The organism is Stenotrophomonas sp. BIGb0135, from assembly GCF_024810105.1.
In the GTDB taxonomy this organism is placed as follows: domain Bacteria; phylum Pseudomonadota; class Gammaproteobacteria; order Xanthomonadales; family Xanthomonadaceae; genus Stenotrophomonas; species Stenotrophomonas maltophilia_AB.
Genome location: NZ_JANUDX010000004.1, coordinates 278232 through 335473, shown reverse-complemented (window position 1 = coordinate 335473; position 57242 = coordinate 278232). Strand labels below are relative to the sequence as shown.

Annotated in this window: 49 protein-coding genes, 1 pseudogene and 1 riboswitch (2 of these 51 cut by a window edge); of the genes and pseudogenes, 30 read left to right on the top strand and 20 right to left on the bottom strand. The window is 68.6% G+C overall.

The genetic code is table 11. The annotated features are described in order from the left end of the window. Positions 1–612: the 5' portion of an META and DUF4377 domain-containing protein gene (locus M2421_RS12045; RefSeq protein ID WP_259206903.1), read on the bottom strand. 222 nt of this gene lie to the left of the window's left edge; 612 of the gene's 834 nt are visible here — the first part of the coding sequence; its start codon is at positions 610–612; the stop codon falls past the left edge of the window. Between the two features lie 71 nt (positions 613–683). Further along, positions 684–1478 (bottom strand): undecaprenyl-diphosphate phosphatase, encoded by a 795-nt coding sequence (locus M2421_RS12040; protein ID WP_259206944.1) that lies wholly within the window; start codon positions 1476–1478, stop codon positions 684–686. A gap of 222 nt (positions 1479–1700) precedes the next feature. Between M2421_RS12040 and glnA the strand changes: the two genes are divergently transcribed. From glnA to M2421_RS12010, 6 genes are all read left to right on the top strand, one after another. Beyond that, positions 1701–3110, top strand: a complete 1410-nt coding sequence (gene glnA, locus M2421_RS12035; protein WP_259206899.1) for a type I glutamate--ammonia ligase — start codon at positions 1701–1703, stop codon at positions 3108–3110. Between the two features lie 382 nt (positions 3111–3492). After that, positions 3493–3831, top strand: coding sequence for a P-II family nitrogen regulator (locus M2421_RS12030; RefSeq protein WP_026070924.1), 339 nt, complete (start codon positions 3493–3495; stop codon positions 3829–3831). Positions 3832–3849: 18 nt separating this feature from the next. After that, positions 3850–5283 (top strand): ammonium transporter, encoded by a 1434-nt coding sequence (gene amt, locus M2421_RS12025; RefSeq protein ID WP_259206894.1) that lies wholly within the window; start codon positions 3850–3852, stop codon positions 5281–5283. Between the two features lie 224 nt (positions 5284–5507). After that, positions 5508–6248 carry an N-acetylmuramoyl-L-alanine amidase gene (locus M2421_RS12020; protein WP_259206893.1) on the top strand — a complete coding sequence of 247 codons (741 nt, stop codon included), beginning with the start codon at positions 5508–5510 and terminating at the stop codon, positions 6246–6248. Positions 6249–6720: 472 nt separating this feature from the next. After that, positions 6721–7872 carry an MltA domain-containing protein gene (locus M2421_RS12015; RefSeq protein ID WP_259206892.1) on the top strand — a complete coding sequence of 384 codons (1152 nt, stop codon included), beginning with the start codon at positions 6721–6723 and terminating at the stop codon, positions 7870–7872. 152 nt (positions 7873–8024) lie between these two features. Further along, positions 8025–8930 carry an NAD(P)/FAD-dependent oxidoreductase gene (locus M2421_RS12010; RefSeq protein WP_259206890.1) on the top strand — a complete coding sequence of 302 codons (906 nt, stop codon included), beginning with the start codon at positions 8025–8027 and terminating at the stop codon, positions 8928–8930. A 36-nt stretch (positions 8931–8966) separates the two neighbouring features. On the opposite strand, the gene M2421_RS12005 is transcribed toward M2421_RS12010, so the two are convergent. Beyond that, positions 8967–10403, bottom strand: a complete 1437-nt coding sequence (locus tag M2421_RS12005) for a serine hydrolase (RefSeq protein WP_259206888.1) — start codon at positions 10401–10403, stop codon at positions 8967–8969. 228 nt (positions 10404–10631) lie between these two features. On the opposite strand from M2421_RS12005, the gene M2421_RS12000 reads away from it, so the two are divergent. From M2421_RS12000 to M2421_RS11980, 5 genes are all read left to right on the top strand, one after another. Beyond that, entirely contained in the window at positions 10632–11162 is a 531-nt protein-coding gene (locus M2421_RS12000) for a hypothetical protein (RefSeq protein ID WP_259206887.1), read from the top strand. Positions 11163–11304: 142 nt separating this feature from the next. Then, positions 11305–12378 (top strand): ATP-binding protein, encoded by a 1074-nt coding sequence (locus M2421_RS11995; protein WP_259206886.1) that lies wholly within the window; start codon positions 11305–11307, stop codon positions 12376–12378. Continuing rightward, positions 12368–13819 carry a nitrogen regulation protein NR(I) gene (gene ntrC, locus M2421_RS11990; RefSeq protein ID WP_259206885.1) on the top strand — a complete coding sequence of 484 codons (1452 nt, stop codon included), beginning with the start codon at positions 12368–12370 and terminating at the stop codon, positions 13817–13819. Before M2421_RS11995 ends, ntrC begins: the two co-directional genes overlap by 11 nt. 92 nt (positions 13820–13911) lie before the next feature. Beyond that, on the top strand, positions 13912–14481 hold the full coding sequence (locus M2421_RS11985; protein ID WP_259206884.1) for a superoxide dismutase family protein: 570 nt from the start codon (positions 13912–13914) through the stop codon (positions 14479–14481). A 53-nt stretch (positions 14482–14534) separates the two neighbouring features. Beyond that, positions 14535–15170: a superoxide dismutase family protein gene (locus M2421_RS11980; RefSeq protein ID WP_259206883.1), complete on the top strand. Its 636-nt coding sequence runs from the start codon at positions 14535–14537 to the stop codon at positions 15168–15170. Positions 15171–15299: 129 nt separating this feature from the next. On the opposite strand, the gene M2421_RS11975 is transcribed toward M2421_RS11980, so the two are convergent. After that, complete coding sequence (locus tag M2421_RS11975) at positions 15300–16187, bottom strand: hypothetical protein (RefSeq protein WP_259206882.1); 888 nt, start codon at positions 16185–16187, stop codon at positions 15300–15302. Positions 16188–16279: 92 nt separating this feature from the next. Between M2421_RS11975 and M2421_RS11970 the strand changes: the two genes are divergently transcribed. Together M2421_RS11970 and M2421_RS11965 are read left to right on the top strand one after the other, a co-directional pair. Further along, positions 16280–17575 carry an acetyl-CoA C-acetyltransferase gene (locus M2421_RS11970; RefSeq protein ID WP_259206881.1) on the top strand — a complete coding sequence of 432 codons (1296 nt, stop codon included), beginning with the start codon at positions 16280–16282 and terminating at the stop codon, positions 17573–17575. 53 nt (positions 17576–17628) lie between these two features. After that, positions 17629–18357: a hypothetical protein gene (locus tag M2421_RS11965; RefSeq protein WP_259206880.1), complete on the top strand. Its 729-nt coding sequence runs from the start codon at positions 17629–17631 to the stop codon at positions 18355–18357. A gap of 233 nt (positions 18358–18590) precedes the next feature. Here the strand turns inward: M2421_RS11965 and M2421_RS11960 are convergent, their stop codons facing one another. From M2421_RS11960 to M2421_RS11950, 3 genes are all read right to left on the bottom strand, one after another. Continuing rightward, positions 18591–19925: a heme biosynthesis HemY N-terminal domain-containing protein gene (locus M2421_RS11960; RefSeq protein WP_259206878.1), complete on the bottom strand. Its 1335-nt coding sequence runs from the start codon at positions 19923–19925 to the stop codon at positions 18591–18593. Continuing rightward, positions 19922–20905 carry a uroporphyrinogen-III C-methyltransferase gene (locus M2421_RS11955; RefSeq protein ID WP_259206875.1) on the bottom strand — a complete coding sequence of 328 codons (984 nt, stop codon included), beginning with the start codon at positions 20903–20905 and terminating at the stop codon, positions 19922–19924. Before M2421_RS11955 ends, M2421_RS11960 begins: the two co-directional genes overlap by 4 nt. 111 nt (positions 20906–21016) lie before the next feature. Beyond that, positions 21017–21793, bottom strand: coding sequence for a uroporphyrinogen-III synthase (locus tag M2421_RS11950; RefSeq protein WP_259206870.1), 777 nt, complete (start codon positions 21791–21793; stop codon positions 21017–21019). A 43-nt stretch (positions 21794–21836) separates the two neighbouring features. Here M2421_RS11950 and M2421_RS11945 point away from each other — a divergent pair, with 43 nt between their 5' ends. The 5 genes from M2421_RS11945 to M2421_RS11925 all read left to right on the top strand — a co-directional run bounded on the left by M2421_RS11945 (position 21837) and on the right by M2421_RS11925 (position 24951). Further along, complete coding sequence (locus M2421_RS11945; RefSeq protein WP_259206869.1) at positions 21837–22307, top strand: YiiD C-terminal domain-containing protein; 471 nt, start codon at positions 21837–21839, stop codon at positions 22305–22307. A gap of 30 nt (positions 22308–22337) precedes the next feature. Beyond that, positions 22338–22766 (top strand): hypothetical protein, encoded by a 429-nt coding sequence (locus M2421_RS11940; protein WP_259206867.1) that lies wholly within the window; start codon positions 22338–22340, stop codon positions 22764–22766. A gap of 80 nt (positions 22767–22846) precedes the next feature. Further along, complete coding sequence (locus tag M2421_RS11935) at positions 22847–23284, top strand: rhodanese-like domain-containing protein (RefSeq protein ID WP_259206866.1); 438 nt, start codon at positions 22847–22849, stop codon at positions 23282–23284. A gap of 105 nt (positions 23285–23389) precedes the next feature. Further along, on the top strand, positions 23390–23905 hold the full coding sequence (secB, locus tag M2421_RS11930; RefSeq protein ID WP_259206865.1) for a protein-export chaperone SecB: 516 nt from the start codon (positions 23390–23392) through the stop codon (positions 23903–23905). 20 nt (positions 23906–23925) lie between these two features. Further along, complete coding sequence (locus tag M2421_RS11925; RefSeq protein ID WP_259206864.1) at positions 23926–24951, top strand: NAD(P)H-dependent glycerol-3-phosphate dehydrogenase; 1026 nt, start codon at positions 23926–23928, stop codon at positions 24949–24951. 270 nt (positions 24952–25221) lie between these two features. Here M2421_RS11925 and M2421_RS11920 read toward each other — a convergent pair whose 3' ends face one another. After that, positions 25222–25794: an Ax21 family protein gene (locus M2421_RS11920; RefSeq protein ID WP_259206863.1), complete on the bottom strand. Its 573-nt coding sequence runs from the start codon at positions 25792–25794 to the stop codon at positions 25222–25224. Between the two features lie 1054 nt (positions 25795–26848). On the opposite strand from M2421_RS11920, the gene M2421_RS11915 reads away from it, so the two are divergent. Then, on the top strand, positions 26849–28117 hold the full coding sequence (locus M2421_RS11915; protein WP_259206862.1) for a hypothetical protein: 1269 nt from the start codon (positions 26849–26851) through the stop codon (positions 28115–28117). An 85-nt stretch (positions 28118–28202) separates the two neighbouring features. Further along, on the top strand, positions 28203–28559 hold the full coding sequence (locus M2421_RS11910) for a hypothetical protein (RefSeq protein WP_259206861.1): 357 nt from the start codon (positions 28203–28205) through the stop codon (positions 28557–28559). 137 nt (positions 28560–28696) lie between these two features. On the opposite strand, the gene M2421_RS11905 is transcribed toward M2421_RS11910, so the two are convergent. The 3 genes from M2421_RS11905 to M2421_RS11895 form a co-directional block, all read right to left on the bottom strand. Then, complete coding sequence (locus tag M2421_RS11905) at positions 28697–30880, bottom strand: peptidoglycan-binding protein (RefSeq protein ID WP_259206860.1); 2184 nt, start codon at positions 30878–30880, stop codon at positions 28697–28699. Positions 30881–30925: 45 nt separating this feature from the next. Next, entirely contained in the window at positions 30926–31810 is an 885-nt protein-coding gene (locus M2421_RS11900; RefSeq protein WP_259206859.1) for a hypothetical protein, read from the bottom strand. Positions 31811–32130: 320 nt separating this feature from the next. Further along, positions 32131–32754 (bottom strand): hypothetical protein, encoded by a 624-nt coding sequence (locus M2421_RS11895; RefSeq protein WP_259206858.1) that lies wholly within the window; start codon positions 32752–32754, stop codon positions 32131–32133. Between the two features lie 956 nt (positions 32755–33710). On the opposite strand from M2421_RS11895, the gene M2421_RS11890 reads away from it, so the two are divergent. Together M2421_RS11890 and M2421_RS11885 are read left to right on the top strand one after the other, a co-directional pair. After that, positions 33711–33953, top strand: coding sequence for a hypothetical protein (locus M2421_RS11890; RefSeq protein ID WP_259206857.1), 243 nt, complete (start codon positions 33711–33713; stop codon positions 33951–33953). Positions 33954–34121: 168 nt separating this feature from the next. Next, on the top strand, positions 34122–34499 hold the full coding sequence (locus M2421_RS11885) for a hypothetical protein (RefSeq protein WP_259206856.1): 378 nt from the start codon (positions 34122–34124) through the stop codon (positions 34497–34499). A gap of 195 nt (positions 34500–34694) precedes the next feature. Here M2421_RS11885 and M2421_RS11880 read toward each other — a convergent pair whose 3' ends face one another. Both M2421_RS11880 and M2421_RS11875 read right to left on the bottom strand, forming a co-directional pair. Further along, positions 34695–35078, bottom strand: coding sequence for a 4-fold beta flower protein (locus M2421_RS11880; RefSeq protein WP_259206855.1), 384 nt, complete (start codon positions 35076–35078; stop codon positions 34695–34697). Between the two features lie 59 nt (positions 35079–35137). Beyond that, positions 35138–35602: a hypothetical protein gene (locus M2421_RS11875; protein WP_259206854.1), complete on the bottom strand. Its 465-nt coding sequence runs from the start codon at positions 35600–35602 to the stop codon at positions 35138–35140. Between the two features lie 150 nt (positions 35603–35752). Here M2421_RS11875 and M2421_RS11870 point away from each other — a divergent pair, with 150 nt between their 5' ends. From M2421_RS11870 to M2421_RS11845, 6 genes and pseudogenes are all read left to right on the top strand, one after another. Then, a complete protein-coding gene (locus tag M2421_RS11870; protein ID WP_259206853.1) occupies positions 35753–36385 on the top strand; it encodes a TetR/AcrR family transcriptional regulator C-terminal domain-containing protein in 633 nt (210 codons plus the stop codon). Between the two features lie 44 nt (positions 36386–36429). Next, positions 36430–37530, top strand: a complete 1101-nt coding sequence (locus tag M2421_RS11865; protein ID WP_259206852.1) for an efflux RND transporter periplasmic adaptor subunit — start codon at positions 36430–36432, stop codon at positions 37528–37530. After that, entirely contained in the window at positions 37527–40604 is a 3078-nt protein-coding gene (locus M2421_RS11860; RefSeq protein ID WP_259206851.1) for an efflux RND transporter permease subunit, read from the top strand. Before M2421_RS11865 ends, M2421_RS11860 begins: the two co-directional genes overlap by 4 nt. A gap of 115 nt (positions 40605–40719) precedes the next feature. Further along, entirely contained in the window at positions 40720–40887 is a 168-nt protein-coding gene (locus tag M2421_RS11855) for a hypothetical protein (protein ID WP_259206850.1), read from the top strand. Between the two features lie 180 nt (positions 40888–41067). Beyond that, a pseudogene (locus tag M2421_RS11850) lies at positions 41068–43323 on the top strand (TonB-dependent receptor); the annotation flags it as partial. Then, positions 43320–45458: a phospholipase C, phosphocholine-specific gene (locus M2421_RS11845; protein ID WP_259206848.1), complete on the top strand. Its 2139-nt coding sequence runs from the start codon at positions 43320–43322 to the stop codon at positions 45456–45458. The pseudogene M2421_RS11850 and the gene M2421_RS11845, both read left to right, overlap by 4 nt. A 34-nt stretch (positions 45459–45492) precedes the next feature. Here M2421_RS11845 and pnuC read toward each other — a convergent pair whose 3' ends face one another. From pnuC to M2421_RS11820, 5 genes are all read right to left on the bottom strand, one after another. After that, the gene (gene pnuC / locus M2421_RS11840; RefSeq protein ID WP_259206847.1) at positions 45493–46089 is read right to left on the bottom strand and encodes a nicotinamide riboside transporter PnuC; all 597 of its coding nucleotides are present in this window, start codon (positions 46087–46089) and stop codon (positions 45493–45495) included. Beyond that, entirely contained in the window at positions 46086–48257 is a 2172-nt protein-coding gene (locus M2421_RS11835; protein WP_259206846.1) for a TonB-dependent siderophore receptor, read from the bottom strand. The genes pnuC and M2421_RS11835 overlap by 4 nt, the downstream gene beginning before the upstream one ends. Before the next feature lie 65 nt (positions 48258–48322). Further along, positions 48323–48418: riboswitch (TPP riboswitch) on the bottom strand. Between the two features lie 39 nt (positions 48419–48457). Continuing rightward, on the bottom strand, positions 48458–49594 hold the full coding sequence (locus M2421_RS11830; RefSeq protein WP_259206845.1) for a phosphotransferase: 1137 nt from the start codon (positions 49592–49594) through the stop codon (positions 48458–48460). 134 nt (positions 49595–49728) lie between these two features. Continuing rightward, positions 49729–50103 carry a glycine zipper 2TM domain-containing protein gene (locus tag M2421_RS11825; RefSeq protein WP_259206844.1) on the bottom strand — a complete coding sequence of 125 codons (375 nt, stop codon included), beginning with the start codon at positions 50101–50103 and terminating at the stop codon, positions 49729–49731. 217 nt (positions 50104–50320) lie between these two features. Then, positions 50321–50959, bottom strand: coding sequence for a response regulator transcription factor (locus tag M2421_RS11820; protein ID WP_259206843.1), 639 nt, complete (start codon positions 50957–50959; stop codon positions 50321–50323). 78 nt (positions 50960–51037) lie between these two features. Between M2421_RS11820 and M2421_RS11815 the strand changes: the two genes are divergently transcribed. Further along, complete coding sequence (locus M2421_RS11815; protein ID WP_259206841.1) at positions 51038–54631, top strand: transporter substrate-binding domain-containing protein; 3594 nt, start codon at positions 51038–51040, stop codon at positions 54629–54631. A 16-nt stretch (positions 54632–54647) separates the two neighbouring features. Here M2421_RS11815 and M2421_RS11810 read toward each other — a convergent pair whose 3' ends face one another. Both M2421_RS11810 and M2421_RS11805 read right to left on the bottom strand, forming a co-directional pair. After that, a complete protein-coding gene (locus M2421_RS11810; RefSeq protein WP_259206840.1) occupies positions 54648–55031 on the bottom strand; it encodes a c-type cytochrome in 384 nt (127 codons plus the stop codon). Positions 55032–55128: 97 nt separating this feature from the next. Beyond that, a complete protein-coding gene (locus M2421_RS11805) occupies positions 55129–56805 on the bottom strand; it encodes an electron transfer flavoprotein-ubiquinone oxidoreductase (protein ID WP_259206839.1) in 1677 nt (558 codons plus the stop codon). Between the two features lie 420 nt (positions 56806–57225). On the opposite strand from M2421_RS11805, the gene M2421_RS11800 reads away from it, so the two are divergent. Beyond that, a protein-coding gene (locus tag M2421_RS11800; RefSeq protein WP_259206838.1) for an acyl-CoA dehydrogenase family protein crosses the window boundary here: on the top strand, positions 57226–57242 show its beginning. It continues 1147 nt past the right edge of the window; only the first 17 of its 1164 coding nucleotides appear in the window; its start codon is at positions 57226–57228; its stop codon lies beyond the right edge, outside the window.

The window sequence follows — 57242 nt, the reverse complement described above, 5'->3', positions numbered from 1 at the left end:
CATGTTCGGGATCATCGGGTGCGAGCACGGCTTGGTCTGCGCGGCCACCTCGAGGAATACCGTCTCGCCTTCACCGCCGTAGCGGGTTTCGGCGGTCGGCTCGGGGGTGAACACCAGCACGTCACCGGTGGCGGTGCGCAGGGTCAGCTGGCCCTGGCCAGCCAGTTCGGCCTTGAGCGCGCCCTCCAGCCGCGAACCCACGGCCTGGTCCAGCGCCATCAGCGCCTTGTCGGTGCAGGCCATCATGGTCGAGGCCATCGGCGTGACGGTCAGCGTGCCATCGGCCAGCGTGTAGCCGCCGCCCATGCGGTTGCAGGTGTTGCCCACCGACAGGCGGCCGTCCTTGAAGTCCAGCGTGACCGGCTTGTCGGCGCGCGCGAACAGCGCATCCACGCGCTTGCCGCTTGCATCGGTGGCGCTGTCCAGCAGCCAGTGGTTGCCCTGCAGGCGCTGCATGTCCAGCTTCTCCACGGCCTTGGCGTCGGCGGCGGCGGTCGGAGCCGGCGCCAGGTCATCGCCACCGGTACCGGCGGGGGCCGGGGTGGAGGGGTTGCTGCAGGCGGCCATCAGGGCCAGCGGCAGGATCAGCATCAGGGTGCGGGTGCGTTTCATGGACATCTCCTTGGGAACCCGTGGAAAAACGGGGTGCAACGTGAAACGGGGTTGGCGCGCGCCGGTCGCGTTCAGTTGCCAGCAGGCAACCACAGCAGCAGGGCCGCACCGAGCGCGATGCGATAGAACGCAAACGCGGTGAACCGGTGCGACTTGATGTAGCCCAGCAGCCACTTCACTACGACGAACCCGGTGATGACCGCGGCAACGAAGGCCACGCCCACGTCGGTCCAGTTCTCGCTGGCCAGCTTGCCGTCCTTGGCCAGTTCCAGGAACGCATAGGCGCTGGCAGCGAACATGGTCGGGATGCCGACCAGGAACACGAACTCGGTGGCCGCCGCGCGCCGGCTCAGGCCGAACAGCATCGCGATGAAGATCGCCGCCGCCGAGCGCGAGGTGCCGGGGAACACGCCCGCCACCACCTGCGCCAGGCCGACCAGGATCGCCACCTTCCAGGTCACTTCGTCGCGGTCGGGCAGGCGCGCGCTGTAGGTCTCCACCAGGATCATCCAGAGGCCGCCGATGATCAGCGCCCACGCCACCGGCGTGACCGTCTCGGGCAGTTCCCAGCCGGCCAGGCGCACCGGCAGGCCGACGATCGCGGTGACCAGGAAGGCGGTGCCCAGCTTCATCACGTAGTCGCGGTTGGCGCGCTCGTGCAGGCCGGTGGCCAATGACCACAGGCGCTGGCGGAACACCAGGGTGATGGCCAGGATCGCGCCGGCCTGGATCACGATGTTGAAGAAGTCGGAGCGCGCGCCCAGCCAGTGCTGGGCGATCAGCAGGTGGCCGGTGCTGGAGATCGGCAGGAATTCGGTGAGGCCTTCGAGGATGCCCAGCAGGAGGGCGGAGAGCAGGTCGGACATCGGCGGTTGGGGCTCGGAATGGGTGAAATCGGCGTAGAGCATAAAACATCAAACGCCGCACCAAATGTGTGCGTGGTGCGGCCGTTGCACCATCGTGGTGCGCACCGTTCAGGCGCCAGTGCGGTGCACGTGCAGTGAAATCAACGACTTGTGAAGCCTCAAAAGTTGGCACGGCGATTGCTCTATCTATTCCACGCAATCATCCATCCGAGGGTTTCACCGATGTCCGTGGAAAACGTTGAGAAGCTGATCAAGGACAACCAGATCGAGTTCATCGACCTGCGTTTCGTCGACATGCGCGGTATCGAACAGCACGTCACCTTCCCGGTGAGCATCGTCGAGCCGTCCCTGTTCGAAGAAGGCAAGATGTTCGATGGCAGCTCCATCGCCGGTTGGAAGGGCATCAACGAATCGGACATGGTCCTGCTCCCGGACCCGGCCAGCGCCTACATCGACCCGTTCTACGCCGACCCGACCCTGGTCATCAGCTGCGACATCCTCGACCCGGCCACCATGCAGCCGTACGGCCGCTGCCCGCGCGGCATCGCCAAGCGCGCCGAGGCCTACCTGAAGTCCTCCGGCATCGCCGAACAGGCCTTCTTCGGCCCGGAGCCGGAGTTCTTCATCTTCGACTCGGTCCGCTTCGCCAACGACATGGGCAACACCTTCTTCAAGATCGATTCCGAAGAAGCGGCCTGGAGCACCGGCGACAAGTTCGACGGCGCCAACAGCGGCTATCGCCCGGCCGTGAAGGGCGGCTACTTCCCGGTCCCGCCGACCGACTCGCTGCACGACCTGCGCGCTGAAATGTGCAAGACCCTGGAACAGGTCGGCATCGAAGTCGAGGTGCAGCACCACGAAGTGGCCACCGCCGGCCAGTGCGAAATCGGCACCAAGTTCAGCACCCTGGTGCAGAAGGCCGACGAACTGCTGCGCATGAAGCACGTCATCAAGAACGTCGCCCACCGCAACGGCAAGACCGCCACCTTCATGCCCAAGCCGATCGTCGGCGACAACGGCAGCGGCATGCACGTGCACCAGTCGCTGTCCAAGGGCGGCACCAACCTGTTCTCCGGCGACGGCTACGGCGGCCTGAGCCAGCTGGCGCTGTGGTACATCGGCGGCATCTTCAAGCACGCCAAGGCCATCAACGCCTTCGCCAACTCCGGCACCAACAGCTACAAGCGCCTGGTCCCTGGCTTTGAAGCCCCGGTCATGCTGGCCTACTCGGCCCGCAACCGCTCGGCCTCGTGCCGCATTCCGTGGGTGTCCAACCCGAAGGCACGCCGCATCGAAATGCGCTTCCCCGATCCGATCCAGTCCGGCTACCTCACCTTCACCGTGCTGATGATGGCCGGCCTGGACGGCATCAAGAACCAGATCGATCCGGGCGCGCCGAGCGACAAGGACCTGTACGACCTGCCGCCGGAAGAAGAGAAGCTGATCCCGCAGGTCTGCTCCTCGCTGGACCAGGCCCTGGAAGCGCTGGACAAGGACCGCGAGTTCCTCAAGGCCGGTGGCGTGATGAGCGACGACTTCATTGATGGCTACATCGCGCTGAAGATGCAGGAAGTGACCCGCTTCCGCGCCGCCACCCACCCGCTCGAGTACCAGATGTACTACGCCAACTGAGCAACAGGCGACGATGACGAAGGACCTCCCTCCCACCTTCGTCATCGTCGCCGCTTTGTCGGCTGGGGAGCCGGCAAGGCAACCATGCTGTAGAGCGGACCGTTGGTCCGCTGCATGGAAAAAAAAGCGGACCGTTGGTCCGCTGCATGTGTAGAGCGGACCGTTGGTCCGCTGCACCACCAGGGGCAAGAGAGACCGGACGCGTGCCATGGGCCCATCCTCCCTCCCGCGTCACCAGCGCCACCGCCCACGGGGCGGCGGCATTGGCGAGGCCCATGCAACGTTCGGCGCACCAGTGGGCGGCCATGTGCAAGTGGCCGCCCGCTGACCTGACACCGGCCAGCAAGCGATCGCCGGTTCCATCCACCATCGGGACATGCGCATGAAATTGATCTCCGCCATCATCCGACCGTTCAAGCTCGACGAGGTCCGCGAGGCCCTCTCCGATGCGGGCGTGTCGGGCATCACCGTGACCGAAGTGAAAGGCTTCGGCCGCCAGAAGGGCCACACCGAGTTGTATCGCGGCGCGGAGTACGTCGTGGATTTCCTGCCGAAGATCAAGATCGAAACCGTGGTCACCGACGACCGCCTGGACGCGGTGGTCGAGGCGATCCAGAACGCGGCCGGCACCGGCAAGATCGGTGACGGCAAGATCTTCGTGACCGCGGTCGAACAGGTCGTTCGCATCCGCACCGGCGAAATCGGCGCTGACGCGCTCTAACCCCACTCGGAGCCCACAATGAAGACCTCTTTGTTCACCGGGTGGCAAGCCCGGTTCCATGCCGTGTGCCTGATGATGCTGATCAGCGCGCTGGCCGTTGGCGCGTTCTCCGGCAGCGCGCACGCCCAGGCCCAGGTCACCCCGGCGCCGTCGGAAACCGTCGCCGTCGAGCCGCTGCCCGCCGCGACCCCGGCACCGGCAGCGGCCGTTGAAGCCGCCGCAGCCGCACCCACCTTCGACCACGGCGACGTGGCCTGGATGCTCACCTCCACCCTGCTGGTGCTGCTGATGGTGGTGCCGGGTCTGGCCCTGTTCTACGGCGGCCTGGTGCGCTCCAAGAACGTGCTGTCCATCCTCAGCCAGATCCTGGTGGTGTTCTCGCTGATCCTGATCCTGTGGGTGGCCTACGGCTACAGCGCGGTGTTCAGCGAAGGCAACGCCTTCTTCGGTTCATTCACCGAGTTCGCCTTCCTCAAGGGCTTCAGCCCGGATTCGGTCGGCAACACGCCGATCAAGGGCCTGCCCGACTACCTGTTCGTCGCCTTCCAGTCCACCTTCGCCGGCATCACCACCGCGCTGATCGTCGGTGCGTTCGCCGAGCGCATCAAGTTCAAGGCGGTCCTGCTGTTCTCGGCGCTGTGGTTCACCCTGAGCTACATCCCGATGGCCCACATCGTGTGGGGCGGCGGCTACCTGGGTGAGATGGGCGCGATCGATTTCGCCGGTGGCACCGTCGTGCACATCAACGCGGGCGTGGCCGGTCTGGTCGGCGCGTACTTCGTCGGCAAGCGGATTGGTTATGGACAGACCGCGCTGAAGCCGCACAACGTGCCGTTCACCTACATCGGCGCGATGCTGCTGTGGGTGGGCTGGTTCGGCTTCAACGCCGGCTCGGCCGCCGCCGCCGACACCGTCGCCTCGCTGGCCTTCATCAACACCATCCTCGCCACTGCCGCCGCAGTGCTGGGCTGGACCCTGGTCGAAGCGGTCAGCAAGGGCAAGCCCTCGGCCCTGGGCGCGGCATCCGGCGCCGTCGCCGGCCTGGTCGGCATCACCCCGGCCTGCGGCACCGTCGGCCCGCTCGGCGCGATCGTGATCGGCCTGGTGGCCGGCGTGGTCTGCGTGTGGGGCGTGACCGGCCTCAAGCGCCTGCTGCGCGTGGACGACACCGCCGACGTGTTCGGCGTGCATGGCATCGGCGGCATCGTCGGCGCGCTGCTCACCGGTGTGTTCAGCGCACAGTCGCTGGGCGGCACCAAGGCCGACCTGGACATCGGCCACCAGGTCTGGGTGCAGCTGGTCAGCGTCGGCTTCACCATCGTCTGGTGCGCCGTGGTTACCGCGGTGATCCTGCTGGTGGTGCGCATGGTGTTCGGCCTGCGCGTCACCGAAGAAGCGGAACGCACCGGCCTGGATGTCACCTCGCATGGCGAATCGGCCTACGAGGCCTGATCGCCGCCACCGCTTGGTGCCGGGCGTTGCCCGGCACCGACAGAAACAAGAAACGAGAGAGAGAGACGTTGTACTTTCGCCGGCGGCCTTCGGGTCGCCGGTTTTTTTTGCTTGGGCGCATCGCAAACAGTCGCCACGCATGGTGTGGCGCCACGGCTGTTGCGCGCCGCCCTCGACGGAGTCGACGCCCGGCAACCTCGCCCCGAATCGCGCACAATGCGCGCATGCGCCAGATCCGACCCCTGCTGTCACTGTTCGCCTGCCTGCTGCTCGCCGCCTGCGCCAGCACCGGCATCCGCAGCCCGCTTGCCACCTGGGTGGCATCGCCCAATCACAACGCGCGTGGCCCGGTCATCATCGTGCTGCACCACACCGACCAGCACTCGGTGCAACAGAGCCTGGACACCCTGCGCAGCGCCAACAGCGGCGGCAAGGTCAGTTCGCATTACCTCGTCGGTGCCGACGGCCATCTCTACCAGCTCGTGGGGGATGACCGCCGCGCGTGGCACGCCGGCCCCGGCCGTTGGGGCGCGATCACCGATCTGAACTCGGCGTCCATCGGCATCGAGATCGACAACGACGGCGACACCCCGTTCGCGCCCGCGCAGATCGACGCATTGATCCGCCTGCTCGACGACCTGTGCACGCGCCTGCGCATCCCGCGCACGCAGGTGATCGGCCATGCCGACCTCGCCCCTGCGCGCAAACAGGACCCGAGCCGCTTCTTCCCGTGGCAGCAACTGGCCCAGGCCGGTTTCGGCGTATGGCCACGTGACAGCGACGGCCCGGCCCCGCCCGGTTTCGACCCGTGGCTGGCGCTGCAGGCGTTCGGCTATCCGCTGGACGATCGCGATGCCGCCGTCGGCGCGTTCCATCGCCGCTTCCGCGGCCGCGATGACCTGCCCGCCACGCTGGATGCCGACGACGCCCGCATCCTGCACTCGCTGCTGCAGCAGTCGCCTTGACCCCACGCCACCCCGTAGCGCCGACCGTTGGTCGGCTGCACGTAAATTTGACCCCACGCCGCCCCGTAGAGCCGACCGTTGGTCGGCTGCACGTAACCTTGACCCCGCGCCGCCCCGTAGAGCCGACCGTTGGTCGGCTGCACGTAACATTGACCCCACGCCACCCCGTAGAGCCGACCGTTGGTCGGCTGCACGTAACATTGACCCCGCGCCGCCCCGTAGAGCCGACCGTTGGTCGGCTGCACGTAACATTGACCCCGCGTCGCCCCGTAGAGCCGACCGCTGGTCGGCTGCACGTAACATTGACCCCGCGCCACCCCGTAGAGCCGACCGTTGGTCGGCTGCACGTAACATTGACCCCGCGCCGCGCCGTAGAGCCGACCGTTGGTCGGCTGCACGTCGCATTGACCCATCGCGCGGTTCCCGCGCCAGCCGACCAACGGTCGGCTCTACCATCTCAGGACCTTCGCTCATGACGACCACGCGCATCTCCGATGCCTGCAAGCGCCCCGCGCTGCTCATCCTGTGGCTGGCCCTGCTCACCAGCTGCGCCGTCGCCCCGCAGCGCCCCAGCGTGCCCGCCAGCCCCTACCTCAAGGCCGACTGGAAGGCCCTGCCGGCCGTCTCCGATGCCGACCTGCAGGCGGGTTTCGCGGCGTGGCGCAGCAGTTGCCCGCGCCTGAAGACCGATGCCGCCTGGGCGTCCATCTGTACGGCGGCCACCCACCTCGACGGCACGCCCGCGGCCATCCGCCAGTTCCTGCAGGAACGCCTGGACGTCTACGCCCTGCGCGCGGCCGGCAACCGCGCCGACGGCCTGATCACCGGCTACTACGAGCCCATCTATCCCGGCAGCCTCGTCCGTACCGCCAAGGCGACGGTGCCGGTATACGGCGTGCCCACGGACATGGTCAGCGTGCAGCTCGAGAGCCTCTACCCCGAACTCAAAGGCAAGCGCCTGCGCGGTCGCGTCGAGGGGCGCGTACTCACGCCCTATGACGATGCCGCCACGATTGCCACCCATGGCGCCAAGGCGCCGGTGCTGGCCTGGCTCACCCACCCGATGGACCTGCAGTTCCTGCAGATCCAGGGTTCGGGCCGTATCGTCCTCCCGGATGGCCGCCACCTGCGCATCGCCTACGCCGACCAGAATGGCCACCCCTACCGGCCGATCGGGCGCTGGCTGGTGGAGCAGGGCGAGCTGAAGAAGGAGGACGTCACCATGGACGCGATCCGCGCCTGGGCGGTTGCCCATCCGGCACGCGTGCCCGAGCTGCTCGCGAGCAACCCCAGCTACGTGTTCTTTACCAAGGGCCCGGACGGCGACGACGGCCCGCGCGGCTCCTTGAACGTGCCGCTCACCGCCGGCTACAGCGTCGCGGTGGACCGCACCGTGGTGCCGCTGGGCAGCCTGCTGTGGCTGTCCACCACCCGCCCGGACGGCACCCCGGTGGTACGCCCGGTGGCCGCGCAGGACACCGGCGGCGCGATCGCCGGCGAAGTGCGCGCCGACCTGTTCTGGGGCACCGGCGACGCCGCCGGCAAGCTGGCCGGCGACATGAAGCAGAAGGGCAGCATCTGGATGCTGTGGCCGAAGGGCGCGGCGTTGCCGAAGGCACCGTAAGCGCTACCCGCCCTCGTGCGGTGGGCGCGTGCGCCGCAGCGTGGCCATACCGTCGCTGGCGACGGCCCCGGCGTGAGGCCCGCTTCACGCTGCGGTCCTATGCTCGCCGCTGGCATTCCTTCCGGATGCCCTTGGCAAGGTAACCCGGTCCCATGAGCGCACACCCCGAGCTTTTCGACGTCATCATCGTGGGCGGCAGCTACGCCGGCATGTCGGCCGCGCTGCAACTGCTCCGCGCGCGCCGCAGCGTCCTGGTCATCGACGCCGGCACGCCGCGCAATCGCAACGCATTGGCCGCCCATGGCTTCCTCGGGCGGGAAGGCATGGCGCCGTCGGATATCGCCGCGCAGTCGCGTGCCGAACTGATGCGCTATCCCACTCTGGCCTGGCTCACCGGTCGCGCGGTCCGTGCAGAGCGCGTGGACGGCGGCAAGCGCTTCCAGATCCAGTGCGAGGCGGGCCAGGGCTTTTCGGCGCGCCGGCTCATCCTGGCCTACGGCGTCACCGACGCACTGCCCGCCATCGACGGCCTCGCCGAGCGCTGGGGCAGGAGCGTGCTGCACTGCCCGTACTGCCATGGCTATGAACTTCAGGAAGGCCGCATCGGCGTGGTCGGCTGCTCCGACGATGGCGGTGCGGGGCAAGCGTTGCTGCTATGCGACTGGGGCAATGTCACCCTGTTCTGCCGCGATGCCGCGCGGATCGATCCGGCGCAGAAGGCGCGGCTGGACGCCTGCGGGGTGGTCATCGAAACAACGCCGTTGCTGCGCGTGGACGACACCGCCACCGCCGTGCTTGCCGATGGTCGCCGTATCGTCACCGATGCGTTGTTCGTCGCCCCCGTCTCGCGCCTGTCCTGCGACCTGGCCGAGCAACTGGGCTGCGGGCTGCAGGACGCCGGCTGCATCACCGCCGATTCGGCCAAGCAGACCACCGTGGAGGGCGTGTTCGCCTGCGGCGATGCGGCACGCATGGCCGGCAACATCGCGCTGTCGGTCGGCGAGGGCGCGCTGGCCGGCGTGGCCGTGCATCATTCGCTGGTAGGCCTGCTGGACTGATCGCGTGGTGGCGCCCCACGGCGCCCGGCCACGCGCTCACCGCGGCGGCAGGTCGGCCTGCAGGGCGGCCAGGGCTTCGCTGGCACTCCTGCTCGTCGGATCCAGCCGCAACGCGGTCTGGTAGCTCTGACGGGCATCCGCGAGTCGCCCGGAGGCGCGGTAGGCCTCGCCGAGGCTGTCATGCGCATTGGCAGATGCCGGGTAGGCGGCGGCACCCCATTCCAGCACGCGCACGGCCGCCTCCCTGTTGCCCGCGCGCAGGAACCGGTAGCCGAGCGTGTTGAACGCGCGCTCGCTCTGGTCGTACTCACTGCCACGCTCGCCCAGGCCGGCAAACGTCCGGACCATCGCATCGACGCCCTGACCGTAGGCGATCGGGGTCAGCAGGTCATCGAGGCTACGCTGTGCCCGCTGCATCGGCTTGCCGTTGAGTACCTCCATCAGGTCCTTGCCCATCGCCGCGACCAGTGCGCCCTGCCAGAGGTTGTCCAGGATGATCACGCTGTCCCGGTGCGGTTCCGAGCGCAGGTAATAACTTTGATAGCCCGGCACGCTGCCGGTGTGGGACGCGACGGGCAACGTGCTGCCGTCCGCCAGGAACCAGGTCTCTACGTTCCAGCCGAACCCGTACCCGGCCGCGCGCACCTCCAGCATCATCGCCCGCGTGTCGTCGTGCAGCAGGGAGGAGCCGTAGAGCGCCTGATCGAAGCGGTAAAGATCCTCGGCGGTGGTGTAGATCCCGGCCGCCGCGTAGGAAACGCTCGGATCGATCCATTGCGGATGCGCCCATTGGCCCGCTGGCGTGCGTGCATAGCCCTGGGCAAGCTGCGCCAGCACGGTGTCGTCACTGAGCAACCCGCTGGAGGTCATGCCCGCCGGGGCGAAGATCCGCGCCTGCAGGTTGTGGGCGAGCGATTGGCCGGTGACCGTTTCGATCAGCAGCCCAAGCAGGAAGAAGCCATTGTTGTTGTAGCGGAACTGCTGCCCTGGCGCCTCCCGCAGCGTCGGCGGGATCCACTCGCGCGCGAAGTCCATCGGCGCGTAGTGGCGTCGCGCGGCCGTCTGCCACCAGTCGTCGGTGTAGCGTGCCGGCAGATCGGCAAGGCCGGAGGTATGGCTGAGCAATTGCGCCACGGTCACCGACGCGGCCGGGGTGTCGGCATAGAGATCGGGGAGATAGTCGCCCAGCGTCCCGTCCAGCCGAAGCGTGCCCTGCTGCACCAGTTGCAGGGTCAACGTGGCCACCAGCGGCTTGGTCAACGAGCCGATGCGATAGCGTCCGTCCGTCCGGTTGGGTACCGACCACTCCGCATTGGCCTTGCCATGCGCAACCAGCAACAGCACCTTGCCCTCCCGGGCGACCAGCACGGTGCCGTTGAAGCCGCGGCGGTCGGCATAGCTGTCGACCAGGTCGCGCAGCTGCCCGGCGGTGTCGGGGGCCTTGGCCCCGGCCAGGAAACTGCACAGCAGCACTGCAACACCGCACACACATGCAACAAGGCGCATACGTCGGGCTACGAAGCGGAGTCGGATGCTGTTGTAACCTTGACTACATTTGTAGTCAAGCGGCGCGCCGCGGGCCGCGTCGAGGCCGATCCATCGGCCGGGGACGGGTTGAAAAAGCCAGCGGCTTGCTTGATAAGCATGCTGGGGACGGACGCATGTGCAGACGTCCGATCTGCCCTCAACCGGAATTCTTCCATGCAACCGACAGATGCGTACGTAGAACTTGTCAACGCCCTGGAGGCGCTGCGCTCGGCCTCGGTCGCAGACCTCCTCGCGCGCGTGGACCAGCCACACACCACGCGATCCCTGGTGATCGGTGGTGAGCCGGTCGAACTCGAGACCGTGCTGACTTGGGCGGATCCGGCAAGGACGGCCATACTGGCCACGGCCCACCTGCGCGGCCCCGGTACGTGGCACCACCAGCACATGCAGGAGAGCATCCGCATCGCCATTACCCCCGCTCCGCGATATTTCAGGCACTGGGCAGAATCGGTCCTTGGCGAGGGCGTGGCGCTGATGGAGTTGAAAGGGGAATGGGTTGTCCGCCAGGTCGAAATCTACGGCCCGCACCGAATCTGGTGCGACGAGAGCGGCCAGAGCGATGACCGATTCATGCTGGCCGACCAACCGATTTCAGTCCTCGAGCTGGACGCCGTCGACGAGATCAGTGCAGGCGAGTTCGAGGACGCATGGAACTCGGCCAGGGAATCGTCCGGAACGCGTTGATTGCCATGGGCGACGTGGATTGGCTCGCTCGCGCGCAATGTCGCTGGCGGTGCGCGGATCCAGGTCGGGTGGAGGCAGAATCAACCCGCCCACGTCATCCTGATCGGGCCCAGGCCGGGCCGTTTTGCACTACATTGGTGCAATGACCCCGACGCTCCCGCCTCCCGCCCTCGACGTCCTCGGCACTCCGGTCGCCTGGGCCGACGCCGCCGGGCGCGTGGTCGGCTGCAACCCCGCTTTTGCCCGTTGGCTGGGCGTCAGCGTGCGCCGTCTGCTTGGCCAGCCGCTCGCGTCGCTGGAAGTGCAGGGCGAGGCGCTGGCGCACTTCCTGGCCCGCGACGAGCGCGACACCCTGCGCTTGCACCGTCTCGCACTGGCCCTGCCGGGCGACGCCCCGCGCTTTGCCGAAGGCTGGCTGAGCCGCTGGGACGCGGGCGGCTGGTTGCTGGAAGCGCACCCGGTCGATGAATTCCCCGGGCTCGACCCGACCCAGGCCCTGCCCAGCGCACTGAGCGCCGCGCTCAAGGGCCTGGCCCACGAGCTGCGCAACCCGCTGGCCGGGTTGAAGGGCGCGGCCCAGTTGCTGGCCAGGCGCAACGCGCAGCGCGCCGCCGATGAGCGCGACCCCGCCGAGCGCGAGCTGATCGAGCTGATCGGCTCGGAAATCGAGCGCCTCAACGGCCTGCTCGAACAACTGCTGTCGCCGGCACCGGCCGCGCCGCATGCGCCGCTCAACATCCACGCCTCGCTGGAGCGCGTGCTGCGCCTGGCCGAGAGCGAAGGTGGCTGGGCGGTGCGCCTGCAGCGCGACTACGACCCCAGCATCCCCGAGTTCCACGGCGACGCCGACCGCCTCACCCAGGCGGTGTGGAACCTGGTGCGCAATGCGATCCAGGCGGGCGCGGGCAGCGTGACGCTGCGGACCCGCGTCGAGCACGGCGTGCGCATCGGCGACCAGCTGCACCCGTTGGCGCTGCGCCTGGAGATTGCCGACGACGGCCGCGGCGTGCCCGAGCAGTTGGCCGAGCACCTGTTCCTGCCGCTGGTCAGCGGCCGTGCCGAAGGCACCGGGCTGGGCCTGGCACTGGCCCAGCAGGTCGCGCGCGAACACCGTGGCACGCTCACCTACCGCTCGCGTCCGGGGCATACCGTATTCACCGTGCTGGTGCCGATCGGGCACGGCACGCCCACCGAGGAGGCCGCCCATGGCGGATGACACCGACCGCGCCGCCCAGCGCGTCTGGGTGGTGGACGACGACCGCGCCGTGCGCTTCGTGCTGTGCACCGCCCTGCGCGATGCCGGCTACCGGGTCGAGGGCTTCGACGGCGCCGCCTCGGCGCTGGCCATGCTCGATACCCAGCCGCCGCCGGACCTGCTGTTCACCGACGTGCGCATGCCCGGCGACGATGGCCTGGTGTTGCTGGACAAGCTCAAGGCCGCGCACCCGCACCTGCCGGTGATCGTGATGTCGGCCTACACCGACGTGGCAAGCACCGCCGGCGCGTTCCGCGGCGGTGCGCAGGAATTCCTGTCCAAGCCGTTCGACCTCGATGACGCGGTCGCGCTGGCGCAGCGCGTGCTGCCCGAGCCGGATGCCCTGGCGTCCGCGCCCCTGCCCAGCGCTGCCGAACCCGGCGCCGACCAGCGCCCGCAGCTGGTCGGCGATACCCCGGCCATGCGCGCGCTGTTCCGCGCCATCGGTCGCCTGGCGCAGGCGCCGCTGTCGGTGCTGATCAACGGCGAAACCGGCACCGGCAAGGAACTGGTCGCGCACGCGCTGCACCATGAGTCGCCGCGCGTGCAGGGGCCGTTCGTGGCGCTCAACACCGCCGCCATTCCCGCCGAGCTGCTGGAAAGCGAACTGTTCGGGCACGAGGCCGGTGCGTTCACCGGCGCGCAGCGTCGCCATGTCGGCCGCTTCGAGCAGGCCAACGGCGGCACGCTGTTCCTCGATGAAATCGGCGACATGCCGCTGCCCTTGCAGACGCGCCTGCTGCGCGTGCTGGCCGAAGGCGAGTTCTTCCGCGTCGGCGGGCGCGAACTGATCCGTGTCGACGTGCGGGTGATTGCCGCCACCCACCAGGACCTGGAGTCGCTGGTCGCGCAGGGCCGCTTCCGCGCCGACCTGCTGCACCGCCTGGACGTGGTGCGGCTGCGCCTGCCGCCATTGCGCGAGCGCCGCGACGACATCGCCCAGCTCGCCGATACCTTCCTGGCGGCCGCCGCGCGCAAGCTCGACACCTCCCCCAAGCGGCTCACTGCCGCCGCCCTGCAGGCCATGCGCGAACACGACTGGCCCGGCAACGTGCGCGAGCTGGAAAACGTGTGCTGGCGAATGGCCGCGCTGGCCGCCTCGGACACCATCGGCGTGGCCGACGTGGACAGCGCGCTGCACCGCGGCGGTGGTTCGCGCAGCACGCGCGCTGGCGGCGACCCGGGCCAGTGGGAAACCCTGCTTTCCACCTGGGCGCGGCAGCGCCTGGCCGAGGGCGCCGAAGGCCTGCATGCGCAGGTGCGCGAACGGGTCGACCAGGCCCTGCTCGAAGCGGCCCTGCAGATCACCCACGGGCGTCGTGCCGAGGCGGCCGCCCGCCTGGGCATGGGCCGCAACACACTGACCCGCAAGCTCGGCGCAGGTCGCCGTCGCGGCGGATGAACCCCCTGTCCACACCGCGTGTGCGCGGTGTCCGCGCTGCTTTCATGGTGCGTGGACGCGCACGCCGCTAGTTTGCAACCAAGGAGTTTTCCATGCGCAGTTCCCGTATCGCCCTCGTTGCCCTGGCCACGCTCGGTCTCGCCGCCTGCGGCAGCACGCCGCCGACGCGTCCGACCGCTCCGCCGGCAGTGCCGCTGGTGAGCACCGCGCGCATGGCCGAAGCCAACCTGGCCCCGGCGTCGGCCAGCCTGGTCAGCGGCCGGTTGGCGCTGGTGCCCGATGCGCAGGGCGTGCACATCACCGGCATGATCGGTGGCCTGCAGCCACTGCAGGTGGCCGCCTTCCACGTGCACGAGCGCGGTGACTGCAGCGCCGTGGATGCCAGCAGCGCGGGCGCGCATTTCAATCCGACCCTGCAGCCGCATGGTCGCAACAACGGCGGCATCCACCACGCCGGCGACATGGACAACCTGCGCGCCGATGCGCAGGGCCGGGTCAACGTGGATGTGCGCCTGCCAGCGGTTACCCTGGGCGGCGGCGCAGCCACCGACATCGCAGGACGTGCACTGGTCGTGCACGCCAATGCCGACGATTACCGCAGCCAGCCGGCCGGCAATGCCGGCGCCCGAATCGCCTGCGGCGTCATCCGGGTCATGCGCTGAACGCGCACCCCACCGACGTCGCTTCTTCCATCGCTACCCGCAAGGAGATCCACATGCGTCTTATCCACACCTCGCTGTTCGTCGCCATCGCCGCGCTCGGCCTGACCGCCTGCAACAAGCCGGCCGACACCACCCCGGAGGCCACCCCGGCCGCCGAAGCCACGGCCGCGCAGCCGACCGCCGAAGCCACCACCGACGCCCCGCCGGCCATGACCAGCGAAGCGCACGCCAACCACGGCGCCGTCGCCGAACTGGCCCCGACCAAGGACAGCACCGCCAAGGGCAACGTGACCTTCAGCGTGGTCGACGGCAAGGTCCACGTGAAGGGCCAGGTCAGCGGCCTGAAGCCGAACTCCGAGCATGGCTTCCACATCCACGAGAAGGGCGACTGCAGCGCGCCGGACGGCGCCAGCGCCGGCGGCCACTTCAACCCGTCCAAGGAAGACCACGGCAACGTCAGCGCCACCCCGCACCACGGCGGTGACATTCCCAACATCAAGGCCGACGCCCAGGGCAATGCCGTGGTCGATGCCGACGTGTCCAGCAACGTCAACATCGGCAAGGGCGACGATTTCGACATCATCGGTCGCGGCCTGATCGTCCACGCCGACGCGGACGACTACAAGACCCAGCCGACCGGCAACGCCGGTGCCCGCCTGGCCTGCGCGGTGATCAACGCCGCGCCGTAAACCGACGCAGCGCATGAAGAAAAACGCCGGCGCAAGCCGGCGTTTTTTTGTGCGGGTGGAGCCAGGTCGTGCGTGGCTGCAATGGCCGCCATCCCCTCCGCGGGGCGCCGGCCAACGGCCGGCAGCACGTCACTTCGTCAACAACGCGCGCGCATCCTGCCCGGCTTCGCAATGCACGAACAGCACCGGCAACCCGTGCGCTTCCAGCACCGCGGCCATCTGCCGCTGACGCATCAGGTACTGCTCGTAGATGCCCTGCAGGCGATCGCAATCGCCGGTGCCGTGGTTGTAGAACGCACACCAGCCGGCCGGATCGAACAGCGCCATACGCACTTCGCCATCGGCGTATCGAAGCAGCGGCTCCGGCGTGCTGTCCAGCCACTGCGCATCCTGCGGCGCCATCAGCGCCGTCTCGATCAACGGCCACAGCGCGGCCAGGCCCTGGTTGTCGTACTGCATGGACATCATCGCGGCGAGGTCGTTCACCGTGAAGTAGCGCGCATGCTCGATCTGCGCGCCGAAGGCGGTCTGCGCCTGCAGCGCGGTGTCGGGCTGGGCCATGCCCTGGGCCAGCAGCACGTCTTCCAGCGCCTCGGCCACGGCCCGGGTCTGGGCCACCTCGGTGCCGGTCAACAGGAACGGCACCACGCGCAGGCCACCGCCGGTGAGGGCGGCATCGGCCTGGAACGGCAACGGCACGTCGCCGTCGGCACCCGCGCCAAAGGCCAGCATGCGTGGGCCCTGGTTGCGGCCCGGGGCGCGCATCTGCAGTTCTTCCAGGCGGCGGTGCACCGGCCAGCCGGGCCGCAGCACTTCAGCAGGATCGAAATGCGCGCCGGCGAACACGAAGTCCAGCCCGCTCACGCCGGGGACCAGTTTGGCCAGGTCGCGGCCCACGCGTTCGGCCAGTTCGCCAGCCTGTTCGGAGGACAGCGCGGCATGGCGCGGCGCGTCGCCGCCGGCCAGTTCCAATGCCAGTACGCCTAGGGCATTCATGCCGGGGTCGGGTTTGCTCATGGTTTCACGGTTGGCCCATCACAGGGCGGCAGCTACACTTGCCCCCATTATGCCTGCTCCTTCGTGCAGGCCATGTTGCAGACACCCCTCCCATGCCAGGTATCTCCATGCCCAACGCCCGTCCCGTCGCCATCCTCGGTGGCGTCCGCATCCCGTTCTGCCGCCAGAACACGGCCTATTCGGATGTCGGCAACCTCGGCATGTCGGTACGCACGCTGGGTGCGCTGGTCGAGCGCTTCGGCCTGCACGGCCAGCAGCTCGGCGAAGTGGCGATGGGCGCGGTGATCAAGCATTCCAGCGACTGGAACCTCGGCCGCGAAGCCACGCTGTCCTCGGGCCTGTCCCCGCTCACCCCGGGCATCACCATGCAGCGTGCCTGCGGCACCTCGCTGGACACGATCATCGCGGTGGCCAACAAGATCGCGCTGGGGCAGATCGAATCGGGCATCGGTGGCGGTTCGGACACCACCTCCGACGTGCCGATCGTGTACGGCAAGAAGCTGCGCGCGCGCCTGCTGGCGGCCAATCGCGCCAAGTCCACCGGCGACAAGCTCAAGGCGCTCACCCGCGGTTTCAAGCTCAGCGAGCTCAAGCCGGAGTTCCCCGGCGTGGCCGAGCCGCGCACCGGCAAGAGCATGGGCGACCACTGCGAGGACATGGCCAAGGAATGGAACATCTCGCGCGACTCGCAGGACGAGTGGGCGGTGTCTTCGCACAAGAAGCTGGCCGCCGCCTATGAGCGCGGTTTCTTCAACGACCTGATCGCCCCGTTCCGTGGGGTGGAGCGCGACAACATCCTGCGCGCGGACACCTCGCTGGAAAAGCTGGCCACGCTCAAGCCGGCCTTCGACAAGGTGTCCGGCCGCGGCACGCTGACCGCCGCCAACTCCACCCCGCTCACCGATGGCGCCTCGGCGGTGCTGCTGGCCAGCGAGGAATGGGCGCGTGCGCACGGCCACGAGCCGCTGGCCTACCTGCGCGATTCGCAGGTGGCCGCGGTCGATTTCGTGCATGGCGAGGGCCTGCTGATGGCCCCCACCATCGCCGTGCCGGAGATGCTCAAGCGCAACGGCCTGACCCTCCAGGACTTCGACATCTACGAGATCCACGAAGCCTTCGCCGCCCAGGTGCTGTGCACCCTGCGCGCGTGGGAAAGCGAAGATTACTGCCGCAACCGCCTCGGCCTGGACGCACCGCTGGGCCGCATCGATCCGGCCAGGATCAACCCGCTGGGCTCCTCGCTGGCCACCGGTCATCCGTTTGCCGCCACCGGCGCGCGGGTGATCGCCACGGCCGCCAAGCAGCTGGCCGAACGTGGCGGTGGCCGCGCGCTGGTGTCCATCTGCACCGCCGGCGGCATGGGCGTGGTGGCGATCGTCGAACGTTGAACACCCGGCGCGCAATGCGCGCCTCCCTATGGAAAGGCGCCAAGGAGCAGGGAATGCACACACGCCACATGCCGTACCGCGGCCTGATTGTCCTGGCCGCACTGTCGCTGGCCGCACCGGCCAGCGCGTTGACCTTCATGAAACAGGCCTTCGAGTGCCCGATCGGCGGCGAGCGCTTCGAGCAGACCACGCCGAGCTCGGGCACCTCGTTCGGCAGTGAGTTCGATGCCCGCCCCTTCGGACCGATCTCCTCGCCGTGGCGGCTGCCGCAATGCCCCGGCAACGGCATGATCATCTACGATCCGGACCTGGATGCGGCCAGCGTGCGCAAGCTCACCCCGTTCGTGCTCGGCAAGCAGTACCAGCAGTGGCGCACCACCGAGACGCCTTACTTCCTGGTCGCGCAGATGATGCAGTTCCTTGATGCACCGGTGGCCAACCAGGCCTGGGTGATGCTGCAGGCCAGCTGGGAGGCATCCCCGGCCCAGTACCCGCGCTATGCCGGCCGCGCGCTGGCGTTGTACGAGCAGACCTGCCCGGATGCCGCGCCCGGCCCTGGCCCATGGCAGTTCTGTCAGATGATCCGCGGCGAACTGGAACGACGCCTGGGGCGCATGGACGCCGCGCGTGTGCGTTTCCAGCGCCTGGGGCCGCAATTGCGCGCCCAGCCGCTGGACGAGGCCGATGAGCAGCAGATGCGCTTGGATGTGGTCGCCGAGCAGTTGCGCCTGATCGAGGCGGGCAACCGCAGTCCTGCGCGCCTTCCCGACAAGGACCGCTGAGCCGGCGGCGCGACGGCGCCGCGCGCACGATAAAGGCCGCCTTTGGCGGCCTTTATCGTGGTCCGACGCGGGCCCGGCTGAGCGCGCCGGGATCGGTCCATGGACGTTTTCGCTGGCCTGGCTACGCTGGGCAACCGCGCCTCGGAGGGCGCGACCGCCGAAAGCGGCGTAGCGACGCAACGGACGTGACCCACCACGAGGGGCGCCCGGCGGCGCCCCCGTGTCGGCGCGCCTTACGGCAGGCGCGGGTTGCCGAATGCGTCGCGCTCTTCGCTCACGCGGTCGTGCACCACCAGCGGTGCCGGTTCACTCATCAACGACTGTTCCTCCACCGTGGCGCGTTCGGGAATCACCGCATCCAGCGGTGCCGCCAGCGGCGCACTCGCGCGCGCCAGCGCGATGCTGTCATCGCCACGCTGCTGGCGCAGCGCGTTGGCGAAGCACTGCGAGGCCAACGCCGGTTCACCACGATCAAGGAACACCTGCCCCAGCGCTTCCCACGCGGCCGGCCCGGCGCCTGCGGCGATCGCGCGGTGCAGGTAGTCCTCGGCCTGGGTGTGCTGGCGCTGGCGCGCAGCGACGCGGCCCAGGGCCAGCAGCAGCGCCGGGCTGGCCGGCTGGTTGCCCAGCCAGCGCTGCAGGTTGGCCTGGCGGGTGGCCAGCTTGTCCACCGGCATCTGCCCGTACAACGTCACCAGCGATTCGTCCCAGCGCGTGTCCAGCGCCTGCTCCAGGTTGAGCAGCGCCGGCTCGTCCCACTCCAGCGCCACCGCACGCAGCGCGTAGGCCGAGACCACGTCCGGATCGCTGCGCAGTGCCTTCGGCGTGGCTTCCCATTGCGCGGCCAGCGCGTTCACGTCGCCCGCTTCCAGCAGCGACTGCGCGGCCAGGCGGGTTTCCAGTTCGGCCACGGCCTCGTCCGGCAGCACCTTCTGCTTGCGCAGCGCACCCAGCTGGCCGTAGGCCTCGTGCGCGCGTTCGGCACGTGCCAGTGCTTCGGTGCGCAGCCACAGGCCGCGCGGCGGCAGCGGCTGGATGGTCGCGGTATCCAGCAGGTTGATCGCGTCCACCGGGCGCTCCTGCTGCAGCAGGCGCTCGGCCTGCAGCAGCGCGTGCAGGGTGGCGTCCTCGCCCGCCAGGCGCTGCAGGTACTGGTTGACCGCAGCCTGGTCATCGCGCGCTTCGGCGCTGCGCACGGCGGTCACCATCGCCACCGCGCTCACTTCCTTGTCTTCGGCGGCGGTCGCGAGCAGCTTCTCGGCGCGCTGCCACTGGCCCTGTTCGTGGGCCTGGATGCCTTCGATCAGGCGGGCGCGGCCCTGCTTGCGGCGGTAGCGGCCCCAGGCCCGGAACGGCGAGGCCAGCAGGCTCCACAGCAGCCACAGCACCAGCAGGCCCACCAGCACCATCAATGCCACCTGCGGCACGGTGGAACGGTAGTCGTTGCCGCCGTAGCGGTAGATCACTTCGCCAAACTGGCGCAGTTGCTCGGTGCCCAGGAACTGCGAGGCGATCACGCCCAGGGCCACGGCCAGCAACAGCACTACTAGGGATTGGAAGGGCTTCATCGATCATCTCCATCGCGCATCGAGCGCAGTTGCTGCAGGGTGCTGCCCAGTTCGGGCAGCGCGGGCTGCAGCACGCGCATGCGCAGTTGCTGCAGTTCAGCACGACGCTCGCGCAGGGCGGGTGAATCCGGCCACAGCCGCGGCAGCCACAGGGCGACGCGGTCCACCGCATGGGTGAACCCCGGCTGGTCGCCGCGTTCCACCGCCGCGCGCGCCAGGGTCAGTTCCAGCTGCAGTGCGTCCCAGCCGGTCACCCGTTCGGCGTCGGTCAGCGGGCCCTGCGTGTGGGTGGGGGTAATGGTCACGAACGGCGCCAGCACCTGGTGCCACCACGGCGTGGCCGCCTCCGCGCCGGGAACCGCGTCCACCTGCTGCGGCAGCCGCTCCAGCGCCTTGGAGAACGTGGCCAGCTGTGCGGCGGTGCTGACCCGCACGCCGGGGCCGAGTGCATCCACCGCGTTGCGCTCCTGCATCAACGCCTGGCGCACATTGAGGTAGTCGTTGCCCGGGACGTCGGCCAGGGTGCTGGCGGCCAGTGCATACAGGCGCTTGGCGCCCTCCACGTCATCCGCATACGCCAGGCGCTGGGCGGCCTGGCCCAGCAGCAGTTCGGTCTCTTCCAGCTGCAATGCCTGCGCGCCATGCCGGGTGCTGTCGGCGAGCTTGGCCAGGTTGTCTTCCAGCAGCGCGCTGCGCTGGCTCAGGCCCAGCATTTCATCGCGCAGCACGCGGTTGGTGGCGGCGGCATCCTGCACGCGCTGCGAGGTCGAGCGCTGGTCGCGGCGCAGCGCCTCCACGCTGTCCACCAACCCCTGCAGCTGCAGCCCGGTATCGGCCTGGCGCTGCAGCTCGTGGGCCTGCTCGGCCTGCCAGCGGGTCCAGCCCCAAGCCACGCCCGCGCCGATCACCAGCAGCACCGCAAGCGGGGCGATCCAGCGCACGGAGGGGGAGGGGGACGGGGGCGAAACGGGGTCGTTCATGCGGGCGGCATCCTTATCGATCGCGCCGGGGCATCCACAAGCTGGCGAGCGATGTGGTGCACAGCATCGCCCGCCGCCCGCGCGGCCTGCAAGGCCGACTGCGTCGCCTGTTCAGGAAGTTGCGGTAGTGATGATCGCAGCGTGTGCGGCCTGCGCCAGCTGGCGTGGTAAGGGCCCCTCGGCCAGCCGTACCCGTGCGAAGCCGGCGGCCCGGGCCTGCTCGGCCAGGCGTGCGCTGGCGGCCACCACCACCGCCTCCCGCAGCGGCGCCTGCAGGTCCTGCGGCAACGCGGCCAGCAGCAGCGCCAACGCCTCGCCACTGCTCAGGGCCAGCACCCACGGCGGCGCGCTGTGCCGCAGCCGTTGCAGGGTGCGCGCCGGCAGTGCCAGCGGCACGCGCTGGTATACGTCGGCGCGATGCAGGTGCGCGCCGCGCTCGACCAGCGTGGTCGCGATGATCCCGCGCCCGCCCGGGGCGGTGACCAGCCCGGCCTCCAGGCCGCGCAGGTCGGCCAGTGCCGGCAGGGCCAGCAGGCCTTCGCTGTCCATCCGTGCGGGGGCCTGTACCTCCTCGGCCCCGTGCATGCGCAGCGCTGCGGCGGTACCGGCGCCCACCGCCAGCCAGATGCCCGGATGGGCGCCCGCCAGCGGCTGCAGGCGCGCGGCCGCGTGGACCGCCGCCGGGCTGCTGAACACCACCCGCTGCGCGGCCAGCGCACGGCTCAGCTGCGCGCGGGTGGCCGCATCGGCGCGCACCTGTAGTGCCCACGGCGACAACGCCAGCACGCGCGCACCGGCGGCCTGCGCGGCGCGCCGCAACGGCGCGTGCTGGCCGCGCGGGCGCAGTGAAATCAGGGTCCACTCCGGCACATGTGCATCACTGTTCATTGCGGGCATTATGCGAGCCCTTTGCCGTTGTGTTGTCGTGTCGATGTCCACTCCTCTTTCCCTGCCCGCCCAACTGGCCGAACTGCAGCACGTCCTGGACCGGATGCCGCCGGTGGCGGCGATGCAGATCCAGGTCGTCTCCTATGCCGATGGCATGCTGGACCTGCGCGCGCCGCTGGCGGCCAATGTCAACGACAAGGGCAATGCGTTCGGCGGCAGCCTGGCCTCGGCGCTGACCCTGTCCGGCTGGGCGCTGGTGACCTTGCGCCTGCGCCTGGCCGGATTCGATGCCGATGTCTACGTGGCCGACAGCCACGTGCGCTACCTCGCCCCGGTCTACGCGGACCTGCACGCCCAGGCCCAGGCCGCCGATGAGGCCGACTGGGAAGGCTTCCTGGCCACGTTCGCCCAGCGCGGCAAGGCCCGCATCGGCGTGCTCGCCCGCCAGCCGGGCACCGACGGCAAGCCCGCCGCGGAACTGACCGGCCGTTTCGTTGCCTTCCCAAGGCGGTAGGATGGGCGCCTTGCCGATGGGGGAATTCGCATGCGCCGTACGCTTCAGATCCTGCTGCTGACCACCTTGATGCTGGCCAGCGTGGCGGCGCTTGCCGCCGGGCTGAGCCGCAAGCAGCGCAACCTGCTCGAGGAAGCCCAGAACGCCTACGGCGCCACCATCCGCTGGGGCAGTGCCGAGGATGCCATCGGCTACCTGGACCCGGACTACCGCAAGGCGCACCCGCTGACCGAGCTGGAGCTGCGCCGTTACAGCCAGATCCGGGTTTCCTCCTACCGCGAGCGCAGCACCGGTGCCATGCCCGACGGCAGCGTGGAGCGCCGGGTCGAGATCGGGGTGATCAACGTCAACACCCAGGCCGAGCGCCTGGTGCTGGTGCGGGAAGTGTGGCGCTGGGACGCCGAGGGCAAGCGCTGGTGGCAGGCCAGCGGCCTGCCGGACCTGTGGCCGGAATCCTGAATCCGGGCGCCGGCCGGGGCTGGACGCCGATTCGCCCGCATGTGCGACAATCGGCCCCCGCTTATCGACCCGTGATCTGAGTGAATTACGAAGAGTTGCTGGCCTTTGCCGGCCGAAACCCGATGTTGTCGATGGCCCTGGTCGGCCTGACCGTGGCCATCATCGTCACCGAAGTCCGCCGTCTGTTCCGCGGCTTCAAGTCGCTCAAGCCGGCCGAACTGACCCACCTCATGAATGCCGGTGGCGCGATCGTGGTGGACCTGTCCTCCAGCAGCGATTTCGAAAAGGGCCATATCGCCGGCAGCCGCAACGTGCAGCCGACCGCGTTCGGCCCGGAGCACAAGCTGGTGGCCAACGCCAAGCAGAGCCCGGTGGTGCTGGTATGCCGTACCGGCAATGCGTCCGAAACCGCCGCCAAGGCGTTGAAGAAGGCCGGGTTCGAGCAGGTCCACGTGCTCGACGGCGGCATTCCCGCCTGGCAGCAGGCCGAGCTGCCGCTGGTCAAGGGCCGCAACTGATTTGACCTGGATCGCGCCGCACGCCTTGTGCGCGGCGCCACACGCCCCCATCGCAGGGCATGTAACAATCCGCCTTATTGCACTTAATTTCTGGAGCTACAGGAAATGTCCGAAGAGAACACCAACGGCGCCGTCGCGCCGGCCGACGCCGTCACCGGCCCCGCGTTCACCGTCGAGAAGATCTACGTCAAGGACGTTTCCTTCGAGTCGCCCAACGCGCCGGCCGTGTTCAACGACGCCGTCCAGCCGGAACTGCAGCTCAACCTCAACCAGCGCGTGCAGCGCCTGGGCGAGAACGCCTTTGAAGTCGTGCTGGCCGTCACCCTGACCTGCAAGGCCGGCGAGAAGACCGCCTACGTTGCCGAAGTGCAGCAGGCCGGCGTGTTCGGCCTGGTCGGCCTGGACCCGCAGTCGATCGACGTGCTGCTCGGCACCCAGTGCCCGAACATCCTGTTCCCGTACGTGCGTTCGCTGGTCAGCGAGCTGATCCAGGCCGGCGGCTTCCCGCCGTTCTTCCTGCAGCCGATCAACTTCGAAGGCCTGTACGCCGAAACCCTGCGTCAGCGCCAGGAGCAGGGTGAAACCTCGCTGGCCGACTCCGAGCCGGCCGGCAACGCCTGATCGGCGCTGCGTTCGTTTCGATGAGCACCCACGCAGAAAAGATCGCGGTCCTCGGCGCCGGTTCCTGGGGCACGGCGCTGGCCAGTCTGCTTGCCCGGCACGGTCATTCGACCGTGCTGTGGGGGCGTGACGCGGCCATGGTCGAGGCCATCGACCAGCGCCACGAGAACACCCGTTACCTGCCCGGCATTCCCTTGCCGGACACGCTGCGCGCCACCACCGACCTGGCCGCCGCGGTCCGCGACGCCACCTGGATCCTGGTGGTGGTGCCGTCGCACGCCTTCGGTGAAACCGTGCGCGCGCTGGCGCCGCTGCGTCCGGCCGATGCCGGCGTGGCCTGGGCGACCAAGGGCTTCGAGCCCGGTTCGGGGCGGTTCCTGCACGAAGTGGCGCGCGAGGTCCTCGGACCGGACGTCCCGCTGGCGGTGGTGACCGGTCCGTCGTTCGCCAAGGAAGTCACCCAGGGCCTGCCCACCGCCATCACCGTCCACGGTGATGCGCCGGAGTTCGCCCAGCAGGTGGCCGATGCGATGCATGGCCCGGCCTTCCGCGCCTACACCGGCGATGACATGGTCGGCGCCGAACTCGGCGGTGCGATGAAGAACGTGCTGGCCGTGGCCACCGGCGTTGCCGATGGCATGCAGCTCGGCCTCAACGCGCGTGCCGGCCTGATCACCCGTGGCCTCAACGAGATGCTGCGGCTGGCCGCGGCGATCGGGGCCAAGCCGGAAACCCTCATGGGCCTGGCCGGGCTTGGCGACCTGGTGCTCACCTGCACCGGCGACCTGTCGCGCAACCGTCGCCTCGGCCTGGCGCTGGGGCGTGGCCAGACCCTGCAGGACGCGGTGCGTGAAATCGGCCAGGTGGTGGAGTCGGTGCAGACCGCCGACGAAGTCATGCGCCAGGCGCGTCGCCACGGCATCGACCTGCCAATCTCCGATCGGGTCCGCGCCGTGCTGCACGGCGAGCAGACGCCGGAAGAAGGCCTGCGTGCGTTGTTGGCACGCGAACAGAAACCGGAATACCCGGACACGCTGTTCAAGTGATCCACGAAAAACCCCGGCCATCGCCGGGGTTTTTTGTAGCCGCAAACACTGCCCCAAACACGGCCCCGGAAACGAACACACCCGGCACGAGGCCGGGTGTGTTCGTGGCTTACCGACGAGGTAGCAACCAGGGGTGCCGACCGGTGGTCGGCGGCCATGCGCGTGGAAGACGCGCCGGCCTTGCATAAGTGAAGCCCGGCCAGGCCGGGCTTCATGACGCGCGGGAGAGAGGTCACGCGCCATCCAACAACGTACCGCGGTGTGGCGGTCTTACCAGGTGAAGCGCGGGCCGACGAAGTATTCCTTGTCGCCACCCTTGGCCAGCTTCACTTCGCCGGCCAGACCCCAGTTCTGGTTGAGCTTGGCCTGGGCGCCGACGCGGCCGTAGAACTCGCCGTCCGGGTTGATGCCGTGCTTCTTGCTGTAGTCCTCGTAACCGGCCATCACGTAGCCTTCGAAGTTCGGGGTGAACGCGCTGCGCACGCCGACTTCGGTCGAGTAACCGTTGAAGTCCAGGCCGCGCTTCGGATCGAACTTCTGGTAAGCCACGCGGGCGACCAGGTCGGTGGTCGGGGCGATGCCGTAGTTGTAGCCCACACCCACCTTCCACTGGTCCACATCATTGCTGCCGCGCTTGGTTTCCTGCGCGTTGTAGTCACCGAAGACATGGAAGTTCGGCGCCACCGCGACCGAGCCCTTCACGGCCCAACCATCCGCGTCGCCACCCTTGGCATCGGTGTTCACGTAGCCGCCTTCAACATAGTTGTACGACAGACCGTCGGTTGCCGAAGCAGCGAACGGCAGTGCAGCGAGCAGACCCAGGGCAAGCAAAGAAGTCTTCATATCGGGACACACCTTTAATTATTTTGGTTTCGTCGGCCGCCCCCCGGGGGAGGGGAGAGAGGGGCGGTCGACAGGTGTTAATTATTCATTTGCCGTCCCAATCGCTCCTGAATATTGAACTGACCGGTACATGAATGAAGCGTCGGTTCAGGGAACTACGGGGTGAGATATAGCCGCGCCCATGCGCGTACCGACTCCTGCACCGACGAGGCGACTTCCGAACACGGATCTTGAGCGCGACGCCGGGTTTCGACGTGGTCTTGCGTCGGCGTTGGGCCCCCGCAAACCGTACATGTCAGTCGCGTCATCTCACGCTTCCTGCGCCAGTCTGAAGCTGACGATCTACAGGAAACATTCGAGGACTGACCTGCCTCCAGCCGGCGCTGGCTGTTTAGTCCGTGTCCTCGTTCCAGGGTTGCCGACGCATGTCGAACGACGGCGCCAATTGCGATCGGAGCCTGATTCCTCCACTCGTTTTTGAGGGAGGTTCGAAAGGATTTCGACGAGGGAGTGAGAAGAACAAGCAGCGTATTTTTGAAACGGGAAAACACGTGTTTTCTTGAAGCGCTCATGAGGGAAGTCCTGCCCTACACCTCGACGCGGTACCGTCCTGATCCCGCGCATGCAGTGGGCAATACAAGCTGGCGCCGCTCAAGGCATCGCCACTGTCCGTTCCTGGTCGGAAGCAGGCATCACGCTGGAAAGGCGAGCGCAACATCATTGGCGCAGGAGCGCCGATCCAGACCCGTACCTGTATCACGCCCGTCCATGCACTGGACCGCGGCTGCATGATTCGCCCTGCCGGATGAGGGACAGAAGCGCGTAAGCCCATGCCCAGACACCGGACCGTCCAGCGTCGTTCGACCTCGCCGGGAATGCATCAACGCCTGTGGAAAAGCCGCGAGCGCCTGCTCTACACTGGCCCGCCGTCCGTCCTCCTCGCGTCCTTGCCCCATTGAATGGGGGCGCGGCAGCGAAGGCGACCGTGACCGCGATCTACCCGCGTTTTCCAGCGATATCCGCAAAGCCGATTCATCCAACGGGGATAAGCGATATGAGTCTGAAGTCGATTGCGGCGGCACTGTCGCTCACCACCATGTGCGCGGTGTCCGCCCATGCAGAAAACGCTGCGCCGCTCGCCTTCGCGGATCGCCTGGCGCAAGCGCGGTCGTCGCTGACCGTCCGGCCGGAGGGCTTCTCGGGTCCGGGCGCTGCCATCCTGGCGGACGCGGTCAACGCCAGCCGGTACGTGCTCATCGGCGAGAGCCATTTCTCGCGGGAGATCCCGGCCTTCACCACCAACGTCTGTCGCTTGATGGCGCCCGGCGGCCTGACCGCCATGGCCGTGGAGACCGGGCCGGAGGCCGCGGTGGCGGTCAATGCACGGCTGAGAGCGCCGGACCGGGAACAGCAGATTGCGGACTTCCTCACCACTCATCCGGACGTCATGGCGTTCCTCAACAGCCGCGCCGAAGGCCAGACGGCGGCCGATTGCGCCGCCGTCGCCGGGCCTGACTTCAGGTTGTGGGGACTGGATCAGGAGTTCCTGGGCGTCAGTGGCTATCTGTTCGAACAGATGCTGGCCGCCAATCCAGGGCCGCTCGCCCGCGCCCAGATCGAGGCGTTGGCCAGACAGGAAAGGACGGCCGTGCAGGCCGCGCTCGCCTCCGGTTCGCCCATGGACCTGTTCCTGTTGACGGCCACCGATGCGACGCTGGACGCGGCGGGGACGGCCATCGACAAGGACGGTGGCGAGCGGGCAAAAGCGCTGTTTGCGGCCTTGCGCGAAACACGCGCCATCTACCAGGCCTCGCAGTCTGGCCGTGGCGATCCGAACGGACGCCGGGCGCGGCTGATGAAGCGGACGCTGGCGGCCCATCTCGCCGAGGCGCCGCAGGCGCGCGTGCTGATGAAGTTCGGTGCCTATCACCTCTACAAGGGCTACAACCCCCTCGGCCAGCGCGACGTGGGTAACTTTGTCGCTGAACATGCCGACGGCGAGGGCGTGCAGGCCGTGAACATGATCGTGGTCGGCGCGAAAGGCGTGGAGGCTGGATACAACGGGGTCAGTCGCCCGATGAAGGTGTACGACTTCGACGCGACCACGGGCAAGGGCAGCGACTGGCGCAAGGATGTGATGTCGGCGCGTCCCGCGGACACGGCACCGGGCGACTGGATCCTGGTGGATCTGCGCCGTTTGCGCAGCAAGGATATGGACGCCCTCACCCCCGAATGGCGCGAGCTCATCCGCGGCTACGACTTCGCCATCGTGGCGCCGACACTGTCGCCGTCCACCAAGCTTGGGGCGGACGCCGCCCCCTAGCGGATCTCCGCGGTCAGCCTCGGCGACCGCGATTGGACGTGGGTAAACTTCATCCGCCAACACGGCATCTCAAAAGGACACGAGCATGCGAGTACGGATTCCGGCCCTGGCCATCCTGATGGTGGCCGGCTGCGCCACGAGCCCCCGCACACCCCCGCCGCCGCCGATCACGCGCGTGGGGTTCGACAGCGGCGTGCACGCCGACCGGGTGTCGGCGTGTGCGTTGGATGCCCTGGGCGGCGACTACCGCATGCGCCGCACTGCGCCTTGGCTGTACCAGATCTTCCGACCGCAGACCCCGGGGGCTGGTGACATGGGCTGGTACATCTTCAATGACGGCAATGGCGGCAGCAAGATTCGTTACCCGGACAGCTTCCAGGGCAGCGAGGAAGAAGCGCAGGTGCGCCAGTGCGCGGGCATGGCACCGAACGCGGCGTCATGACCCAGAGTGGTGCACAGGTGAGCGCCCTGCCAGCAGCAGCGCGATCAATGCGGCGCGCACGCCCCTGAATGCAAAAAGCCACCGCCGAGGACATCCTGGTCCTCGGCGATGGCGCCCCTACGCGTGTTGCGGTGGCCTCAGCGCTCGGCGGGCGGCTGGCTCTGTGCAGCCGGCGCCTGCGCCGCCGGTTCGGCCTGGCGTGCGTTCAACTGCTGCTGCAGGTTGTCGCGCATTTCAGTGAAGGCGCGACCCGCCGGGGTCTCGGCCAGCCCGGCCAGCGCGTTGCGCATGCCGTCGGCGTTGCCTTCGCGCGCGGCATTGAACAACGAAGAGAGGACGCTGTTGCCTTCCTTCTCGGCCTGCGGCGCCTTGGTCTGCTCACGTGCCTGGTCCAGCGCGGCATGGGTCTTGGGACCCACCACGCCATCGGCGCTCAGGCCCTTGTCGCGCTGGAACGCCTTGACCGCTTCTTCGGTGTGCGCGCCGAACTTGCTGTCCACGTCCAGCGGCTTGCCGTTGCGGTCGGTGTAGCCGAGCTTGTTGAGCGATTCCTGCAGGGCATGCACGCTGCTGCCGCGGCTGTCTTCGCGCAGGGTCGGGTGCGACTGCGCGGTCGACTCGGCCTTGCCCGGTGCAGCGTTCGCCGCAGGCGCGCGTTCGCCCGCAGTGGCGCGGCCGCCGCCGTCCTTGATCAGGTCGCGGCCATTGGCCAGCGGATCGGTGGCGAACAGCTCCACGCCGCGCGCGTGCTTGCGGTCCAGGTAGCCCTGCAGCGGGATCATCTCCACGCCTTCGCCACTGCGCGACTGGCTCACCTTGAGCTGGCCGTCGGTGGGATCACGCACCACCATGGTGATGTGGTCGATGCCGTTGAAGCGGCCCCGGTCCCAGCCCTTGGCGCCGTTGTCCTCGCCGATGATCATGCCCTCGCGCAGCGAGTTGGCGGTGATCTCCTTGCCGGACATCAGGGTGCCCGAACGCTCGGACGCCTTCTGGATGATCCCGGCCGCATGGTCGAAGCCCGGGCTGAACTGGTCGGCCTTGGTGAACACATCGCGACCGGCCTTTTCGTTGATCTCGGCCATGCTCTGGTTGGCCAGGCGCACCACCCAGCCGGAGCAGTCCACTGCACCGGACTCGGGCTTCTTGTCGCCGAAACCGTACTTGACGTGGTCGAACTGCTTGGTCAGTTCGTAGGCACGGTTGAGCTCGATGCCTTCACCACCGGTGGCCGGTGCGGCCGGCTGCGCGGGCGCGACGGGCTCGGCCGCAGCCTTGGCCGGTGCAGCGGTGGCCGCAACAGCGGCGGTGCCCGCCACGGCAGCAGCGCCTGCAGCCACGGCGGCTGCCGCCGGTGCCTGCGCCGGAGCGGCCTGCGCATGGCCGGGCGCCTGCGAACGCAGCGCCTGCAGGGTGTCACGACCGGCCACGCCGTCCACGGTCAGGCCGTGGTCGCGCTGGAAGTTCTCCACTGCGTGGCGGGTGTTGTCGCCGTAGGACCCGTCGGTGCCCAGCGCCTTGCCGTTGCGGTCGGTGTAGCCGAGCGCGTTGAGCTGCTGCTGCAGCTGCTCGACCGGTGCACCGCGTTCGTTCGGCGAGAGCATGCCGTCGGCCATCGGATCACGCGCGGCGCGCGACGGCGCAGCGGCGGTGTGGCTGAGCGTGCCGCTCGGCAGGCCGCGCGTGGCCTCGTCGGCATACCCCTGGTAGCGATCCATGTGGTCGCCCATCTTGGCGTAGGCGCTCTGCAGCGAGATGCTGCCATCGCCGTACAGCGCCGGGTTGCCGGAGATCACTTTGCTGCTCAGCACGCTGTCCACGCGCGCATTGGGGTTGTCGCGCAGCTTGGACAGGAAGCTGACCGCATCGGTCGAGCCCAGGTTGTGCATGGCGTAGACATTGGCGTCCACGTCCTTGCCGCCGTACTGCGAGGCGCGCTCGATGTTCTCGCGGGTGAACTCGGCCAGCATGCCCGCCTGCAGCTTGGTGTTCTCGCGCAGCTTGGGCGAGTTGGTCTGCTCCTTGGTCATGTCGGCGGCATTGGCCACGCCGTACTTCTCGCCGTACTTCTGCACCATGTCGTGCCAGGTGCCATTGAGGAACTGGCCGTAGCCATGCGCCGAGGAAATGGCCTTGGTGCCGTCGTACTGCGTGACCGTGTTGAGCTCCGGCTTGGAGGTGGAGATCGGCCGCGCATTCGGATTGAAGCCCGACTCGAAGCCGGCGATCTTCACCATCACGTCCACGTCGATCCCGGCCGTCTTGGCCGCCGCTTCCAGTTCCTGCCGGTGCGCTGCCCAGCGTTCGTCCCGATTTGACATAGTAAGTTTCCTTTTAGTGATTCAGCTGAACATCGAAATGAGGCGTTACGGCGCCCCGGGGTAGACCTGCTGCTTGGGGTCGAAGGCAATCACCGACGTCGCCGCCGCTGCACCATCCCCCTGGCGGGTCGCCTTGATGGGATAGAAACCATCGACCGGCGTGCCGGTCGGGTCGATCTGGATCTGCACGACTTCGCTCGGCGAGTCTTCGCTGCTCTGCGCGATGCGCGAGACATCGCGGAACACACCGGCGACCGGCACCAGCAACGTGTACTGGGTGACGGTCACGCCCTGCCAGGTACCGCCGGCGGTGCCCAGCCAGCCATGCCGATCCGGGCCGACCTGCACCAGCTGCGCGTCGCGGCAGCCGCAGTCGCCGGCCTGGCCCTGGTCGATGGCCGCGGTGGCGGCCAGCGGCGTCCACTTGCCATCGGCGGTGACGGTGGCGGCGAACGCGCCGCGCAGCCCCGGATCCACCAGCGAGTAGGTGTCCGCGTTGGGATCGCTGTAGGTCTGGAAGTACACCTGGGTACCGGAGGCGGCGGCCACGACCTTGGGCGTGTCCGGCTTCATGCAGTAGTCCAGCGTGTCGTTGGCGCCTTCGAAGCTGTGCGACCAGCAGCCGGTGGCGGCGTTGAAGGCCTTTTCGCCGTACGCCTTGCGCAGCATCCCATCGACCACGGCCTGCAGCTGCTCGGCGCTGAGCGCGACCGGTGCGGCGGCGGTGGGCGTGGCCGCGGCGGCAGTAGCCGGTGCGGTGGCCGCCGCCGCCGCGGGCGCGGTCGACGGTTCGCCTGCGGGCGCCTGCGCCTTGCAGGCGGTCAGGCCGGCCACCAGGCAAACGCCCAGCCACAGGGCGTGGCGCGCGGGAAGGGCGCGGGTGGAACGCGCAACGGAAATCACAGCCGGCTGTTCAAGGGCGGTATGCATGGTGTCGTCTCAGGGAAAATCGGCCGCGGCCGATGAGGAAAAGAAGCGCCCCGCGTCGTGCCTGCCTGCCACGGCCGGTCCGCGCACGATGGGCGCGCAGGACAACGGAAACGACAAAACGGCGCCGTCATGATTGACGTTCGCTGGGCGGTGCTGGCCGGGGAGGGCCAGACGATCGAAAAGGGTGAGTGCGGAGTGAAGAAATGTCTTCCGCGGACCGACCCGGGTAGTGTCCGTATGCATCGCGATCTCCATGCGTGCCACGCGGCAGCGCAAGCGCTGCCACGTATTGGCCGATCCGGACCACATCCTTGGGTCCGCTACCGGGAGATCGGCCGGTAGGTGTTATGGCCGGGATCGTAACGGTACTCGGTCGCGTTGTCACCCCCCGCCGTCTTCACGCGCAGGGCCGGCAGGTCCGAGCCGTCGACCGGCACCAGCTCCAACGGCGCTGCTGCGGCGGCCGGGACGGTGCCGAGGTAAGTCCACTTGCGCTCCTTGGTGCCCTGCAGTTCGTGCGGGTTGAACACCAGCATCTCGAACGCGGGGCTGGCGGCATCGCTGGTGCCCGCACGGGTGGGCAGTGCCAGCAACACGCGCCCGGATGCAGTGGTGAAGGTCTGCGGCTTGCGTGCCGTGTCGATCGCGTTGCCCTGCTCGGCCTGGCCGAACTCACCGATGTACGGCTCGCTGCCCTGCAGCGTCCAGGCGTTGTTGCCATCAGCCACGTAGGTGGCATGGGCGAGGGTCACCTTGGCGGCGGGATCGATGCGGCCACTCTGGCGGTCGGCGCCGTACCGAGTGGGGGTGAACCAGGCAAAGCCGGTGTAGTAGCGCTTGCCATCGGCCTGGAATTCCAGGCCATGCCAATAATGGATCTTGCTTCCGTTTTCCACGTCGTAACTCAATGCGCCACCGCCGTCGATATCGCTGATCGCGGTCAACACGCTTTCCGCGCTGGGGGCCGGTGCGGTAGTGGGCTGCTCTGCGGCTGCGGTGGGGGCAGGTGCCGCGGCGGGTGCAGGCGCTGCCGGCGTGGCGGCGACCGGTGCCGACTCAGTGCCTGCGCCGCAGCCGGCAAGGACCAGCGCAGTGGCCACGGAAAGAAGGGAAAGACGAATGCGGCTTGGCATGAACGCACCTTCATGGATGGAAAGCCGGAGTCTAGCGGAGGCGCTTTGAATGCGCTTTGACGTGGCTTCGCCTGAGGACGCCCCCGGTGGGGGGCCTATAAGACCGCCCGCTGTCGGGAGGGCTTGACGATATTCCTATGGCCTAAACGTGATCGCAGGGGGCGCTCTGGCTAAGAGGGCAGTTGAAGATAGGCGGTTGCCTGGACAGTGGGGAAGTTGGAATGACGAAAGTTCACTTTGTGATTATTAGCGTGGAAATTTGAGGCGGTGATTTCTGGTGGGGCTCACGACACCGCGCCGGCTGCCAGCGCGGCAGACGAGTGTTTCGGCAGGGGGGCGCCTGGGGACGGTCCTGCCTGCAGGCGGCAGCACATTGCACTGCCATGATCGCTTCGGCCAGGTCACCCGCAAGGTGCAGACCGTGGGCTGGCACCGCGGTTTACTATGATCCGGTGAATAACGTAAAGGTTGTGGTGGGAGTCAATGGGGTTGTTACCGCATTCCAGGTACCAGGTCGGATTCACTGCCTACCCAAGCGCTTCTCTTTGGTTCTCTGGTAGTCAAAAATCCTGCGAGGTGATTTGACATGAGGCCGCAGCGCGCACGGGCGAGGCTGGACAATGAGAAGGTTAATCCTGAGAGAAACAGAAGGTTGGTGCTGCCTCTGTTTCGGCGAAAGCACGACTACGGCAATTTCGACCTCGGCGAACTGATGCCGGGGCTCGAGGCGTTCGGAATAACAACGGTCAAGCGTTTAAGGTTGTCTGATGAAGAAACACAGACGATCCATTCTTGATGAGGAGCGGACGAAAATGTCGCGTGTCGAGACGCTGCATGTATTGCGTCAGTTCGACCGTAGAGGGATCGACGCCCGTTCCAATACCTCATGGTATGCAATCGTCGGCTTGGTAAGGCAGGCGATGGAGAGGGAGTTTGGCTGTGAGGCGATGCTGTCTTTTCACGTAGATGGCGGATCCAATGAGCCACCGTCAGGTGTGCCTGACGCGTAGTCCGGTTGCTTCACGGCGCCTCTATCGATGTCGCAGGTCTCTTCTGAGTTCGCCTGTCCTCGCCGTTTGGATGGCTGCAACGCATGGGGGCGGCAAGGTCTTCCACACGGCGCATGGAACCTCGCCCTTGGGCGCGGGAATACCAACGCAAGCAGAGGAGCGTCATCAATGGGACTGTCGCGTGTTCTGGTGAGCAGTGTGCTCCTGGCCCTGCTGCCGGGGTGCAGCGAAGATCCTGTCGGCGAGAGCTATCCGTTGGGCAGGAATGGAGCGCAATGCCGTTTCTACAAGGGGTTTGATCGCCGTCCTCCCGCGGTAGTGGTGGATGGGCTGCGCGCGCGCGGATTGGATAGTCGCAGGCTCATTGGCAGGACGGTCTGTGGTGATGTGATTGGCTGGCAACTTCTCCCCCTGGGGGCGGACATCAACACTATTCCACCTCCCGATGTTTACAAGGACGTCTGGTTGGAAGGTGATGGCTCCGTGGTGGTCAGTCCTGACGACTTCGCCGGGGACGCGGTGCGCAATAAGGGGGCAAACCGGTAAGTGAGAGGTCGACGATGCTGGTTGCCACCGTGGGGGCCTGTTCCGAATGGGTACGCCATGCTCGCGGCGGTGGAAGGCGCGCCAGGCGCTCAGCCGCCACATGCTCCCGCGCGGAGCGCGGCACGTGACCCTGACGAGGCGTGTTGATCCACGTGGACGTGGATGCCTGGCACACCCTCCGCCACGCGATGCGGCCTAGTTCCGTCCCATCGACAGGAACACATCCAGCGGGACATCCGACCAACCGCCGGCCTGCAGTGGTTCCATCGGTTCCAGCTGCGGCAGTGCTTTCAGCGGGGTGAGCTGTTGAAGGCCCTTGATGCGCTCCACGCGCGTGCGCCGCCTGATCACGCTTTCAGTGAATCCAACCGCGTAACCGTCATGGTCCACGACCACGCGGTTCTTGAGCCACCCCAGGTGCCTGCCGTTGAAGCCATAGAGGGACTGTCCATCCACGTAGGCCACCGGCTGCCCATCCCACAGGTAGACGGTCATCTGCTGGTCGGTGTCCAGGTAGGCAACGGCGTACCCACGGATGTCGTAGAGCGACAGCTGCAGGGCGTGGCCGATGGAAGGCATCAGCAGCAGGGTGGCGCACGCCCAGGCAAGGAGTTTTCTCGGGAACATGGCGGCCTCGGCTAGCGTTGCGGGTCGGCTGCACCGTTCGGCGTGGGCTGAGCCGTCGCGGACGGCGGCGCCGGGGTGGTCGTGTCGCGCAGACGTTGGCGAAGGCGATCGTTGCTGGCCTGGAATGTCTGCACCAGCGTGTCGCAGGCCTGTCTGGATGCGCCGCACTTGATCGACATCCCGATCTCGACCCCGCCATCGCGCTGGACCAGGGTGCGCTTGACCATCGAGGGGTGCATTGCGTTGCCCGGTGCGGTGATCGACCACAGCACGTGCCCCTGGTGATCCTGGAGCGCGAACCAGTCGTTCTCCAGTCGCTCGCTGACGTGGGGGGACGCGCGCAGCGCGACGAGCGCGGCCTCCGGGGACGCGTAGGGAATCGCGTCGCCCTCGCCGTCCATGGGTCCGGCGTGCGCACCTGCGCCCACGCTGGCGAGCCACACTGCCAGCGCGATCGTCCCGTTCTTCCAGCGCATCCTGCTTTCTCCCCTGGGCGCCAGGCCCTGACCGGCATGGTATTGCCCCGTCCACCCGGTCGCCAGCGCTGGCCGCGGTCGCCTCCTTGCGCGCACCTGCCTAACGCTGTTAGATTCGCGCCCCTAACATCGTTAGGCAAGGGCCAGCAGGTGCGTCAGCCGATTGGGCGGGAAAACATCGTCGAGGCGGCCTTCCGGATCCTGGATGAGGCGGGGCTGGAAGGGGTGACCCTGCGCAAGGTGGCCTGTTCGCTGGGCATCCGTGCGCCCTCGCTGTACTGGCATTTCAAGAGCAAGCAGGCGCTGATCGACGCCATGGCCGACGCGATGATCTGCGACGTCGCCCGCGCGATCCCGGCCGGCCAGCCGTGGCGGCAGACGCTGCTGCAGATCGCCCGTGAATTCCGGCTGGCGTTCAAGGCCCGGCGTGACGGTGCGCGCGTCTACGCCGGTACGTTCCTGGCCACCGAGAACGTGTTGCGGGTAGGCGAGGCGAGCATGGCCGCGCTGGCCGGCGCCGGCGCCCCGATCCGCTTCGCCGCGACCGCCTCGATGGACCTGGTGTACTACACGATGGGCTTTGTGATCGAAGAACAATCGTGGCCGGGCGACGGCAGCATGGAGGCGCTCGGTGAAACGTTCATGGCCCTGGCCGAGGAGCGTTTCCCGCACTGCTGGCAGGCCCGTGATGTCTGGAGCGAGGTCGACTTCGACACGCGCTTTGAGCAGGGGCTGGGCCTGATGCTCGATGGCATCGAACGGCGTCTGGCCGCCACCCCCTGATGTTCCCCTCCCGTTACCGCTGCACCGACACGGAAGCCCCACCGATGCGTGACCGACTCCTCCGCTGTTCTTCCCTGATCCTGATCGCCGCGCTGTTGTCGGCCTGTGGCGGCAAAGACGAGGCGGCCTCGGCCGAGGCCGCCAGCGCAAGCGCGGCGTTGCCGGTCTCGCTGGCCACCGCGCAGTTGCAGCCGATGGCGCGCACGGTGCTGGTGTCCGGGCCGGTCACCGCCTATGAGGAAATGCAGCTCGGGGTGGAGATCACCGGCCAGCGCGTGACCGCGTTGCCGGTGGACGTGGGCCAGTGGGTGAAGCAGGGCCAGGTGCTGCTGCAGTTGGACCACCGCACCCTGGACAGCGAGCTGGCCCAGGCCGACGCCTCGCTGCGCCAGGCGCAGGCCTCGCAGGAGCTGGCGCGGATGAACTACGAACGCAGCGCCAAGCTGGAGGCCCAGCAACTGATCAGCGCCAGCAGCCTGGACGAACTGCGCGCAGCGCGCATCAATGCGGAAGCGCAGACCTCCACCGCCCGTGCGGCACGTGACGCGGCCAAGCTGCGCCGTGATTTTGCCGACCTGCGCGCGCCGGCCGATGGCTTGATCTCCAAGCGGCTGGTGCAGCCGGGCCAGGTGGTGTCGGCCGGCACCGAGCTGCTGCGCCTGATCCGCGACGGCCGCCTGGAATGGCGCGCGGAGTTGCCGGAGAACCAGTTGGCCGACGTGGCCGTGGGCAACACCGTCGAACTGCCCTACGCCGGCCAGGTGGTCAGCGGACGTATCCGTGCGGTCACCCCCGGGGTGGATGCGCAGACCCGGACCGGCACGATCTACGCCGACCTGCCCACGCCCGACCCGCTCAAGCCGGGCATGTACGTGGAAGGCCGCATCGTCACCGGCGACGGCCAGGCGCTGACCATCCCCACGGCGGCGATCGTGCAGCGCGATGGCCACAGCTATGTGTTCAGCGTCAACGACAAGCAGCAGGCCGCCCGCCACCGCGTGCGTACCGGCCAGGCCGTCAACGGCCAGACCGCGATCCTGGAAGGACTCAAGGCCGGCGACAAGGTGGTGGTGGACGGCGCCGGCTTCCTCGGTGAGGGCGACCGCGTGCGCGTGGTGGCCGCGACCAGGGCTGCCGCGCGATGAACATCTCCGCCTGGGCGATCAAACGCCCGCTGCCTGCGCTGCTGATCTTCTTCGTGCTGTGCGTGGCCGGTCTGTGGGGCTTCCATCAGCTGCCGGTGGCGCGCTTCCCGGACATTGCCTTCCCGATGACCACGGTCACGGTGACCCAGCCCGGCGCGTCGCCGAGCCAGCTCGAAGCCGAGGTCACCCGGAAGGTCGAGGACTCGGTGGCCACGGTCAACAACGTCAAGCGCGTGATCTCCTCGGTCAGCGAAGGCGTGAGCACCACCACCATCGAGTTCCAGCTGGAGGCCGACCTGGCCACCGCGCTGGACGACACCCGCGATGCGGTCACCCGCATCCGCACCGACCTGCCGCAGGACATCCAGGAGCCGGTGATCTCCAAGGTGGATATCGGCGGCTCGCTGATGACCTACGCGCTGGTCGCCCCGCACATGACGCCCGACGAAGCCAGCTGGTTCGTCGACCGCGACATCGCGCGCGCCATGTACGGCGTGCCCGGCGTGGCCCGGGTCACCCGGGTGGGGGGCGTGCAACGCCAGGTCCGCGTGGACCTGGACCCCAACGCGCTGATCGCCATGGGCATCACCGCCGGGGACGTGTCCCAGCAGCTGGCGCGGATCCAGGTCGAGCGTGCCGGTGGCAAGGCCGAGATCGAGGGCGCGCAGCAGACCATCCGCACGCTGGGCACGGTGGGCGATGCCCAATCGTTGCGCGACTACTCCATCGCCTTGCCGGACGGGCGCGCGGTGCGGTTGTCCACCCTGGCCACGGTCACCGATGCCGCCGCCGACCCGACCGAAGCCGCGTTGCTGGACGGCGGCGACGTGGTGGCGTTCTCGATGTCGCGCACGCGTGGTTCCAGCGAGGTCAAGGTGGAAGCCGGCGTGCACGCCGCGCTGGACACGATCAAGGCCGAACATCCGGGTATCGAGTTCCGCCTGGTCACTACCGCCATCGACGAAACCCACCGCTCCTACGACTCGTCGATGACGATGCTGTACGAGGGCGCGCTGCTGGCGTTGCTGGTGGTGTGGCTGTTCCTGCGCGACTGGCGCGCGACCTGGGTGGCGGCGCTGGCCTTGCCGTTGTCGATCATCCCCACCTTCGCGGTGATGTACTTCTTCGGCTTCACGCTGAACATGATCACCCTGCTGGCGCTGTCGGTGGTGGTCGGCATCTTGGTCGACGATGCGATCGTGGAGATCGAGAACATCGTGCGCCACCTGCGCATGGGCAAGCCGCCGCTGGAGGCCGCGCGCGAGGCGGCCGGCGAGATCGGCAACGCGGTGATCGCCACCTCGCTGACCCTGGCGGCGGTGTTCGTGCCGGTCGCCTTCATGCCCGGCATCGCCGGCAAGTTCTTCCGCGAGTTCGGCTGGACCGCGGCCACCGCGGTGCTGTTCTCGCTGCTGGTGGCACGCCTGCTCACGCCGATGATGGCCGCCTACCTGCTCAAGCCGCATGGCGAGGAGAAGCCCGATTCGAGGCTGATGGTCTGGTACCTGGGCTGGGTGGACGCCGCGCTGCGCCACCGCGGGCGCACGCTGTGGCTGGCCACCGGGTTGTTCGTGGCCTCGCTGGCGCTGGTGCCGTTCATCCCGGCCACCTTCATCCCGCAATCCGACCTGGGCCGCAGCAACCTCAGCCTGGAACTGCCGCCAGGCACCCGGCTGCAGGAGACGGTGGGCGTGGCCGAGCAGGCGCGCGCGCTGCTCAAGGACATGCCCGAACTGAAGCAGGTGTACACCGCCGTGGGCAGCGTGCTGGACCTGGGCGACCCCAGTGCCACCGGTGTGGGCGAGGCACGCAAAGCCACGCTGGTACTGGATTGGGGCACCGCCAACACGCGCGACCGCGACCAGCGCGCGCTGGAGCGCGAGGCCCGGCAGAAGCTGGCCAACCTGCCCGGCGTGCGCGTGAGCTATGTCAGCTCCGAGCCCGGCAACCTGCTGCAGCTGGTGCTGTCCGGCGATGATCCGCAACGCCTGCAGGACGCCTCCACGGCGCTGGAGCGCGACCTGCGCGGCATCCAGGGCCTGGGCAGCGTGACGTCGACCGCCTCGCTGCTGCGCCCGGAAGTGCAGATCGTGCCCAACGCCGCACGCGCGGCCGACATGGGCGTGGCCACCGCGGACATCGCCGAGGCGGCGCGCATCGCCACCGCCGGCGACTACGAGCAGCGCCTGGCCAAGCTCAACCTGCCCGATCGCCAGGTGCCGATCCGGGTTGGCTTTGCCGAGGCTACGCTGGCCAACCCGGCCCTGATCGGCCAGTTGCGCGTGCCCGGCCGCAACGGTCCGGTGCCGCTGGCCGCGGTGGCCGATATCCAGCAGGGCAGCGGTCCCTCGCAGATCTCGCGCTACCAGCGCCAGCGCAACGTCACGCTCACCGCCGAGCTCAACGGCCGCCCGCTCGGCGATGTGATGACCGAAGTGCAGGCATTGCCCAGCGTCAAACAGCTGCCACCCGGGGTGACCTTCCTCAACACCGGTGATGCCGAAGTGTTCGTCGAGCTGTTCATCGGCTTCCTGTTGGCGATGGCCGCCGGCCTGATCTGCATCTACATGGTGCTGTTGCTGCTGTTCAACCACGCGCTGATGCCGGTGACCATCCTCGCGGCGGTGCCGTTGTGTGCCGGCGGTGCGTTCGGCGCGCTGCTGATCACCCAGAACATGCTCTCGCTGCCGGCGCTGATCGGCCTGTTGATGCTGATCGGCATCGCCACCAAGAACTCCATTCTGTTGGTGGATTACGCGGTGATGGCCGAGGACGAGCACGGCATGAGCCAGCACGACGCGCTGATTGATGCGTGCCGCAAGCGCGCCCAGCCGATCATCATGACCACCCTGGCGATGGGCGCGGGCATGATGCCGATCGCGCTGGGCTTCGCCGGCGATTCCAGCTTCCGCGCGCCGATGGCGATCGCGGTGATCGGTGGCCTGATCACCTCCACGCTGCTGAGCCTGATCGTGATCCCGGCGGCGTTCACCGTGATGGATGACCTGGGCAACTGGCTGTCGCGCAAGTTCCACCGGCGCCCGTCGCACCCGGTGGCTGGCGGCGCGGAGTAGGCGCGCACGCCAGCCACAAGGCAGCACTGGGCCAGGCATGAAATCCCGTGGCAGGCACAGGGCGCCTGCCACGACCACCCCGATACACTCGGCACTCGTCCCGCGAAGCGCCGCCATGCTCGACCGTAGCGTCGTCCTGATGTGCCGGTGTGCCCTGTCGACCGCGTGTTCCAGCGCGTCGGCGGCAGAGGAAACACTGCTCGGCGTTGCGCCGCTGGCTGGCGATGCGGTGGCGGTCGCGCAGCTGGCCAGCCACGTCAAACGCAGCACCACGTGCGCGTAATGCAAGCGCAATGTCATGGGGAAGTCACCGGCGCTGCCAATACTCCGCCGGTCGCCCACTACCCCCACCGACCCGATGCGCGCCTCTGGCCACTGCCCTCGAATCTCGCTGCTCGCCCTGTTGCTTTCTTCCGCCGTGCAGACCATGGCGGCCGAGCCCGCGCCCGCCGATGAGGCCCGCACGCTCGACCAAGTGCAGGTCATCGGCCAGGCCACCAGCTACGCCAAGACCACCGTCAGCCAGGAAACCCTCAACCGCCAGCAGATCCTGAGCAGCGTCAACACTGCGCTCAACGAGCTGCCGGGCGTGGTGGTCAGCGAAGCCGATGCCACCGGCTCGTCGGTGTGGGGCACGCAGATCAGCATGCGCGGCTTCGTCACCAACCGCGACACGCAGCAGATCGGTACCACCATCGATGGCCTGCCCAACGGTGGCTCGGGCTATGGCGGCGGCTCGCTGGCCAACCGCTACATCGACACGCTCGACCTGGAGACCATCGAAGTCAGCCAGGGCACCGCCGACATCTCCTCGCGCTCCAACGAGGCCCTGGGCGGCACGCTCAACTTCCTCACCAGCGATCCGCTGGCCGAGCAGCGCCTGCGCATGGTGGTGGGCGGCGGCGACAACGATGCACGCAAGTACTACGTGCGCTACGACACCGGCCTGCTCGGAGGTCACACCCGCGCCTGGGTCAGTGCGTCGTCTTCGCGCGTCAACGACTGGATCGACGGCAGCGGCCATGTCAGCAACGACCACATCGCGGCCCGGTTCGTCACCGAGCTGGAGCGCTGGACCCTCAGCGGCTACGCCTCCTACAACGATGCCGACGAGCCCGAATACACCAGCGTGAGCCCGGTCGCGTTCGCCACCCACCCGGACCGCGATGGCCTGACCGGCACGCTCACCGGTATTCCCTACCTGGACCAGAACTACCGGTCCGGATCGCGCGCGCTGCGCGAGAACACCTTCGGCTACCTGCGCGGTGCGTTCGACGGCGGCAATGGCGTCAAGGCCACGTTGACCGGCTACGCGCACAGGATGGAGGGCCGCGGCGACTGGTTGCCGCCGTACCTGGTGCAGGCGCGCAACGATGGCGTCGGCCAGCCGGAATCGGAATACCTCGGTGGCGGCACGGTGTATGGCGGCAGCGCGCTGGGCCAGTTCTACTTCGTCAACCCCGATGGAAGCGCCGCGCAGATGCGCGCCGGCTGCGTACCGCGCGCCGGTTTCAGCGCGGAATACGACCCCAACTGTTACGCCGCTGGCGTGCAGGGCGTGCAGTCCTACCGCCACTCGCACTACGACAACGACCGCGCCGGTGCCACCGCCGACGTGGAGTGGAAGCAGACCCTGGGCAGCGTGGACAACACCGTGCGTGGCGGCGTGTGGGTGGAGCAGTACGATCGCAGCGTGCGCCGCGACTGGCACCGCCTGCTCAACGTCGGCACCGACATCGGTTTTGATCACCAGCCGTACTGGGTGCAGTTCGAAGACCGCTACAAAACCAGCGAGCAGATGTACTACGTGGAAGACGTGGCCCGCGTCGGCCCGTTCAGTGCGCGCGTCGGCGTCAAGCAGTTCTTCGTCGACCAGAAGCGCAACCGGGTGATCGGCAACGCCGAGAACGTGCGGTCGGACTCCAGGTCCGATCCGCTGCTCTCCGCCGGTGGCACCTGGACCCTGCCCGTGGAAGGGCTGGAGCTGTTCGGTGGCTATTCGCAGAACTTCGCGGCGATCCCCTCCGGCGTGCTCGGCGAAACCGATGCGCAGCGCTTCGCCCGGGTCGAACCGGAAACCGCCGACAACATCGAGCTTGGCCTGCGCGTGAGCCGTTGGCCCTTGACCGGTTCGCTGACCCTGTACACCATCAGGTTCGACAACCGCATCGTCTACCTGCCGGCGCGGTTGGCCGATGGCATCGACTACCTGGACGAGACCGATGGCGTCTACGAGAACTTTGGTGGCGTGGAAAGCACCGGTCTGGAAGCCGCGCTCGGCTACGGCTGGGACAGCGGTTGGCGGGTCAACGGGGCCTACACCTATAACCGGTCCAAATACCTGGGCAGCGGCAACCTGGCGCGCGACACCGAACTGGGCATCGTCGATGGTGCGCAGGTGATCGGCCAGCCCAAGCACGTGCTGGTGGTCTCGGCCGACTGGCAGGGCGAGCGCTGGAATGCCGGCATCTCCGGTCGCTACCTCGGCGAGCGTTACCTGGATGCCTCCAACATCAACAAGCTGCCGTCGGCCACCGTGTTCAACGCCAACATCGGGTTCGACCTGCAGGGCCTGTCGCCGAAGCTGAAGGGCGTGGGTGCCAGCCTGGTGGTGAGCAACCTCACCGACCGCCGCTACCTGGCCGGCGTGGATGGCAGCGATTCCGCCTTCATCGGTGCCCCGCGCACGGTCGGCGTCTCGGTCCGGGTCGACCTGTGACCCGACGCGACACCCCCGCGCCGGACATCGGTCGCCGCCGCCTGCTGCAGGGCGGCGTCGGCGCCGGGCTGGCGGCCCTGCTGCCCAGCATCGCCCGTGCGGCGGCGATCGCCCCGCATGCGCGCAGCGGCAGCCTGGAGGATGTGCAGCACATCGTGGTGTTCATGCAGGAGAACCGTTCGTTCGACCATTACTTCGGCACCCTTCCGGGGGTGCGCGGGTTCGGCGATCGTTTTGTCATCCCGGCCGCGCCGCTGGCCGCGGGCCAGCCGCCGCGCACTGTATGGCTGCAGCCCAATGCGGCCGGTACGCGGGCCATCGCACCGTTTCCGCTGGATACCGCCGCGCAGTTCGGGGTGATGCGTGTGGAAGGTACCCCGCACACCTGGCCCGACGCACAGCGTGCATGGGACCACGGGCGCATGGCGCAGTGGCCGGCGGCCAAGCAGGACCATGCGATGGGCTACTTCCAGCGCGCCGACATGCCGTTCCAGTTCGCGCTGGCCGAGGCGTTCACCGTGTGCGATGCCTACCACTGCGCAATGCAGGCCGGCACCAATCCGAATCGCCTGTTCCTGTGGACCGGCCACAACGATCCGCACGCACGCGGCGGTGGCCCGGCCGTGGCCAACTCGCACGACAACTTCCCCGAGCTGGGCGGCAACCCGCAGGCCTACACGTGGACCACCTACGTGGAGCACCTGCAGAACGCAGGCGTGGACTGGCGCATCTACCAAGACATGGCCGACAACTTCACCGACAACCCGCTGGCCGGCTTCGAGACGTTCCGCCAGGCCTGGCGCGGCGCGCCCGGCCACGATGCGGCCCTGCGCGAACGCGGGGTCAGCACGCGCGGGTTGGCCCAGCTGCGCGAGGACGTGCTGAAGGGGCAGCTGCCGCAGGTCAGTTTCATCATCGCCGATGCCGCCGGCAGCGAACATCCCGGCCCCTCCAGCCCCGCCCAGGGCGCGGCGTACACCGCGCGCGTGCTGGATGCGCTCACCGCCGATCCCCAGGTGTGGGGCCGTACCGCGCTGCTGCTGATGTTCGATGAGAACGATGGTTTCTTCGACCACATGCCGCCGCCCGCACCGCCGTCGCCCGATCCCAGCGTGGCCGGTGGCTGGGCAGGCGCGTCGTCGGTCTCGACCGAGGGCGAGTATCACCGGCATCCGTCACCGGGCAACGAGAAGGCCGATCCGCTCGACCTGCGTGGCCGCCCCTATGGCCTCGGCCCGCGCGTGCCGCTGTATGTCCTCTCGCCGTGGAGCCGCGGTGGCTGGGTCGATTCGCAGGTCTACGACCATACCTCGGTGATCCGGCTGATCGAGCGCCGCTTCGGCGTGGCTGCACCGGCGCTGTCGCCGTGGCGTCGCGCGGTCTGCGGCGACCTGACCGGCGCATTCGACTTTTCGCGTGGCGACGCGCGGCCCTTCGTCGCGTCGCTGCCGGCCACCGCTGCCACCGCCGCGCGTGCGGCCGCGTTGCCGGGCCGTACCGTGCCGGTCGTGCCCGAGGGCCTCGCGCCGGCGCGGCAGGCGCCCGGGGTGCGCCCGGCGCGCGCGCTGCCGTATCGGCCGCAGGCGGGCATCGTGCTGGATGACGACCACGTGCGGCTGGACCTGGCCTGCGATGGCGCGGCGGCGGTGCTGCATGTCTACGACCGTCTGCATCTGGGCGCGATCCCGCGCCGCTACACGCTTGCCCCGGGCCTGCCGCAGCAGGCGCGCTGGGCCATCGATGACGCACGCGGCTACGACCTGTGGCTGCTCGGCCCGAACGGTTTCCATCGGCACTATCGCGGCCAGCCAGGCACCCAGGCACCGCTGCAGTCCCGCATCGACCGCGACGCTGGCCGCCTGCGCCTGTGGCTGCATAATCCCGGCGCGATGCCGCTGGCGGTCACCGTGCGCGCCGGTGCCTACGTCGAGGCCGCACCGCACCGGCAGCTGCGGATCGACCCGGGCGCCACCGTCGACATCGCCTGGGATGCCACGCCCAGCGGCGGCTGGTACGACCTGCACGTCGAGCAGCCGGGTGCGTCCCAGCGTCTGGCCGGGCGGGTGGAAGATGGCCAGCCGGGCAGCACCGACCCGGCGATGGGCGCCGAGCCGATGCGCTGGCTGGCCGACTGAGCAACGCGGGGCAGGCGCGCCCGAAAGGCCGGCCTCAGCCGTGGTGGCTACCGGCGGGCATCGCCTGGCCCGCGCCTGCCGCCGTCCACGCCCGCAGCCCCATCACCGCCAGCCCGACGAACACCAGGTACAGCCCGGCGGTGACGTCCAGCGACTTCACCAGATACATGCCCACGTAGATCACGTCGACGATGATCCACAACCACCACGTGGCGATGTGCCGGCGTGCCTGCCACCACTGCGCCACCAGGCTCAGCGCGGCCAGCATCGCATCCAGCCACGGGAGCGCGGCTTCGGTCCAGGTATGCATCGCCGCGCCGAGCACGAGCCCGAACGCGATGCCGATGGCCAGGTCACGCAGCAGCGTGCGCCGTGCCAGTGGTGCGATCACGATCGCACCGTCCTCCTGCGCGTGCCGGTGCCAGCTGAGCCAGCCGTACACCAGGAAGCCGCCGAACACGACCTGCAGCAGGGTGTCCGAGTACAACCGGGCCTCGGCGAACACGCCCCCGTACAGGGCCACCGCCACCAGCCCGACCGGCCATGCCAGCATGCGCCGGCGTGCCATCAGCCACACGCCCAGCAGGCTGGCCACGACCGCCGACCATTCCAGGATCGCCGCGGCGTTCATAGCCCGAACGTGACCGACAGCCGTGCCTGGCGCGGCGCACCGGCGAACAGGTAATAGTCACCGGCGCTGCTGCCGGTATCCCGCCAGTAGAAGCGGTCGAACACGTTGTGCACCGACAGGTTCCAGGTGACCGGATGCTCGCCCAGCGCGTGCTTGAAGCGCAGGCCGAGGTCGACCACGTGGTAGGCCGGCGCGCGCACGCTGCCGTCCACCGTGGCCGCGTTCGCCGACGCGTAGCGCCAGCCGCCGGTGACCGCCAGACCGGTGGCGAAGGGCAGCGCGTAGTCGGCATGCACGCTGGCGCGCAGCTTGGGTACGTTGACCAGCTGGTGGCCCTCATACAGCGCGGTGCCGGTGCTGCGCGCGCGCGCCTGCAGCGCGCTGACGCTGGCAGTGAGCACCAGGCCCTCGGCGAGCCGGCCATTGGCGGTCAGCTCCAGGCCGGTGTGGGTCTGCTGGCCTTCGGCGACGAAGGTATAGCCGGCGTCGCTGGCATCGGGCCTGGCGTACTGGAACGGCTGCGAGGTGCGGAACACGGCCGCGCCCAGGGTGAGTGCGTCGGCCGCGGCGTACTTGACGCCCACTTCGGTCTGGCGCGACAGCACCGGGGCCAGGAACGCGCCGTCGTTGGAGGTCCAGAACGGGGCTTCCTGGCCGAGCGAAATGCCGCGCACGTAGCTGGCGTACACATTCACTTCGTCGGTGGCGTTCCAGATCAGCGCGGTCTGCGGCAGGAAGCGCGACAGCCGGCTGCGGCGTTCCGGCGCGCCGCGCTTGTCGAAGGCGCGCTCGTCCAGGCGCACGAAGCGGCCACCGGCCAGCCATTGCCAGTCCTCGCCGAACTGCATGCGGTCCATGGCGAACAGCGCGGTCTGTGCGCTGTCCAGGCGCCGCACCGACGGGCCCGGCTGCAGCGGCGACGGCGCGAACACCGGCACCTGCGCATCGCCGATGTTGGCGGTGCCGACGTACTCGTTGACGTTGCGGCGCTTGTCGATGGTGCGCTCGAAACGATCGGCGCCGATGCTGAGGTCGTGGCCCACGCGCCCGGTGTCGATGCGCCCGCGCAGTTCGGCGCGTGCTTCCAGGTTGCGGCGGGTGTCGTCGGGGCTGCGGTAGTCGTAGACGTCGTAGTCGCCATCGGGCGCGAAGTAGTTGCCCGGCACGCTGCCATCGGCGCATTGCGCGGCGTAGTAGCAGCCATAGGCGAAGGCCACGTTGTCATCGATCACCGACCGGCTGTAGCCGGCCGACACCCGCGACTGCCACTGCGCATTGAACTGGTAGGTGTGCAATGCGGTGATGTTGGTGCTGTCGATGCCTACCGGCCGCTGCCAGGGCTGGTAGCCCAGCATGTGCTCGCGGTCCACGCCGCGCGGCAAGGTGCGGGCGCCGAGCAACTGGTAGCCGGAGGCCGAGCGCTGCGCGCTGGTCTGGTAGTTGGCATCCACCTCGAGCTTGCTGCGGTCGCTGATCAGCCAGTCGGTGGCCAGCGAGTAGAAATTGCGACGGCCCTCGGCGTGCTCGATATACGATTCGCTGCCATCCCAGGCCGCATTCACGCGCACGCCGACGCGCGGGGTCAGCCAATGCCCGGCATCCAGCGCCGCATAGCGCGAGCCTTCCGAGTCGGTGCCCAGGGTGACCGTGCGCACCTCGGCCGGACGCTTGCCCACGTAGTTGATGATGCCGCCGGGCGCCATCACGCCGGCGGCAAGGCCGGCCTCGCCCTTGAGAATCTCCACCTGCTGGATGTTCTCCAACGCCAGTCGCTGCTCGCCGGTGGTGCTCAGGCCGTTGAAGCGGTAGCCGGTGCCGGTATCCAGCGGGAAGCCGCGGATCGCGATGTTCTGGTAGTAGCCCACCGGCGCGTAGCTGTCGCCCAGCGAAGCATCGTTGCTGGCCAGTTCGGACAGCGTGCGCACCTGGCGGCTGTCCAGCAGCATGCGGTCCAGCACCGTCAGCGACGCCGGCGTGTCCTTCCAGTCGCCGCTGCCGAAGCTGCTGGTCTGGACGGTATCGGCCACCGGTTGCCGGGCCTGCACGCGCACGGCGGCAAGGTCGGTCGGGGAGCGTTCGGCGGCGTCGGGGGCGGCATCGCGGGCGTGCAGCGGCAGGGCGGCACACAGGGCGACGGTCAGCAGGGCAGGGCGGTAGCAGCGGTTCATTCGATTCGTCATCAGCCAGAAGAGACGAAGCGACGGCGCGCACGCACCGACCCATCCGGTCGTTGCGCCCACTGCACAAAGCTCCCTACGCCGGTATCAACCGGATCAGGTTCCAAGGGACTCTCTCAGCCTGGCTTCGCCAGGCACCCCCGCTTCGAGGGCTATTTCACCACAAACGCCGCGGCGCTGCCCGCCGGCGTTCAGGCGGCCGCGTGCAGCGCCGCGAGCAGGGCCTGCCCGTCGTGGCCCTGGAACCAGGCCGCATGGCCGAGCAGGAAGGTGTGGTAGGCCACGTCCGCGTTGGCCGGCGACCCGGTGACGCCCTCGAAGTACTCCACTTCGGACAGGGCAAAATCCAGGTGCACGATCGGCAGCAGGTCGGCCAGCAGGTGCACGCGCGCGGCCGACAGGGGCAGCACCTCGCGATAGCCGGCCAGCAGGGCCAGCGCGATCCCCGGCCTCGCGGCCGGGGCCGGCCGGTCGATCTCCAGCCAGGCAATGGCATTGCGCTCGATCGCGGTGGCCAGGTCGAACAGGGCACTGGTGGGCGAGGCCAGCCCGAAGTCGAGCACGCTCGCCACGGCCATCGTCTCGCCGTCGGCGCGCCACAGCAGGTTGGAGACGTGCCAGTCGTTGTGCGCCCACAGGCGCGGTTCGGCCTGCAGGCGGCCGGCCAGGCCGGCATGCCAGGGCAGCACCGCGCGCTGCAGGTCCGCGCGCCAATCGCGCCGGCCGAGATACGCTGCCAGGCCGGGACGCTGGTCGAGGTCGTGGGCGATCATGGCCAGCGGGTCGCGGGCACGGATCAGGTCGTCGCGCGCGACGAGAAGGTGGGTGCCGCGTTGGGGCGCGTGATAATCGGCGGCCGCCTGGTGCAGGCGTGCGAGCATGCGGCCGGCCTCGTGGGCCTGGGCGATCGCGGTCAACGGCGTCCACGACGGCGCATCGCGGTACACGTCCTCGCCCCGGCCCAGGGTGTGCACTTCGTAGGTCCAGCCGTCGTGCGCCAGCGCGGTGCTGCCGTCGGCCGCGCGCAGCACCTGCACCACCGGCAGGCCCGCTGCACCGAGGTGGGCGATGAAGCGGTGTTCCTCGGCCAGCGTCGCCGCGCTGCGCACGCTGCCGTGGTGGCGCTTGACGAACACCTGCCCCGCGCCGGTGTCCACCAGGGCGGCCGCCGACAGCGGTCGCGGGCTGTGCCAGCGCAGGCGCGCCTGGCCGTGCCACTGCGGGTACTGCCCGGCCAGCCAACCGATCTCGGCCTCGTCGAGCGCCGGCCAGTCGGCGTCCACGGCATCGTTGTTGAGGCCCTGGACGAGGTGGGGAGCGTTGTTCATCGGGACGTGCGACGGGGGCGGTGCTGCTGCCGGGCGCCTAGGGTAGCGCGATACCGCCGGGGCCCGGAACGCAGAACGGGCGGGTCATCGACCCGCCCGCTGCTGCTACGGCTGTGTCGACACCGCTGGCGGTATTACCAGCCGCGGCCGTGTCGGCGATCCCAGTCGCGGTGGCCGCGGTCATGGCGACGGTCGCGGTCGTAGCCATAGCGACGGTCATGGCGGCGGTCATCGTAACGACGGTTGTCGTAGCGACGGTCATACCGGTTGTCATGGCGATCGCGGGTGGTCAGGTTGCCGATCGCGCCGCCGGCGACGGCACCGCCCACGGTGGCGGTCGGGTCGCCGTTGGAAATCAGGTGGCCGGCCACGCCGCCCACCACCGCGCCCACCACGGTGCGCTTGTCCTTGCGGGACATGGCGCTGGCGTCGCTGATGGTGGCCAGGCCGGCGGTCAGGGCCAGGGCCATGGCCAGTCCACGAAGGCTGAGTGCGGAAATGTTGAGCATGTTCGGTTCTCCTGTCAGGTGCTTGCCACGGTCGGGAGGTGTGGCGACTGCCTGCCCACCGGCCTTGGCTACCACGCTGGGGGCCGGACATTGCCGGAACATTGCCCCGGTGGACCGCTCAGCGTGCGTATTCATCTAGCGGCAGGACGCATGAAGCGGCGCTGAAAAAAGCCTGACCTGCGCATGAATCCGGCGCCGGTACATGCGCTGACGGGCGTCAGATTTCGCCGTCGCGCAGGTAGTCGAACAACTCGGCATCGCCCTTCAGCCCAAGCTTCAGCATCGCATCGCCCTTCTGGCGGCTGATCGTGCTCACGCTCTTGTGCAGCTGCAGGGCGATTTCCTTCACCGTCTGCCCACTGCCGAGCAGGCGCAGCACTTCCACTTCGCGCGGTGACAGCGGCTTGGTGCCCACGTCACCCACGTTGTGGGTGCCAATGGCATTGATGCGTTCCTTCAGGGTGCGGCTCACATACGGCACGCCGCGCTGCACGGTCTGGATGGCCAGGGGCAGCTCTTCCATCGAGGAGGTCTTGTCGACCAGGCCCAGCACGCCGGTGGAGACCACCATGCGCAGGATCGCCAGGTTGTTGGAGACGCTCAGCATCAGGACCGGCAGGTCCGGGAAACGCCGCCGGATCATGCCGATCATGGTGAACCCGTCGGCCTGCTGGCTGCCGGGCATCGAGTAGTCGGTCACCAGTACGTCGCACGGGTGCTGGGCGAGCGCGGCGAACAGTTCGTCGGCGCTGCTGGCTTCGGCCACCACCGTGCCGACCCCGCTGGATTCGATCACGGCCTTGGTGCCGATACGGACCACCGGATGATCGTCGGCGATGATGATGCGCAAGGTCATGGATTAGTATGGTCGCCGAGGCGGACGCCGCATGGGTCGTGCCGTGGTGGAAACATCATTCTACGGAGATCAGACCGCATGCGTACCCCGGTTGTCCGCTGGCTGGTTCTGCTGATCCTTGCATTCATGCCGATGTGGGCGATGGGCGCCGATGTGCCCGCGACCACCGCGTCGCTTTCGCCCCGCCAAAGTGAATGGCTTGGACGGCACCCTACCATCATCCTGGGCATTTACGACAGCGGTTGGCCGCCCTTTGAATCCATCCAGAACGGCCGTCCCCAAGGCCTGGGCTACGACTACCTGAGCCTGCTGGCGACGCGGTTGGGGCTGCGCGTGGAGGTCCGCACCTACCCCAGCTGGACCGCCGTGCTCGACGCGGCCTGCCGGGGCGAGGTGGACGTGGTGATGAACGTCACCCTGACCGCCGACCGTACCCGCTGCATGGTCTACACCCAGCCCTACATCGAGGCACCGTTGGCGGTGGTCGGACGCCCGGACGACACCCGCACCTCGACCGACCCGGACCTGCAGGGCCTGCGCGTGGTGACCGAGGGGGAGTTCGTCACCAGCGACCAGGTGCGCGCGCGGTTTCCGCGGGCGGTGCGGATCAACGCCGCCGATACCCTGGCAGCGCTGGGCATGGTCGGCCGCGATGAGGCCGATGTGTATATCGGCAATGCCTACGTGGCCAGTACGTTGATCGGCGCCAAGGCGCTGCAGCGGGTCTCCCTGCTGCGGCCCAGCGACCTGCCGCAGGAGCGCCTGCACTTCGGCGTGACCAACGCGAGCCAGCCGCTGGCCGAGGCCCTGGACGGCGCACTGGCCCGGCTCACCAGCGCCGAGCGTGAGGCGATCGCCGATCGCTGGCTGCAGCCGTTGCAGTGGTCGCGCAGGTCGCAGTTGATCCTGGGCAACGCGGAAAAGCGCGTGCTGGCGCAACCGCTTCGCCTCGGCTTCGCGCCGCAGGCCGCCCCGCTGGCGTTCATCGATGCCGATGGCCAGCCCAGCGGCGTGGCCGGCGACTACCTGCGCCAGTTGAACCTGGCCGGGGCGCACCTGACACGGGTGCCCGCACACGACTGGTTCGAGGTGCGCGAGCAGCTGCGCAAGGGCGAGGTCGACGCGATCATGGGCATCCCCAACGACTCCACGTACCTGGGGCCGGGCTGGGTGTTCAGCCAGCCCTTCATCACCGTTCCCAACGTGATCGTGGTCGGCAGCCAGAGCCCGCCGGTACTGAGCCTGGCCGACCTCAACGGGCACAGCATCCTGGTCTCCGATCCCGATCGCCTGCGCGGTTTCATCCTGCAGCACGCGCCCAACGCACGCATCGTGCCGGCGCGCAGCGGCGAGCAGGCGCTGGCACGGCTCGCGCGCGGCGATGCCGACGCCTACGTCGGCAACCTGGCCACGGCCGATCGCATCGTGCGCGAGTCCTACCCCACGCAGTTGCACGTGACCGCGCCCGCCGGCCTCAACGATCGGCTGTCGCTGGCCGTCAAGCGCGAGTACGCCCCGCTGGCGACCACCTTCGACCGCGTGCTGGTCAATCTCGGCACGCGCGAGCACGAAGCCATCCGCGGCGACTGGCTCTCCGCCGAATACCGCAGCGGGCTGGACTGGCGCTCGATCGCGCGGTGGGCCGTGCCGCTGGCGCTGGTGCTGCTGACCGCCTTCCTGGTGCACGGCTGGGGCTATTGGCGGCTGCGCAATGAAGTGTCGATGCGACGACGGTTGGAGCAGCGCCTCGCCGAGGTCACCGACAACCTGCCGGCCACGGTCTACCAGGCGCGCCGCGATGCCAGCGGGCAGTTCTCCTTCCCCTACATCGCCGGCGACATGGAGGCGCTGTTCGGCCTCAGCGCGGCCGAGGCGATGGCCGATGGGGGGCAGGTCATGGAGCGGGTCGAGGCCCAGGACCGCGCGCGCGTGCGCGCGGCACTGGACCAGGCCGCGCGCGACTTCGACGTGCTCGACATGGAGTTCCGCACCCGTCCGCACGGCAGCACGCGCTGGGTGCGGTCGCGCGCCACGCCCTATGCGGCCGAGGAGGGCCAGATGCTGTGGAGCGGCTACTGGGTGGATGTCACCGAAGCGCGTGCCCAGGCGGACGCCCTGGTCGCGGCCAAGGCGGCCGCCGAGCAGGCCGCGCAGGCCAAGTCCGCGTTCCTGGCCACGATGAGCCATGAGATCCGCACGCCCATGAGTGGCGTGCTGGGCATGGTCGAGGTGCTGGCGCATACGCCGCTGGACGACGAGCAGCGGCGCATCATCGCGGTGATCGAAGATTCCGCGCAGATGCTGCGGCACATCCTCGATGACATCCTGGACTACTCGCGCATCGACGCCGGCGCGCTGCAGCTGGAACTGCAGCCACTGGCGCTGCGCAGCCTGCTCGACAACGTACAGCAGCTGCTGGCGCCGCAGGCGGCGGCCAAGGGCCTGCAGCTGCAGTTGCAGGTCGACGCGGACGTGGCGCCGTGGCACCTGGGTGACGGCCTGCGCCTGCGCCAGATCGTGTTCAACCTGCTCAGCAACGCAATCAAGTTCACCGCGCACGGCAGGGTCTCCATCGCGCTGGCGCTGGAACAGGACGACGAGGGCGCGCAACGGCTGCGTCTGAGCGTGGCCGACACCGGCATCGGCATTTCCCCGGAACAACGCGAGCGCCTGTTCATGCCGTTCGCCCAGGCCGATGTGGCCACCTCGCGCCAGTACGGCGGCACCGGCCTGGGCTTGAGCATCTGCCAGCGCCTGGTGGCGCTGATGGGCGGTGCCCTGGACCTGCACAGCGTCCCCGGCGAAGGCACCGAGGTGGTGGTGCGGCTGGTGTTGCCGGTGGTGCCGGCGATGGAGCCCGGGGAGGCGGCGCTGACCGGCGGCGATGGCGTGCCGACGTTGCCGGAGGCACTGCAGCGACGTCGCGTGCTGGTGGTGGAAGACCATCCCACCAACCAGGCGCTGATGCGCTGGCGGCTGCAGCAGTTGGGACTGGCCTACGCGCTGGCCGCCGATGGCCAGGAGGCGTTGGAACTGCTCAAGCAGGGAACATACGACCTGGTCATCACCGATTGCCGCATGCCGGTGCTCGATGGCTACGCGATGACCAAGCGCCTGCGCGAGGACGAGCGCGCGCAGGGGCGGCCGCGCATGCCGGTGATCGCGCTGTCGGCCAGTGCGCTGGCCGAAGACCTGCAGCGCTGCCGCGAGGCCGGCATGGATGACCTGCTGGCCAAACCGGTGGCGCTGGCCACGTTGCGCCAGGCGCTGCTGCGCTGGTTGGATGCCGACGCGGCAGCGCACGACCCGCGCCACGCGGCCGATGCCGCCGTCGCCACGCCTGCCGCCGGGGCGCCAAGCCGCAGCGCGATCGTGCAACGCTTCGGGTCCGAGCATGTCGCCAACGTCATGATCGACAGCATGCGCAGTGCCACCGAGGACGACCTGCGCCACAGCCGGAGCGCCCTGGACGCCGACGACAGCCATGCCGCCGCGGAGGCGCTGCACCGCATGGCGGGGGGGCTGGGCGCGCTCGGGGCCGGCACGCTGGCCGTGCAGGCACGCACGTTGATGGAGCAGGTCGAACGCGAGGGCGTGCCTGCGTGCCGCGACGCCATCGAGGGCTTCGAGCAGGCGCTGCGCGCCTACCTGGCATCGTTGCAGGCCGGCTGAGCAGGCGGGCCGCGGCTCAGCGCGACTGCTGCAGGTACTCGATCACCTGCCGCCGCCGTTCCGGATCGGCGGTGGCATTGCGCATGCGCGAGCCGGGCACCACGCTGTCGGGCGAGCGCAGGAAGGCGTCCAGCGTCTGTGCATCCCAGGTGATCTGCGCCTGGCGCATCGCCGGCGAATACGGGTAGTCGGCGAGGCTGCCGGCGCGGCGCCCGATCACGCCGTGCAGGTTCGGGCCGAAGCGGTGCACGCCACCGGCGTGGCGTGTGTGGCAACCGGCACAGATCGCGAACGCGCGCTGCAGCTGCTGCTCATGCCGTTGCGCCGGCGTCTGCGGCGTACGTGCGCACGCCGCCAGCCAGAGGCAGGCCGACACCAGGCAAATCAGGCGCAACGACATGGGCATTCCGGTAGCGGCGGTACAGGCGCAGATGATAGCCAGCCGCGCCCGCCTGCCGCCGGGATCGGCCTGCGACCATCGGCCGCAGGCGCGTGTTTCACATGCCCGTGTAGTTGGGGCCGCCACCGCCCTGCGGGGTTACCCAGACGATGTTCTGGGTGGGATCCTTGATGTCGCAGGTCTTGCAGTGCACGCAGTTCTGCGCGTTGATCTGCAGCTGCTCGCTGCCCTGGGCACCGACGAATTCGTAGACCCCGGCCGGGCAGTAGCGCGCTTCCGGGCCGGCGTATTCGGCCAGGTTGATCCGCACCGGCACGCTGGCATCCTTGAGCGTGAGGTGGCTGGGCTGGTCCTCGGCGTGGTTGGTGCTGCTCAGGAACACCGAGCTGAGCCGGTCGAAGGTGAGCACGCCATCGGGCTTGGGATAGACGATCCTGGCGTGCTTGTCCGCCGGCTCCAGGCAGGCATGGTCCGGCGTGCTGTGGCGCAGGGTCCACGGCGGGTTGCGGATGCCCAGCTTGGGCAGCAGCCACTGCTCGATGCCGGTCATCAGCGTGGCCACGGTCTGGCCCTTCTTGAACCACTGCTTGAAATTCCTGGACTGCTTGAGTTCGTCATGCAGCCAGCTCGCCTCGAACGCGGCCGGGTAGGCGCTCAGCTCGTCGTGCTGACGATCGGCGGCGAGCGCATCGAACGCGGCATCGGCGGCCAGCATGCCGGTCTTGATCGCCGCGTGGCTGCCCTTGATGCGGCTGACGTTGAGGAAGCCGGCTTCGCAGCCGACCAGCGCGCCACCGGGGAACACGGTCTTGGGCAACGACATCAGGCCGCCGGCGGTGATCGCGCGGGCGCCGTAGCCGATGCGCTTGCCGCCTTCCAGGTGCTTGCGGATGGACGGATGGGTCTTGAAGCGCTGGAACTCTTCGAACGGGCTCAGCCACGGGTTCTTGTAATCCAGGCCGACCACATAGCCGATCGACACCTTGCCGCCGTCGGCGTGGTACAGGAACGCGCCGCCGTAGGTGGCGTTGTCCAGCGGCCAGCCGGCGGCATGCACCACCAGGCCGGGTTCGTGCTTGGCCGGGTCGATCTGCCACAGCTCCTTGATGCCGATGCCGTAGGCCTGCGGGTCCTTGCCGGCATCGAGCTGGTAGCGCGCGATCAACTGGCGGCCGAGGTGGCCGCGCGAGCCTTCGGCGAAGATCGTGTACTTGGCATGCAGTTCCATGCCGCGTTCGAAATTCGGGCCGGGCTGGCCATTCTTCTCGATGCCCATGTCGCCGGTAGCCACGCCCATCACCGCGCCGTCGGCGCTGTAGAGGACTTCGGCGGCGGGGAAGCCGGGGAAGATCGAGACTTCGAGCGCTTCGGCCTGCTGGGCCAGCCAGCGGGTGACCTCGCCGAGGCTGACGATGTAGTTGCCGTCGTTGTGGAAGCACTCCGGCAGCAGCGCATGCGGGGTGCCGCGCGCGCCGGTCTCGCTGAGGAACAGGAACTCGTCGCGGGTGACCTTCTGCTTCAGCGGTGCGCCGCGTTCGGCCCAGTCGGGGAACAGCTCGGTCAGCGCGCGGGGGTCCATGATCGCGCCGGACAGGATGTGCGCGCCGGGTTCGGAACCCTTCTCCAGGATGCACACGGACAGCTCGCGGCCGGCCTCGATCGCGCGCTGGCGCAGACGGATGGCGGTTGCCAGGCCGGCGGGGCCGGCACCGACGATCACCACGTCGAACTCCATGGCTTCACGCGGGGGCAGGGCGGGGGTCTCTTCGCTCATGGGGATGCGTAACTCTTGGGTAGTGCCGTCGGTCAAGCCGATGGCGGTTGCCTGGGAATCGCGCGCGCGGCAGACGGCGCAACTACTGGATCAGGTATGCAGGGTAGCCGGACGCGGCGTTTCCGCCTAGATCGCCGACGTTGACGTCACGTGAGTGCATGCTTCACGCGCAGCGATGGTGCGGCGCAGCAATCCAATACGCCCGTGACCCGAGCGCGGGTAGCGCCACGCCATGCGTGGCTGCTGCGGCTTTTGGCGTTGCTGGTGTCCGCCAGCTACGCATGGCGTGACGCTACCTGTGCGGGCCGGCGGCATCTGCGGTCGCGTCGCCACCTCGACCGTGCTGCGGCGTGCCTTGGCCGGACACGGTGCAGCGCCCACAATGGCGGCCTGTTTGATCGCCTTCACGCCCGGGTAGCCATGTCACTGAATCCGTA

Coding starts and splice junctions, on each gene's coding strand:
- M2421_RS12040 (WP_259206944.1), bottom strand. CDS start 1,478: ATGTCCGACCTGCTCTCCGCCCTCCTGCTGGGCATCCTCGAAGGCCTC.
- glnA (WP_259206899.1), top strand. CDS start 1,701: ATGTCCGTGGAAAACGTTGAGAAGCTGATCAAGGACAACCAGATCGAG.
- M2421_RS12030 (WP_026070924.1), top strand. CDS start 3,493: ATGAAATTGATCTCCGCCATCATCCGACCGTTCAAGCTCGACGAGGTC.
- amt (WP_259206894.1), top strand. CDS start 3,850: ATGAAGACCTCTTTGTTCACCGGGTGGCAAGCCCGGTTCCATGCCGTG.
- M2421_RS12020 (WP_259206893.1), top strand. CDS start 5,508: ATGCGCCAGATCCGACCCCTGCTGTCACTGTTCGCCTGCCTGCTGCTC.
- M2421_RS12015 (WP_259206892.1), top strand. CDS start 6,721: ATGACGACCACGCGCATCTCCGATGCCTGCAAGCGCCCCGCGCTGCTC.
- M2421_RS12010 (WP_259206890.1), top strand. CDS start 8,025: ATGAGCGCACACCCCGAGCTTTTCGACGTCATCATCGTGGGCGGCAGC.
- M2421_RS12000 (WP_259206887.1), top strand. CDS start 10,632: ATGCAACCGACAGATGCGTACGTAGAACTTGTCAACGCCCTGGAGGCG.
- M2421_RS11995 (WP_259206886.1), top strand. CDS start 11,305: ATGACCCCGACGCTCCCGCCTCCCGCCCTCGACGTCCTCGGCACTCCG.
- ntrC (WP_259206885.1), top strand. CDS start 12,368: ATGGCGGATGACACCGACCGCGCCGCCCAGCGCGTCTGGGTGGTGGAC.
- M2421_RS11985 (WP_259206884.1), top strand. CDS start 13,912: ATGCGCAGTTCCCGTATCGCCCTCGTTGCCCTGGCCACGCTCGGTCTC.
- M2421_RS11980 (WP_259206883.1), top strand. CDS start 14,535: ATGCGTCTTATCCACACCTCGCTGTTCGTCGCCATCGCCGCGCTCGGC.
- M2421_RS11975 (WP_259206882.1), bottom strand. CDS start 16,187: ATGAGCAAACCCGACCCCGGCATGAATGCCCTAGGCGTACTGGCATTG.
- M2421_RS11970 (WP_259206881.1), top strand. CDS start 16,280: ATGCCAGGTATCTCCATGCCCAACGCCCGTCCCGTCGCCATCCTCGGT.
- M2421_RS11965 (WP_259206880.1), top strand. CDS start 17,629: ATGCACACACGCCACATGCCGTACCGCGGCCTGATTGTCCTGGCCGCA.
- M2421_RS11960 (WP_259206878.1), bottom strand. CDS start 19,925: ATGAAGCCCTTCCAATCCCTAGTAGTGCTGTTGCTGGCCGTGGCCCTG.
- M2421_RS11955 (WP_259206875.1), bottom strand. CDS start 20,905: ATGAACGACCCCGTTTCGCCCCCGTCCCCCTCCCCCTCCGTGCGCTGG.
- M2421_RS11950 (WP_259206870.1), bottom strand. CDS start 21,793: ATGAACAGTGATGCACATGTGCCGGAGTGGACCCTGATTTCACTGCGC.
- M2421_RS11945 (WP_259206869.1), top strand. CDS start 21,837: ATGTCCACTCCTCTTTCCCTGCCCGCCCAACTGGCCGAACTGCAGCAC.
- M2421_RS11940 (WP_259206867.1), top strand. CDS start 22,338: ATGCGCCGTACGCTTCAGATCCTGCTGCTGACCACCTTGATGCTGGCC.
- secB (WP_259206865.1), top strand. CDS start 23,390: ATGTCCGAAGAGAACACCAACGGCGCCGTCGCGCCGGCCGACGCCGTC.
- M2421_RS11925 (WP_259206864.1), top strand. CDS start 23,926: ATGAGCACCCACGCAGAAAAGATCGCGGTCCTCGGCGCCGGTTCCTGG.
- M2421_RS11920 (WP_259206863.1), bottom strand. CDS start 25,794: ATGAAGACTTCTTTGCTTGCCCTGGGTCTGCTCGCTGCACTGCCGTTC.
- M2421_RS11915 (WP_259206862.1), top strand. CDS start 26,849: ATGAGTCTGAAGTCGATTGCGGCGGCACTGTCGCTCACCACCATGTGC.
- M2421_RS11910 (WP_259206861.1), top strand. CDS start 28,203: ATGCGAGTACGGATTCCGGCCCTGGCCATCCTGATGGTGGCCGGCTGC.
- M2421_RS11905 (WP_259206860.1), bottom strand. CDS start 30,880: ATGTCAAATCGGGACGAACGCTGGGCAGCGCACCGGCAGGAACTGGAA.
- M2421_RS11900 (WP_259206859.1), bottom strand. CDS start 31,810: ATGCATACCGCCCTTGAACAGCCGGCTGTGATTTCCGTTGCGCGTTCC.
- M2421_RS11890 (WP_259206857.1), top strand. CDS start 33,711: ATGAAGAAACACAGACGATCCATTCTTGATGAGGAGCGGACGAAAATG.
- M2421_RS11885 (WP_259206856.1), top strand. CDS start 34,122: ATGGGACTGTCGCGTGTTCTGGTGAGCAGTGTGCTCCTGGCCCTGCTG.
- M2421_RS11880 (WP_259206855.1), bottom strand. CDS start 35,078: ATGCCTTCCATCGGCCACGCCCTGCAGCTGTCGCTCTACGACATCCGT.
- M2421_RS11875 (WP_259206854.1), bottom strand. CDS start 35,602: ATGCGCTGGAAGAACGGGACGATCGCGCTGGCAGTGTGGCTCGCCAGC.
- M2421_RS11865 (WP_259206852.1), top strand. CDS start 36,430: ATGCGTGACCGACTCCTCCGCTGTTCTTCCCTGATCCTGATCGCCGCG.
- M2421_RS11860 (WP_259206851.1), top strand. CDS start 37,527: ATGAACATCTCCGCCTGGGCGATCAAACGCCCGCTGCCTGCGCTGCTG.
- M2421_RS11855 (WP_259206850.1), top strand. CDS start 40,720: ATGCTCGACCGTAGCGTCGTCCTGATGTGCCGGTGTGCCCTGTCGACC.
- pnuC (WP_259206847.1), bottom strand. CDS start 46,089: ATGAACGCCGCGGCGATCCTGGAATGGTCGGCGGTCGTGGCCAGCCTG.
- M2421_RS11835 (WP_259206846.1), bottom strand. CDS start 48,257: ATGAACCGCTGCTACCGCCCTGCCCTGCTGACCGTCGCCCTGTGTGCC.
- M2421_RS11830 (WP_259206845.1), bottom strand. CDS start 49,594: ATGAACAACGCTCCCCACCTCGTCCAGGGCCTCAACAACGATGCCGTG.
- M2421_RS11825 (WP_259206844.1), bottom strand. CDS start 50,103: ATGCTCAACATTTCCGCACTCAGCCTTCGTGGACTGGCCATGGCCCTG.
- M2421_RS11820 (WP_259206843.1), bottom strand. CDS start 50,959: ATGACCTTGCGCATCATCATCGCCGACGATCATCCGGTGGTCCGTATC.
- M2421_RS11815 (WP_259206841.1), top strand. CDS start 51,038: ATGCGTACCCCGGTTGTCCGCTGGCTGGTTCTGCTGATCCTTGCATTC.
- M2421_RS11810 (WP_259206840.1), bottom strand. CDS start 55,031: ATGTCGTTGCGCCTGATTTGCCTGGTGTCGGCCTGCCTCTGGCTGGCG.
- M2421_RS11805 (WP_259206839.1), bottom strand. CDS start 56,805: ATGAGCGAAGAGACCCCCGCCCTGCCCCCGCGTGAAGCCATGGAGTTC.